This is a genomic window from Zobellia sp. OII3, assembly GCF_002211465.1.
Classification (GTDB): Bacteria; Bacteroidota; Bacteroidia; order Flavobacteriales; family Flavobacteriaceae; genus Zobellia; species Zobellia galactanivorans.
The window spans coordinates 1-57,671 of sequence record NZ_MWRZ01000011.1; the positions used below are offsets into that span (position 1 = coordinate 1).

The window sequence follows — 57,671 nt, forward strand, 5'->3', positions numbered from 1 at the left end:
ATTCCGAACAGGGAAGTTAAGCCCGCTAGCGCCGATGGTACTGCCAATAGGTGGGAGAGTAGGAAGCCGCCTTACTTCGAGGTCCCGATCAGTTTTACTGGTCGGGACCTTTTTTTTTGACCATGGCACATCTCACATTACATCCCCCCTTCGAATTCTCTTCAAAACTGCATTTTCTTGTACTCTATCTTGCATCATTTGCGTTAAAAATTTGCTATTTATTGATAATTACGGGCTGAATAGTAAGTTAATATTAGGTGTGCTTCTTACACTTTTGTATTTTTAGCCTCGTGTAGTTTTTGCTAGAATACTACATGCATCCGCTAATAAACATACTTTAAAAAACTATCCAGTAATCTATTTTTGATTTCAAACCATACCCATGAAAAGAACTGTACCAATCTTTATTTTAAGTGCATTGTTGTATTCCTGCACAGAAAAGGAAGGGAAAGTAGAAGTGGCAGAATCGGCGCCGCAAGAAATTTCGCTTCCTTTTGAATCTATATCGCTCAATGATCTTGGCGATTTTAAAAAAACATCAAGCAATTGGAGCATCGGAGGAGATGTATATGTAGACCGTTTAAAGGAGAAACAAATTACGGTTTCTGAAGGTAGTGGGGTATTGGTGAATATTCCCGATAGCGAGTCCAAAGATCATATCTTCACTAACTTTGAACATGGTGATATAGAACTTGAAGTCGATGTGATGATGCCAAAGGGCTCTAATTCAGGACTCTATTTTCAAGGCCGTTATGAGGTGCAACTTTTTGATAGTTGGAAGGCGGAGGAAGCTACTTTCTCCGATATGGGAGGTATTTACCAACGTTGGGATGCCACCAAGGAGAAAGGGAGTGAAGGCTATGAAGGTAGTGCTCCAAGAATGAATGCCGCAAAAGCGCCGGGATTGTGGCAACATGTTAAGGTTGTTTTCCATGCGCCCCAGTTTGACGCGTCGGGCCAAAAGGTCAAAGATGCCGAATTTGAGGAAGTCTGGTTGAACGGGGTACTTATCCATGAAAATGTTAAGGTTACAGGTCCTACCCGTGCGGCTATAGCCAATGATGAAGTGGCAAAAGCGCCATTGATGATACAAGGTGACCACGGTCCCGTGGCGCTTAAAAACTTCTCCTACAAACTTTACGGAAACCCTAGGTTGTCGTTTGTTGATATGAAGATGAAGGAGTTCGAGAGTGAGCAGGTTCTACTTCCGAATGTAGATACTTTGACTCCGATAAGGGAAGTCGGTACCGATTCGATTTCATCGGCGATGGTCGTTGGGAAAAAGGTAACGCGTATATTGGATTACAAGGGTAAAATGCTTGTTCCGGTTACGGGCAATTACCTTTTCGATTTTAAACTCAACCAAGCAGGTGGTCTGCTTATTATAGATAATGATACCGTTGTGAACCATGATGGCAGCTTTACGCTCGATTCCTTAGGTTTGGCCAAGGTTTCCCTGACCAAGGGCGAAGTGCCTTTTAGGTTGTTATACAACAAGCACAACCCATGGAACATAGGCTTTGGTCTGTATGTCGAAGGCCCTGGCATTCAAAGACATTCGCTGCATGCCCCAAGTTCTATAAACGACAGACCGGGCATCAGCAAGAATAGAATCATGGTTGAGCCAAGCGATAAGGCGGTAACCCAGCGTAGCTTTTTAATGCACGGGGATGAAAAACGAACCCATTGTATTTCTGTAGGAACCCCTGAAAAAATTAACTATGCCTATGACTTGACTTCCGGTTCTTTGCTGGAGGTATGGAATGGTGAGTTTTTAGACGCTACACAAATGTGGCATGCACGAGGTATCAAACAGCTTGGTGAACCTGCCGGCTTTGCCGTTTCTTTTCATGGCGATCCCGAGTTTGCCCTATTGACCGATGATGTTGCCCAATGGCCTACCGAAATAGATGAGGAGGACTTTCAAATGTCCCAAGGCTATGAATTGGATAAGAAGGGAATTCCGATATTCATGCGAAAAATAGGTTCTAAAAAACTACTTGATAAAATTGATGTTCTGTCCAATGAACGTGGGGTAACACGTACTGTTGGAGCTAGTGGTGATGGTGTTATTTGGCATAAGGTAGCCGATGGGGAGTCTATTAAAAAGCTCCCGGATGGTTCTTATATTGTAAATAACGAGAGCTATTTTGTTCATTTTGCCGATGGGGGCTTGGCTCCCACCGTTCGAAAATCTAAGGGTAAGGATGAATTGGTAGTGAAAATTCCATCAGGCGAACAAAAAATCCAGTACAACATTATTTGGTAAAAAGAGAAGATCATGCAAACTTTATATAGAACCTTATTTTTTATATTTCTAGTAGTTACGGCCCAACTGGGTATCGCCCAGTCGGATATGGCCAAAAAGGAAGCCCAATTTTATAGTATTGTCGATGTTCCGATTCCGAAGGACGTAGTTCTTGAAGTGGGTGGTATGACACTCACCGACGATGATAAATTGGGGGTCTCGACACGTAGGGGAGAAGTATGGGTTATTGATAAGCCTTACAGTAAATCGCCTTCGTATAAAAGATTCGCCAGCGGGATGCACGAAGTTTTGGGACTGAACTATAGAGACAATAGTTTTTACCTCGCACAAAGGGGTGAGCTGACCAAATTGGAAGATAAGGACAATGACGGGGAGGCCGATGTTTATAAGACTATTTATACATGGCCTTTGTCAGGCAATTACCATGACTATTCCTATGGTCCTAAATTTATGGACAACGGAGATATGCTCGTTACCTTAAATCTATCATGGATCGGTCACGGGGCCAGTTTGGTAAAATGGAGGGGCTGGATGTTGAAAATTACCCCAGAAGGTGAAATGACCCCTATCGCTACGGGATTGCGTTCCCCTTCAGGTTTTGTGATCAACGATGCCGGTGATGTTTTTTACTCCGAAAACCAAGGAGACTGGGTAGGTTCAGGAAGAATAACCCATCTAGAGAAGGGAACCTTTGCAGGAAACCCTGAAGGTTTGGTATGGACCGACGACCCTAAATCTCCTTTAAAACTAAAGAAAGACGATATTGAGGAGCAATCTGGGCTAAGTTTGTACGAGTACGCAAAAAAAGTACCGGAATTAAGGGCGCCGGCTATCTGGTTACCCCATACGATTTTAGGGATTTCCACTTCCGATATGATCTATGATACGACCAAGGGCAATTTCGGACCCTTTGAAGGTCAGATGTTCGTGGGGGACCAAGGACACAGCAAGATTATGCGCGTGTATATGGAGAAGGTCAACGGAGTATATCAAGGGGCCGTTTTTCCTTTTGTGGAAGGATTTTCCTCAGGTATATTGAGAATGTTATGGGGTAGCGATAACAGTATGTTCGTAGGGATGACAAGTAGAGGTTGGTCTTCAACGGGAAGGAAAATGTTCGGTCTACAGCGATTGGTATGGAACGGAAAAGTGCCTTTTGAAATAAAGACGATCAAGGCCGAAGATGATGGTTTCTTGTTGGAATTTACCAAGCCTATCGATAAAAAGCTAGGGGCAGACCTTGCCAGCTATAATGTAACCACTTTTAATTACTTATACCATAATACTTATGGAAGTCCAATTGTCGACCAACAGAAGGGCGAAGTGACCCAAGTCAAGGTTTCAGACGATGGGCGCTCTGTGAAATTGACGGTCAAAGGCATGCGTTTAGGCTTTATCCACCAGCTTAAGCTTCCTGATTTAAAGGCTAAAAGTGGGGAAAAGCTGTTGCATGATACAGGATACTACACCTTGAACGAAGTTCCTGGAGGTACATTGAAATCGGAACCCATTGAAACGAATGCGGGTAAAAACGGCGTGAAACAACCTAAGCGGGTGAACGAGATGCCCCTACTATGGGTTAATGGCCCTACCGAAAAAATTGTGATCAGTACCAAACCGGGATTGAAATACGATATAGAGGAGCTTAAGCTTAAGCGAAGATCTAGGGTGGCCATCACTTTTAAGAATAATGACGATATGCTCCATAACCTGGTGATTACCGATAGAGGTGAAGCGTCTGTAAATGAAGTGGGTGACAAGGCCTTACATTTAGGCTTGGATGGTGCTGACCTTAATTATGTTCCCGATAGTGAACTGGTATTGGTCCATACGGGAATCGTTCAGCCCGAATCGGAAGAAACCATCTATTTTGATGTACCGAATACTGCTGGGGAATACTGGATTGTTTGTACCTTTCCGGGACATTCGGCTTCAATGAGAATAAAACTTATTGTAGAGTAGCCGAAGTTTGAAGGAACGAGTGTCTTTTAGGTTACATGAACGAGAGAATAGCTTTTTCAAAGGAAGAAAAATACAATACCCTTTCGCATGGTTTAGGGGCTTTATTTGCGGTGATGGGCACGATTATGTTGCTTGTGAAGAACAGCGGTAAGTCCCCCTATGCGACATTTGCTATTTTGCTATACGGCATAAGCTTGATTTCCATGTTTGGGGTGTCGGCGACCTATCACCTTAGTACCAACCCGTGGTTAAAACGTAAATTACGTGTATTAGACCACATCAATATTTATTTTTTAATTGCGGGTACTTATACGCCCATAGCCTTGATTACGTTGTATAATGGTAACGGATGGCTTATTTTTTATGCGATATGGGGTATTGCCCTCGTAGGTACATTGTTCAAAATTTTCTATACAGGGAAGTTTGAATTTTTATCATTGGGACTATATTTGGCAATGGGGTGGTTGATCGTTCTTGATTTTAAGAATCTTCTCGATAGCATCCCTTCTTTAGGAGTTTGGCTTTTGTTTCTTGGAGGTGGCTTTTATACCTTTGGAATTCTCTTTTACGCGTGGGATCGCATACCGTTCAATCACTTTATATGGCATATTTTTGTTTTAGGTGGCGCGACAAGTCATTGGTTTCTCATGTATTTAAATGTAGTTTGAGGTGTATTTATTAGATATAATTATAGCATAAAGTTTTTTTAGAATGAAGTATTGTAGATCTACCGTATTTTTTGGCGCGCTTATTCTTTTGTTCAGTAATTGCAAGCCTTCATACGAAGAACCTCAAATAGCATTGGATAGCTATAAGGTAGAAGAAGGTTTTGAACTCGAGGTGGTGGCCTCTGAACCGTTTCTAAAAGCCCCTGTTACCATCGATTTTGATGATCAAGGAAGGATTTGGGTCGCTCAAATGCCGGGATATATGAACGATATGCAAGGGAGTGACGAAACCGCGCCCGTGGGTAGTATCGATATTCTTGAAGATCTTGATAACGATGGGGTCGTAGATCATGCCAAAACTTTTTTGGATAGCCTTGTGATGCCAAGGGCCTTGGCCCATGTGTATGGGGGACTTCTATATTCTGAACCTCCCTTTTTATACTTTGTGGAGATTAAGGATGATAAACCGGTCAATAGGGTCGTTGTAGATTCTATCTATGCCGTAGAAGGGAACCCCGAGCATCAGCCTAACGGTCTGATGATGAACCTCGATAACTGGTTGTACAATGCGAAATCCAATTTCAGGTACCGTCGTGTCAAGGGGGTATGGAAAAAAGAGGCAACTACCTTTCGGGGGCAGTGGGGTATAAGTCATGATAATTTTGGTAGACTTTATTTTAACGATAATTCAAGACAATTGCTAGGAGACCATGTTTTGCCCAATGTCTTGGTGAAAAACAAATACTATAGCCCGAAATATGGGGTGAATAGAATGTTGACCGATGACCAGAGGGTGTATCCCGTACACGCTACCACCGTAAATAGGGGCTATGCCAAAGGGGTGTTGAACCAAGATAGTATCTTGGTGAAAGCCACGGCCGCTTGTGCTCCCCTTGTCTATAGGGGCGGGGCATTTCCCGAAGCGTATGACGAGAACGTCTTTGTTTGTATCCCCGAGGGGAACCTTATAAAACGCAATCTCTTGACTTTTACGGGAGATTCCACCATAGCGAAACAAGCCTATGAGGGAAGGGAATTCTTGACCTCTACGGATGAAGGGTTTCGACCGGTAAACTTGAACAATGGCCCTGATGGGAGCATGTATATTACCGATATGCATCGTGGTATGATAGGGCATCACGCCTATTTAAGTCCTTATCTCAAGAAAAAGGTAGCTGTAAACAAACTCGATACCCTTATTAATTTCGGACGTATCTTACGTGTCAAGAAGGTCGGTCAACCACATGAAGCGGTCCGTAATTTTAGTGAGATGAATACCAAACAACTCATTGCACTATTAAAGGATAAGAACGGTTGGGTTCGCGACCGTGCCCAACAGCAGTTGATTTACAGAAACCAAAAAGATGCCATAGAGGGATTGGAAGAGCTTCTGGAGGACGGACAAAACCCTATAGCCCAAATACATGCGCTATATACGTTGGAAGGGCTCGATGCCTTGTCGTATGACTTGTTGGTCAAGGCGGCACGCTCAGGGGCTGCTGATCTGACGGCCCATGCACTTGTTTTGCTTCCGCCATTTGTGACGAAGACCAATACCGACCAGACCGAAACCCTGGTTACCGAGCTGTTGAACAAAAATAATGTGACTATAGACCTTTATTTAAGTAGCATCATAGGAAACTTAGTGGCCCAAGATGAATCGCGTTTTCTTTCTGTTATGGAAAAGCTAAGTACCAAGTATGTGAACAAGCCGATATTTACCGAAGCTTTGGTCAGTGGTATCACGGGCGGGGAAGAAGACTTGCAGACCGCCATGGCATCGGGGAACCCGAAACTTGCCGAAGCGATGGCAACAAGCGCTACCAAACGAAAAGAAGATAAGGTCAACCCTATTTTTGCGAGGAAGTCCTTGGTGGAAGACACCAGAACCAGTGGGGCCAAGATGTTTTATGAAATCTGCGCTTCGTGCCACGGGGTAAATGGCCAAGGGATAGAAGGCTTGGCGCCGCCACTAATGGGTTCTGAGCATGTGGCCAATACGGAGAGACTAGGACTGATAATCTTACACGGCCTTGAAGGCCCTATAACGGTCAAAGGGGAGCAATACAATTTAAACCTCGCCATGCCGGGACTCATACGCAACGAAGATATTTCCAATAAGGATATAGCCGATATTATATCGTACGTAACCAATGCGTTTTCCGATCAGCCTAAGCGCCTGAAAATCGATAAGATTGAGGAGTTGCGCCAGACCAAACCCAAAAGCGGAACCGAATATACGGAACAGGAGCTATTGGATTATTCAAAGAAATAAGGGATTAATCTTGCACTATTTTTTCGGTCACGGCCCCTTGTGGTACCTTGAAAACGCTGTCATCGGGTATTTGATCTAGAAAGCGAATGTCGCTGAAAAGACGGGTGTGTTGTTTGTTTTCCCCTAAATTTCCGTCCTTCCATGCGTAATTTTCCAACCGGGAAGGCATCAGAAGGCCTTGTACCTCGTGATATCCCGAATACACTTTGGCCGTGTTTATCTGTGCATCTTCCTTATTGAAATAAGAAACGGAATATGTGAGTATCTCGAGCCGAAAGGTTTCGGGGTCGATGTAGAGGTAGTATACGTCTTCTGGGGTAAGGCCGACTTCCGGGCCAAAGGTAACCTTTAAGGTCTCGTACGTTTTACCACCAACAACGGATGTTCCTTCATCACTAGTAATCACGCCCGGGTCTTTCAATAAAAAGGGCATGCCGAAAAAGTAAAAATCGAGATTGTAATAAAACGCTGGGGAATTTCCGGGGATGTGGGAAGCATCCGGTTTTGCCCATGCCGTTTTTCCGTCAAAACCCACTTCAAAATCCTTTGATTTTAAATAGGCCCTACGGTCTTTTAGGTGGGTAAGTTGGTAAACGGTTTTTCCCTTTTCCTCTATATTATAGGCCAAACCGACGAACGATTTCCATTGTTGAATGCCACCATGGGCATTGATGCAACGGTCTAGTAGGCTGACCTCTTCGGTCTTGGGGGTGGTAGTGACAGGGTCCGATGCTTTGCTTAAAGGCTTCGGCTTGTTCTCTTTACATGCGGTAAACGAACAGAGTAGTAAGGTCAATATAAAAGGGTAGTAATGTTTCAAAGTGTTGTTTTGTACAAAACTACCCTAAAGCCTTTTATTTTCCAATAGGGGAGTCGTCACATTTTAAGTCGCCGACAACATACTGTAGGCCATCCAAGAAAAACTGAAGTAACTCTGGGTGGTCTAAACTTTGGGCGTTATGTGATGGGGAACTGTAAAAAACGCGGCCTTTGCCATGTCTTTTGATCCAAGAAACATAGTTTACCTTTTCGTCGACTTCCTTTTTCATGCCTTCTAGCTTATCGATTTCAATGTAAAGTAAGGGTCTGAAGTTATAATCGAAATAGGCATTGTTGAAAAAGTAGGGTTCATCCACATGGGTAAGGCCATTTCCTTTAAAGGCTTGTACTAAGGGATGCTTAGGGTCTACTTCCTTGACGTGCATTTCTTGCTGTCTCGGATGGTAGTCAAAGCTGCCGCCGGTCATTTGGCTGAACTCCTTAGAGTTGTTCTGAACGGTAATGGCGCCATGTAGGATCATAAGTCCGCCCCCCTTGGCTACGTAGTTCATCAAATTGGTTTCGTACTGCTTTGATAGGGCGGTGATTTCTTGGTCTGGAAGATTTGAATTTTGCTGTAATAAATCCCAGAACAAATCTCGCTTCGGTCCTGAGGGATTGCAATTGTTAAATACAACCGCATCATATTTTTTTAGGTTCTTTTTATCGAAGCTTTCAACGTCGTAAGCGATGTGGACTTCAAAGGCATCGGTTTTTGTGCCTAAAATCTTAAGCATTTCCGCGTTATGCGGAATGGTCCAATGGTCAAATCCCGTAGCTTTTGAAAAGACCAATATCTTTTTCTTGGATACGTTCTTTACCGTAGGTTCGGACGGGGCCATCCGTTCAATCTTGGCAAGCCATTCATCGGTAATCTTGAAATCTTCGGTTTGTTGTGCGAAAATGAAACCGGTAACAAGTAAAAATAAGGCGGTAATATTCTTTTTCATGGGTAATACGAGTCTTTAGCGCTGGGTAGATTCCCTAGCTATTAATTTATGTTTAATGATGATTTGATCTGCGGATTGAATGTTGATAGAGCCGCTTAAGTGACTTATGATGCTCTCGCCTGCCAGAATTCCCATTTTATACCCGGGATACTCTATGGTGGTTAAATTGGGGGAGATGACTTCCGATACCGGATCATTGTTGAATCCAATGATCTTTATGTCCTCGGGTATACGAAACCCTTCCTTTTTCAGCTCAATGATACAATGTACGGCAAAGGTGTCGTTTGACACAAAAATACCGTCCACTTTGTGTTTGGAGTTTTTTATACGTTCCACAAAGGTCTTTGCATTGTCTATACTTAGGTCGCTTTCATAAAGATTTTCTTCTTTGAAAGGAATGTTGTTTTTGTACAATGCCCTTTGATAGCCGTCAAATCTATCGGCATACACGTTACGCTTTAGGCTACCGCTTATGTGTGCAATGTTTTTACAGCCCTGTTCAATTAAATGTTGGGTAGCGTCAAAACCTGCGGCGTGGTTATCTATGGAAATAGTGGGGCAGTTCGGTAGGTCACAGACCCTATCAAAAAATAGAAGGGGGATTTTCCTGTCGGTATAAGTGGTGAAATGGTCGAAATTTTCGGTTTCGTAGGCAAGAGAAACCAATAAGGCATCAACGCCGCTATCAAAAAGGGTTTTGGCGTTTAGCTTTTCTTTTTTCTCTGATTCCAAAGACTGGCTAATAATTAAGTTGTATCCAATATCATTGGCAATCTTTTCTATACCGGATAAAACGGTAGACATAAAGTTGGAATTCAGTTTAGGAACGATAACCCCAATGGTGTTGGATTTCTGCTTACTGAGATTGGCGGCAAACTTGTTGGTTCTGTAACCGGTTTCCTTAGCTACCGACAATACTTTGTCTTTGGTCTTCTGGCTTATGGCCGGGTGGTCGTTTAGGCTACGGCTTACGGTAGCGGGAGAGATGTTCAGCTTCTGCGCTAAGTCGTATATGGTTATTTTCTTTGCCATTTTTGTTTGTGCAATATTATCGCAACAATATTACGCAACAAATCGAAATATACAAGGATAATTTCTCTTTAATTGGAAAGTAGTGTCTGTTTTTATGGTTTTAGGCAAATTTAAAGCCTGTATATTGGGTAATTATCAATTTTTATGTAATTAATTTACGCAATCGGTTGCGTAATACATAAAATTTTATAGTTTTGTTTCGAGTCAACTAGACCTAAATAATCAAACCCAATTTTAATACACTTTGTATGAAACAACTATTAAGCGATTTTAAGCTATTTAAACGAACGCTATTTTTCTTGCTTCCTATGCTGCTTTTGTCTTATTCGGCATTAGCGCAAGATGATTTTACGGTTACGGGAACGGTAACGGATGAATACGATGCTCCCTTGCCCGGGGCTTCCGTTGTGGAAAAGGGCACATCTAATGGTGTTCAAACTGATTTTGATGGAAAATACTTAATCTCAGTTAAAACTGGTCAAGCTAAGCTTGTTGTTTCTTATATAGGTTTCGGTACTAAGGAAATCTCCGTAAATAATCAATCTACAGTTAATATTTCTTTGGAGGAAAGTTCATCAGAACTTGAAGAGGTAGTTGTAATTGGATATGGAACCAGTAAAAAATCTGATGTAACAGGTAGTTTGGTCCGAGTTAAAACAGAGAAAACTGAAGCTCTCAATAATACTAATATCTTACAGTCTTTAAAAGGGAGTGTAGCTGGTCTTTCTGTGGGAACTCCCGATAGACCTGGTGAAGAACCAAGTTTTAGAATTAGAGGTACTAATTCTATTGGTCCTAGAGGTAATAATGAAGAGAGGCAGGCTTTTAACTTAAAAAATCAGCCGCTAATTGTAGTTGATGGGGTTATATTTAAAGGGTCACTAAATGATATTAATTCTGCAGATGTAGCTTCGGTTGATATTTTAAAGGATGCCAGTTCTGCAGCTGTTTATGGTTCAAGGTCGGCAAATGGTGTCATTATAGTTACTACCAAAAAAGGAACTTCAGATAAACCTTTATTTAATTTTTCCACAAGCTATGGGGTTTCTGACCCGGTTTCATTAATACCGGTATTAGATGGTGATCAATATATACAAAAGATATTAGATGTTAGGGTTGCTCAAGGCGTGGAGGCTAATCCTAATAATATTAATGATTATCTAACAATTACAGAATCTAATAACCTGAATGCGGGGAGGACTGTTGATTGGTATGACAAGTTAGTGCAAACGGCAACAACCCAAACCTATAGTGGTAGTGTTTCTGGACGTACAGAAAAATCTAATTATTTTGTTTCTGGCTCGTACAATACACAGGAGGGAATTGTTGAAAATGATAATTTTGATCGTTTATCAATGCGGGTAAACCTTTCGCAGAATATTACGGATTGGTTTAAATTATCTGTAAATTCTTCCTATTCATATCTTGATTATAGTGGTGTAGCTGTACCTCTTTCTTATGGTCTTAGTCCATATAGTAATTTTTATGAAACAGGTTCCAATACAGAAACATTGGAATTTTTTCCTATGGAAGACCCATTTTTTAGACACCCATTTTTAGAAAAACAAATAGACGATCAAGATACGAGAAGTAATTTGTGGGGGTTGGTTTCAGCTGAAATAAAGATACCTTTTGTTAAGGGTTTAAAGTGGACTATAAATTATTCGGCGTCTAATAATGTTACCAAGAAGTTCGAGTTTAGAGATAATACATTGGCTATACCACAGAATGGAGAAGCTAAAAAAAGAATTACAGAGAATTATAACTGGTTATTTGATAATATACTTAATTATAATAGAGTGTTCTCTGATGTACACTCTGTTAGTGGAACTTTTTTGATAAGTAGAGAGCATAGCAGTTTTTCAGAGACAAGAGCAAACGCTACAAATTTTTTTAACCAAGGTTTAGGTTTTAATAGTTTAGAATTGGGCCAGGTTCCTGAGGTTAATTCAGATTTTGAAGAACAGGATCAAAATGCAATCATGGGAAGGCTTGGTTATGTTTACGATAATAGGTACGCACTTACGGCAACTATTAGAAGAGATGGTTTTTCCGGTTTTGGGGAAGGAAATAAATTTGCAACATTTCTCTCTGCTGGAGCTTCTTGGAATATTGCAAACGAAAAATTTCTTGAAGACGTTAGTTGGGTAAATCAATTGAAACTTAGGTTTTCATACGGTGAGAACGGAAACCAAGCTATTGGACGGTACCAGACATTAGCTAGGTTAAGTACTAGACCTTATGTTTTTGGAGACGGGTCAGGTACATCAATTGGGGTATTTACTAATTCATTGGCGAACTCTAATTTGGGTTGGGAGACAACTACAGTGAATAATATAGGGATGGATTTTAGTTTGTTTCAAAGTGCCTTAACAGGAAGTTTTGATTATTATAACTCAAAGACTGAAGATATTCTTCTGACAAGAAATATTCCAAGCCTAACTGGGTTTGAGACTATTCTTACCAATATTGGTGGTGTACGAAATAAAGGTTTTGAAGTCGCACTTAATACAAGGCCATATAGTAATGAGAATTTTTCATGGAATATAGGAGTTGTGTTTGATTTGAATAGAAATACAATAGAAAGTTTGTTTGGAGTAGATGATGATGGTGATGGCGTTGAAGATGATGACGTAGCCAATTCTTGGTTTATAGGTAAACCTTTTGGGGCTATTTATGGTTTTGCAACTGATGGAATTTACCAAACCAATGATACGGATATTCCTGAAGGCTACCAACCAGGTGATTTTAGAATTGTTGATACGGATAATGATGGAGAATTAACACCAGATGATCGTCAGATTTTAGGATATGATTTGCCTAGTTACCAGTTTGGGGTTACAAATACATTGACATATAAAAACTGGTCATTACTTACTACTATTAATTCAATACAAGGAGGAGGTTCAAATAATTATTACGTGGGTGATAATATTCACGGTCATAACCCAAATTCGCGTTTTGCAAGTTGGTCTGAGCGATTTAGCTTTCCGCAGATGGATTATTGGACACCGGATAACCCGTCAAATACGGCCGCTAGAGTTACTTATGTTCCTACTAGAAGCCATCCATATTTAGAAGATAGAAGTTTTGTACGTATTCAAGATGTTATTTTATCTTATTCTTTTGATAAGGATGTATTGGATAAAATAAAGATGTCAGGAATGAGATTATATGTAACAGGAAAAAATATTTACACTTTTTCTGATTGGAATGGTTATGACCCTGAAAATGGAACAACTATAGTTGACTCTCCATTGCTTAGAACGTTTACGTTAGGTCTTGATTTAAAATTTTAAAACGAAAACAATGAAACAAATGATAAATTTTATCCAACTAAGTAGACGAATTTTGCCCTGTATGCTTTTTATTTTCTTGTTTAGTTCGTGTAGTGAAGACGTTCTAGACGAAGAGCCAAAGGATTTTTTAGCCCCAAATAACACCTTTGTTAATAAAGCAGGATTTGACGCGGGTTTAACGGCATTGTATGCAGGTGCCAGAGAAACTCATATGACAAGAACAAGAGAACCTGGTTTACTTGAAAAAGAATGGGAGGTTAATTATGGGCAGGGTGCAGATATTGGGTATCATATTGATGAGAAGAGCTTTATTACAGATTATAGTGTTGTTAATAGTTCAAATGGTACAGTTTTAAATTTCTGGAGAACGTACTATTCATTAGTTAAAGATGCCAATATATTAATATCTAGAGCTGATGGTGAAAACGTTTTTTGGGAATCTGAGGAAGAAAAGAATGAGATTATTGCTCAAGCTAAGTTTTTCAGAGCGTATGCATATAGAACATTAACATGGTTCTGGGGAGATGTTCCAATTATTAAAGAAGAAATTACAACTCCTAAGTTGGATTTTGTAAGAAACCCCGCATCAGAAGTAATTGATTTCATTTTAGAGGATTTAAAATTTGCTTCTGAAAATCTACCAACCAACAATCCACATGGCGCTCGCTTATCCAAAGCAGCCGCAGATTATCTTTTGGCAGAAACATATATTGTAAAGGAGCAATGGGATGATGCTATTTCTTCAGTAAATAGAATTCTTGATGATTCACAGTATGATTTAATGCGAAATAGATTTGGTTCTATGACAGATAAACCTGGTGATGTTTACTGGGATTTGTTTAGGTTAGGGAACCAAGACCGTTCAAGTGGTAACCGAGAAAATATATTCGCTTGGCAGTATGAATTTAATGTTGACGGTGGTCATTATAATGCACAGGAAAGAGCATGGGGTCCTTTTTTAGAACGTTTGAAAACACCCGATAATATGCAGGCTATTCTGAAAAATGACCTTCTAGGAAGACCTGTTGTTTTTATTAGAATAACACCATGGGTAGAGAGTGAAATGTGGGATGATTTTGATAATGATATTCGAAACTCAGAATTTAATGTAAAAAGGGAGTTTCTAATAAATAATCCTGAATCAGCTTTTTTCGGAGAGGTCATTGAACCTACCGAAGATAACTATGTTAGGAACATGTTTCCATATTATCAAAAGTTTACACATCCTTATGGTCATCCACAAGGATATGATACAAGTGGCAGAATATATACAGATTGGTATGTTTTTAGAGTGGCTGGAGCATATTTGCTCAGGGCAGAAGCGTATCTAGGTAAAGGTGATTTAGGGAATGCTGCCAGAGATATTAATACAATTAGAGATAGGGCAGGGGCTTTACCTGTTGCGGCTGCAGATGTTGATATAGATTATATATTAGATGAGAGAGCAAGAGAATTGTTAGGTGAAGAAGATCGTAGAGTAATATTAAATAGAACAGGTAAATTAGTTGAAAGGACAAAACTATATAATCCCGTATCTGGACCTACAATGCAGGATTTTCATAATCTTTTTCCAATTCCTCAAGCAGAAATAGATGCAAACAAGGAAGCCGAATTAACTCAGAATTCTGGTTATTAGATTGAAAAGTATATTTTATAGTTGTAAATTTTTATTATGAAAAATTTAATATGTATTTGTGGTTTTGCTATATTTTCGACTATTGGTTCTGCTCAGCAAAAACCTAATATTGTTTTCATTGTTGCCGATGATATGGGGTGGGCAGATATAGGGTACCATAATTCTGAAATAAGAAGTCCTAATTTAGATAAATTAGCAAAAACAGGTGTTGAGCTAGATTATCATTATGTTCAACCTCAGTGTACACCTACTAGGGTGGCTCTAATGACAGGTCAATACCCCACTAGAATCAGCGCTAAAAATGCACAAGCCCATAATGAAGAAACATATCCAATAGGAACCCAAATCATGCCCCATATGTTTAAGGATATGGGGTATACGACGGCTATTATGGGTAAATGGCATATGGGGTGTCTAGAACAATGGGGGCCTAAACATCATGGGTTTGATTATAGTTATGGTTCTTATGCGGGAGCTGTTGGAATGTATGACCACAGATATACACTAACAAAAAAACCGTACTCAATTACTTGGCATAGGAACCATGAATTGGTAGAGGAAGAAGGTCATGTTACAGATTTAGTCCGGAAAGAAGCTGTAGAATATATCCATAAGAATAAAGACAAACCTTTCTTTTTATACCTCCCTTTTCATGCTGTACATGTTCCTTTAGTGGAAAAAGACCCAAAATGGAATGAAATGAATAAGCATATCCAATGGGACGATAGAAGGTTAATGGCATCAGCTGTTTCTCATCTAGACGATGCCGTTGGTCAAGTTGTTCAAGCGCTAGATGATGCTGGTATTCGAGAAAATACAGTTATTATTTTTACTTCGGACAATGGTGCTTGGAGAATTCACAAAGGAGATATTTATCCTGCACCAGACCCTGCCTTGAGTAGATTTAGTTTTAATCACCCTATGAGAGGTTGGAAAATAGATATTTATGAAGGAGGAATGAGAGTCCCGGCTTTCGTTAATTGGCCTGCAAAATTAAAGCCATACAAGTTAAAAACACCAATGCATGTTATTGATTGGATGCCAACTCTCGCGGACCTTTTAGACTATAAAGGAGAGGATAAATACAATTGGGAAGGAGTTGATATGTGGAAGTCCATAGAATCCCAGTATGAAGTGGACGACAAAAGAGAGTTCTATTTTGTCTGGGGAGAGAACAGAACTTGGGAAGGTTTAAGATATGGTGATTGGAAAATTGTTAGAAAGAAAAATAATGGGGTTTATTCTAAATGGGAATTATTCAATTTAGAAAATGATCCTTATGAAGCCCAAAATTTAGCTTCATCAGAAAGTCTAAAATTAAATGACCTTGTTTTGAGGTTTGATAAGCAAAAGCAAAACGATAAGTTATAATGAAGTTGATAAGTTTTTTTAACACAAAAATTGCTTTATCGGTCTGTGTATTCGTTGTGTTATCATTATCAGGTTTTTGGGAAACAGATTCTTTTATAGAACCAGTATTGATTGAGGAGAGTAGACCTAATGTACTTTTTATAGCAATAGATGATTTGCGACCTGAATTGGGTGCGTATGGGAATAAAATTATTCAAACACCTAATTTAGACGCATTGGCAAATGAGGGTTTACTTTTCAACAATCATTTTGTTCAGGTACCAACTTGTGGCGCATCTAGATATAGTCTAATGACAGGATTAAGACCCAGAGCAATAAAGCACCTCTCGAATGATGTTTTTGAAAAAGATGTTGCTGATCAGCCAGAGAAAGACCGTCCGGAGTCGTTCATTCATCAGTTAAGAAGAAAGGGATATTATACGGTTGGGATGGGTAAATTAAGTCATTCGGCGGATGGTTTAGTTTATGGTTATGAAGAACAGCCATCTTCAAAAAGAGAGCTTCCTTACAGTTGGGATGAGTACCTTTTTGACAGCGGCAAGTGGAATACAGGTTGGAATGCTTTCTTTGGGTATGAAGATGGTGAGAACCGGCAAAGTATGAAAAAACAGGTGAAACCATATGAAGCGGGAAATGTAGAAGATGAAGGATATCCTGATGGGCTTACGGCTAAACTTGCAATAGATAAACTAAAGGAGTTAAAAGGTATTGATGCACCTTTTTTTCTTGGCGTAGGTTTTTTTAAACCCCATTTGCCTTTTAACGCCCCAAAGAAATATTGGGACCTTTATGATAGAGAAAAAATTCCAATTGCTCCAGACTCGCTTATTCCTAAAAGGATTAGTAAAACTAGTCTACATAATAGTGGCGAATTTAATGGATATCAACTTACGGATGAGATAGCTAGTTTAGACCATCCTTTGAGCGATGACTATTCAAGGAAATTGATTCATGCTTATTATGCTGCAGTTAGTTATGTTGATGCACAAGTTGGTCGTTTGGTCAATCAAGTAGAAGCTCTGGGTCTTAGTAATAATACAATAATTGTAATCTGGGGAGACCATGGGTGGCATTTAGGTAACGACAGAGTGTGGGGTAAACATACACTTTTTGAAACGGCATTAAGAAGTCCTTTAATAATAAAAGTTCCTGCTAAAAACACAGGTAAAATTAACACGATAATTGAAACTGTGGATATTTATCCTACTCTTTTGGAATTATGTAAAGCTGATAATAATATCGAAATAGACGGAAAAAGTTTTGCAGAATTATTCGAAGATAAAAATGCTATAACTGAGAATGATGTAGCATATAGTTATTTTAAAAAAGGGATGTCAATGCGAGAAAAAAGATTCCGTATAACCAAGTATTGTAGAGATGAAAAGCCAATAATAGAATTGTATGATCATAAAGTAGACCCTTTAGAAACAGAAAATGTGGCGTTAAAGAAACCAGAGGTAGTAAAGACGCTTATGCCACTTTTGGAAAAAGGAAATACGGGTTTATACACCTTAAATTAATGTGATTTAGTTGAGTTAGTTTTTGTTAAAATTCCGTCATCTATACTGTTGCTTATGCGTACAATTGCTCTTTTTTTTCTTATTTCGACCTTTTGGTCTTGTAATACCAAAAAGTCAATGCGCTTTACATTGGTAAAAGGTGACGGGGTTTTTCTAACACGGCCGGTCAGTTTTGGTTTGACCGGGGCCCAAAAAGCTCAAATAGATATAGAAAAAGCTATGGTTCTTTTTCAGGAAGATGGAAAAGAAAGCATAGAGCTTCCTTTTCAGGTAGACCGGCAACAACATAAAATCTGGTTCCTTCCGGTGATGGGAAACAATAATGAGGGTCTCTTAAACTTTCGTTTGGAGAACGGATTATCTTCGTTAAAATCTGAAAATGGTATTTCAGAAAAAAAGAAAAATGGTAGTTTACAGCTGGGCTTTCAAAATAAGCCTGCTGTTTCCTATCGCTATGAAATGACCTATCCGCCGAAAGGAGTGGATTCCATTTTTAAAAAATCCGGATATATTCATCCGATTATCACCCCAAAGGGCGATACGCTAACCCGAATCCAGCCTGAGGATCATTACCATCATTATGGACTATGGGGGCCATGGACCCATACCCAAGTCGATGGGGAACGCGTCGATTTTTGGAACTTGGGAGAAGGTATGGGAACGGTTCTGTTTAAGGAATTTAAAAATGTGGAATCGGGCGATGTCTATGCCTCGTTTACCGCAGCTCAAGAACATATTGATCTTAAGACCAAAAAAGAGCCCCAAGTGGCGTTGAACGAAGATTTGCAAGTGCGTTTATGGAACTTGAACCGGCCTGACCGCTATATGCTCGATTACAAAAGCGAGTTCGGTACGCCCTTGAAAAACGGAATTTTGTTTGAGGCCTACCGCTATGGTGGTGGACTGGGGCTACGTTTTAACGAAAGGTGGAAGGCCGATAATTGTACGGTGCTGACTTCGAAGGGCAACGACCGTTTAACGGCGGATGGCACCAATGCCAGATGGTGTATTGTATCGGGAGCATCATCGGACGGGAAGGGGACAAATGGCATTTTATTTATGAGTCACCCTAACAACAGAAAACATCCCGAACCCATGCGGATATGGCCTATAGATGCCAATGGGGGCAGGGGCGATATGTTCTTTGAATTTTGTCCGATACGGCATGAAGGATGGAAGATAGAACCGGGTCAAAAATATGAATTGAACTACAGAATGGTAGTTTTTGACGGAGCATTGAAAGCCGAGGAAGCCGAAGCGTACTGGCAATCGTTTGCCCAACAACCCAATATAGATATAATCAATAATTAGAAATACCAAATACAACGATGGAGAGAAGAAAATTTATCAACAGAACAGCTTTAAGTACCGCCGCTTTGGTGGGGTTTCCTAGCATTGTACCGGCCCATGTACTGGGCAAGAATGCACCAAGTAATAAAATAAACATCGGGCAGATCGGTTGTGGCCGTATTGCTAGAGACCATGATATTCATGATACCATTCGTTTTGACCAAGCTAATTATTTGGCGGTGTGTGATGTTGACTCCAAAAGGGCGGCAGATGCGAAGCTCTTAGTTGATGGGTTTTATCAAAAAAAGACAGGCAAGGCCAAATATAACCGAACAAAAATATACGATGATTATCGCGAAATGCTCTTGAATAAAGATATTGATGCGGTAGTGATCAGTACACCCGATCATTGGCATTCCCAACCGGCAATGGAAGCTGCCTTGGCCGGAAAGGACATCTACGTTCAAAAACCTACTTCCTTAACCGTTAGGGAAGGTCAACAATTGCGTGAGGTTGTTCAGAAAACAGGGGCCATTTTACAAGTCGGAACACAGCAACGTGCCATGCCGCAATTTAGGATTGCCGCAGAATTGGTAAGAAATGGTCGTATTGGTAAAATTCATACCGTTAAAATCGGTTTGCCGGGCGATCCTGCAGGTCCTGAAGCACCTGCAATGCCCGTACCTCCAAATTTGAATTTTGATATGTGGTTGGGTTCTACCCCAGAAGTACCGTATACCGAGATAGGGGTACATCCCCAAGACGGATATAGTAGACCGGGCTGGTTGCGTTCGCGTAATTATGGTGCCGGAATGATTACAGGCTGGGGACAGCACCACTATGATTCCGCGGCATGGGGTATGAATACCGAATTAAGTGGGCCTATTTCCGTAGAGGCTTTGGCCGAATTCCCAAAATCGGGTCTGTGGAACGTACATGGCGATTTCTTTGTAAAACACGAGTATGATAATGGTATTACGGTATACACCAGTGGAGGGTATACTAACGGTATCCGCTACGAAGGTACGGATGGATGGATTTTCGTTTCACGCGGTTCTTACCAAGCTTCCGCCACTGATCCAGTGGATAAGGAAAAGAGCAGTAAGGCTTTAAATGCTTCCGATCCCAAGATTTTGGAATCGGTAATCGGTGAAAATGAAATCCACCTAGAAAAAATTGATGACCAACATGGAAACTGGTTAGATTGTATCAAGACCCGAAAGGCTCCTATTTCACCAATAGAAAAAGGACATAAGGCCTGTACCATCTGCTTGATCAGTGACATCGCCATGCAGTTCGATAGAAAACTGGAATGGGATTATGATAAGGAAGTCTTTATCAATGACGCCGAGGCCAATGCCATGCTACACCGTGAGCAAAGAAAACCTTACGGAACGGATTATGTAAAATACTAAAACCCAAAGAGCCCGTTCCTTTCGAACGGGCTTTTTAAACAATTTCAACGTTTTTATTCAATAGAAAGAAAAAGACGCCTGAACCGGTTTTCGGTCTAGGGCGATACAAACAGGTGATTACATGAAAAATAAAATCGCATTTTTACTTTTACTGCTCAGCATCGCATGTGGCGAAAAAAAAACGGATACTAAAATGGTCGAAGCAAAGACAACGAACAGGGTGAAATTAATGACTTTAGATCCCGGTCATTTTCACGCTGCCTTGGTCCAGAAAAAAATGTACCCCCAAGTTGATTCCACCATTTATCTTTTTGCCCCCGATGGTCTTGAAGTAAAAGATTTTTTGAACAAGATAAACAGTTATAATTCTCGCGAAGAGTCACCCACGGCCTGGAAAGTCGAAAAATACTTAGGCGATGACTATCTCGAAAAAATGATCGCCGATAAACCGGGTAATGTTATGATCGTTGCCGGTAAGAACAGTAAAAAAATAGATTACGTACTTGAGGCGGTAAAGGCAGGATTGAACGTGTATGCCGATAAGCCTTTGGTTATTAACCCCGAGGGATTCAAAAAACTGCAACAGGCTTTTGATATTGCAGAGAAGAACGGGGTGTTGATCTACGATATTATGACCGAACGATTCGAGTCTACCACATTAATGCAAAAAACTTTTTCCGCATTGCCCGATGTTTTCGGGGAATTAGTGGACGGTACGCCCGAAGAACCGGCTATTAGTAAGGAAAGTGTGCATCACTTTTTTAAGTATGTTTCCGGCCAGCCCCTAGTGCGTCCGGCTTGGTTTTTTGACGTAAACGAAGAGGGGGAAGGCATCGTTGATGTTACGACCCACTTGGTAGATTTGGTACAATGGGAAGCTTTCCCTAATCAAATTATAGATACCAATAATATTGAAATGGTAAAGGCCAAACGTTGGCCTACCGTACTTACCACCGACGAATTCCAGAAAGTCACAGGCCTTGATGGCTATCCTGAGTATTTAAAAAAGGATATAAAGGATGATAAACTGAATGTGTTCTGTAATGGTGAAATGGTCTATAAAATCAATGGCAAACATGCCAAGGTATCGGTAATCTGGAACTATCAAGCACCTGAAGGCACGGGCGATACGCATTATAGTATCATGCGGGGCACCAAAAGCGACCTGATCATCAAACAAGGAAAGGAAGAGGGCTACAAACCTACCTTGTACGTCGTACCCCATCAAAAAGACGGATTTGAAGAGGTGTTGAACAAGGCCATCGCCGATAAGATAACAAGGCAGTTTCAAGGTACGACCATGGAGAGAATGGAAGACGGTAGCTATAAAATCAATATTCCCGATACTTTTAAAATCGGACATGAAGCCCATTTTGGCCAGGTTACCGAAAACTATTTGAAGTATATGGAAGCCGGGGAACTGCCTCAATGGGAAGTGCCCAACATGATCAGTAAATACTATACGACCACCAAGGCCTACGAATTGGCCAAGAAAAACTAGATATGAACGACCTTTTTGATTTAAAAGAAAAAACAATAGCCCTTTCCGGGGGCACTGGGGTCTTAGGGGGTTCCATAGCGGAATACCTTATACAAAATGGGGCCAAAGTAATTCTCTTGGGGCGGTCGGTTGAAAAATTAGACGCCAAACGTAAAGCCTTAAACGCCATTTCAGAAGGTAGTACCGCGGCTTATGTTGTGGATGTGATGGAGGAAAATGAACTGGTGCTTTTACGAAAGAAGATAAAGGAAGCCCATGGCAAGATCGATGGTTTGATCAATTTGGCCGGGGGGAATTTGCCCGGTGCCACCATGCAACCGGATCAGACAATTTTTGACATCTCACTGGAAGACACCAAAGAAGTGGTAAACCTCAATCTCTTTGGTAGTGTACTCCCCACAATTGTAATGAGCCAATTAATGGCGGAGCAGGGCTATGGTTCCATTATCAATATATCCTCCATGGCATCGAAGCAGTCTATAACTAGGGTCTTGGGCTATTCCATGGCCAAAGCGGGCATTGATATATTTACCAAATGGATGGCCGAAGAACTGGCTACTAAATTCAATGATAAAATTAGGGTGAATGCCATAGCTCCTGGTTTTTTTATAGGAAATCAAAACAGAAAGATTTTGATCAACGAAGATGGTTCCTATACGGAGCGAAGCAAAAAAATACTGGCGAAAACCCCTATGAACCGATTTGGGGATGCGTCGGAACTCAATGGAATGGTGCATTACCTTTTGAGTGAAGCTTCCTCCTTTGTAACGGGAACCGTGTATGATGTAGACGGTGGTTTCAATTCATTTACCGGAGTTTGATATGGACTACCTAAAGAAGACTTACCGATGGTTCGGGCCCGATTTTGGGGTGACCTTGGGCGATATAGCACAATTGGGTGCCGAAGGTATCGTTACGGCTTGCCACAGTATACCTACGGGTGAGGTGTGGTCCGTAGAGGCCATTGCCGACGTAAAGAATCAAATCGTGCGGCACGGTATGGAATGGTCGGTGGTAGAGAGCGTTAACATCCACAATGCCATTAAATACGGCCTTCCGGAAAGGGATATGTATATAGGGAACTATATTCAAACCTTGAAGAACCTGGCGCAGCACAATATTTATACAATTTGCTATAATTTTATGCCGCTTATAGATTGGACGCGTACCGATCTAGATTACCAATTGCCCAACGGAACATCAAGTTTACGTTATGACCCAATTGCCATTGCGGCCTTTGATCTCTATATCTTAAAAAGAAAGAATGCAGCTGAAGTATATGGGGCGAGTGTGGTAGGTCAGGCGGAAGCGTATTTTAAAAGCTTGTCCGCCCAAGAAAAACAGGCACTGGAAAATGCTATTCTTGCGGGTATACCCGGAAGCAAAGAAGCTATTCAAATGTCCGCTTTCAAGGAGAATTTGGCAAGGGTAAGCCAAATTTCAAAAAGCGGGCTTCAAGAGAATTTGGCCTACTTCCTTAAAGCCATATTGCCAGAGGCGGAAAAGTTGGGTATCCATATGGCCATTCACCCCGATGACCCCCCCTTTTCGGTTTTCGGGATTCCAAGAATAACTTCGACTTACGAGGATTTTAAGTCTATTCGCGATTGTTACCCCTCACTGCATAACGGTTTTACCTTTTGTTCGGGTTCCTTAGGTGCTTCGCCTAATAACGATTTGGTGAAGGTCATTGAAGATTTTGGCGATCGTATTCATTTTATCCATTTAAGGAATGTACAATTGAGCCCGAGTGGCGCGTTTTACGAAGCCGAGCATCTCAATGGTTCGGTGATGATGGATGAGGTAATGGAAGCCCTTATAAAAGAGCAGTTGAAACGGGAAGGCTCCGGTAGAACCGATGTGGCCATTCCGCTACGGCCCGACCACGGTCATGTATTGTTGGATGATAAAAAACGGCAGGGTGATTTCTACCCGGGCTATTCACTTATCGGAAGGGCATTGGGCATGGCCCAACTTACGGGCTTGGAGAAGGGACTTCGTCACCGTATGAAGCTTTCTTGAGCCTATTCGATAATTTCCCTGAAGTCTTGAAAGAACAGTTCTATTCGTGCCATGTGTTGGCTTAGAAAGATCATGGTTTCTTGCCAAGTGTTCTTGTTGTGGATCGACACGTTTTCCAAGGTGACGTATATTCTTGAAATTTCTTTTCCGTTCGATAGAAAAAAGGCTTCATCGAAAACAGCGTCGGGAAGGTATTCTTCGGATTGGAGCAGGGATTGCAGGGATTGAAATTTCTCCCAAAGGGTGATACGCCTTTCTAGGTCATCGGTTTCGATATCTATGGAAACCATGGCTTTTTTCAGATCGAAATGAAATTTAAAGGCGAGGCCTTTCACCTTGGTGTTGTACAATATCCATTTTCTGGGATACGATTTCCCAAAGGCGATCCAGAAGTCTTCCCGTAATTTTTTTGATTCCGCTTTGCTGAACATCCTATAGAAAATATGCGATTGCAATGCCGAAAATAATAGCGATTATCTTGCGAAGATTGAAGGTGTGGCCCTCAGAACTTTCAAAGAGTATAACCGTGGAAATATGCAAGAACACACCTATGACCAGTGCATTGATATAGGCGAAGTAGGTCGTGGCCCATTCCGCGTGGTCGGCGATATAACTGCCCAAGGGGGTCATCAATGAAAATATGGTAATAAAGAAAAAGGCCTTGGGCAAGGGTATTTTTGAATTGAGTAAGAAGATGCTTAGAATTACGGCAATAGGTACTTTGTGAATCAATATCCCATAAAGGATGGTGTCGTGGTCGTGTATAGGAAATCCCTCTAGAAACGAATGAAGGCAGAGACTGCCGAATAATAACCATGGGAACAACTCTTTCTCGGCATCTAGATGAACATGGCCGTGTTCGGCCCCTTTGGAAAAGAACTCCAAAAAAATCTGGAACAAAATCCCCAGCATAACAAATAGGCCCACATCTTTAGGGTTGCCATACTCGTACACCGACGGAAACAGTTCGAACAAGGTCAAGGCCAGCAAAAACGCGCCACTAAAGGCAAGAAGTAGCTTAAAATGACTTCGGTTCGTGGGTTTTACGATGTAAACAAAGGCAAAACTCAGTAGAACGGCAAAAATGGGTAAGGCGTAATTCATTAACGGAAAATCATTTTTATCGAGGCTCTTAGTCTTAGAATTGTGGTACTAATTACACTGACGAAACCAACTTTTTTTAATTTTCTGAAATACGATTTTTATCCTTCCGATAACGAAAGGGCGAACGGCATTTTAGAAAGCAGAGGGCGGGTTCGTATTTCTCCGGCTAAAATACTGTATTTTTGCGGCAACTTTAGAATAAGACATGGGTAAAAATTTTAAAATGGTCGCCAAGACCCTCTTTGGTTTCGAAGAGATTTTGGCCAAGGAAATCCGTAACCTCGGTGGCGGCAATGTAGTAGAAGGGGTAAGAAACGTAGCTTTTGAAGGCGACACCGGCTTTATGTACAAGGCCAATCTATGTTTGCGTACGGCTATAAAGATCATTAAACCTATTCATTCTTTTTCGGTTCGTAACGAAAATGAACTTTATAAAAAGATCTATGCAATGGATTGGGCCGAGTACCTTTCGGTCGATACCACCTTTGCTATAGACTCTACGGTCAATTCCGATAACTTTACACATTCACTCTACGTGTCGCAAAAGGTTAAAGATGCGATTGTAGATAAGTTTAGGGATATGGACGGCAGTCGACCCAATGTTGATGTCAAGTTTCCTGATGTACGGATCAACATTCACATCCATAACGAGCATTGTAATGTGTCTTTAGATAGCTCGGGAAGGTCTTTGCACCAAAGGGGTTATCGTACCGCTACCAATATAGCACCGATCAACGAAGTGTTGGCGGCAGGTCTTTTACTCATGAGTGGATGGGACGGGCAATGCGATTTTCTAGACCCCATGTGTGGTAGTGGTACCATGCTTACCGAGGCGGCTATGATCGCCTGTAACATTCCGGTAAATATCAACAGAAAGGAATTTGCCTTTGAAAAATGGCATGATTTCGATCAAGACCTGTTCGACAAGATCGTTGAGGTAAGCTTGAACAAGGTTCGCGAATTCCACTATAAGATTGTCGGTTACGATAAGGCGCCATCGGCGGTCCGTAAGGCCATTGATAATGTAGAGAATGCCAACCTCTCTGAATATATAAGCATCGAACGAAAGAATTTTTTCGATACGGAAAAGTTCACCGAAGGTAAATTGCACATGGTTTTCAATCCTCCTTATGGCGAGCGATTGAGCTTAGATATGGAAGATTTTTACGCTTCTATAGGTGATACCTTAAAGCAAAAATATCCCGGTACTGAAGCTTGGTTCATCACCTCCAATATGGAGGCCCTCAAATATGTAGGATTACGCCCCTCACGAAAAATAAAGGTATTCAACAGCCACCTTGAGTCACGCTTGGTAAAGTATGTCATGTACGAAGGCAGTAAGAAGGCCAAGTATATGAACAAGAATAAGGAAGAGTAGGGCAGGGCAGGGCTTCCCCACAATGCTTAAAACTATTGTCTTTTCGGACGTTCCTTGGCTTCGGGCTTCGGCTCAGGTTCGGGCTGTACCTCTTTCTTTTTTGGCTCGTTCTTCTTTTTGTAGAGCGGGATCAGGTAACTAATGGAGTAATTATAGCCTACGCCAAAACGACTGCCATCGGTAACTTTGTTGAAGCCGGGTATAAAAAGGTCATCAAGCTCGTTTTCGGGGCGTTTGTTGGTTATTAAGATGCCTAGGCGGGCACTCGCCCCAAAAAAGAGGTTTCGCAATACTTCAGCCTTGAGGCCAACAACAAACTCCAACCAAGACTTATTGCGGCCTTCGTATTTGCCAAGGGCATCGGTGCCAACGGCAAAATCGTCAGGGTTCCAATAACGGTTGGTGTCAAAAATCTTATAAGCGTTCAATTCTTGGCTAAACGTACTGAAAGCGTAACGCCCGCCAATGTATATCATGTTTTGTTCACCGTACCAATTGCCATAGGTGTTATAGTCTATCCCTAGTTTGATGTAACTACCCGATGTGGTAAAGTTGTACAGGTCGCCATCTTCACTATCGACCAATGCGCCGAGGGGGGTGCCTATCGTTTTTTTCTCATTCCCTAGTTCGGCGGCCAAATAAAGGTTTTGGGTAAGTCGGTAATCCCCGACCAATTCGAGTCCCGTATAATTGTCTTCGAAAAAGGAAACCACAAGCCTGCTCAAGTCGGCTCCGACCCTAAGGCCGTAACGTTGCTTGTAGACCGTGGTGTCTTTTTTGTTCAGGTCTATAGGCTCGCTCTGTGAGGATCCCACAGCGATAACCAAAAGAAAAAAGAGACTAGTGAAATATCTTAACATGGGCAGAAGCTGTGTTTTCAATAAGTGCGTTATCTACATCTATGGTCTGGATCCAGACCGAGTCGTCTTGTTTTACGGTTACGGTTAAGTTCTCGAAATTGGCGATGTAGCCACAGGCCCGAGATTTGTACAGTTCCGTTACATCGTAATTAAAGGTTAGGGTATCTACATTGATGTCATCGATGCTAAGCTGTCGTGAAAGGGCAAATGACGTGCTGTTGGCGTCTACCCGCAAGGGCAAGACAATGGAATCTAAAGCCACATTGGCTATGGTGTCTTTTCCTCCGGAAGGCAAAACACCCCAGACAATTAGGTTTTGTACATCCTTGAATTCCGTAGGGTTTAAGACATCGTAAAAACGAATGACCAGTTGGGGCGTATCATAATCGGTACAGATGTCGTCTTTTTCGCAGGCGGAAAAAGAAAGAATACCCAATAGGATGATAAAAAGTATTTTGAATCTGTTCATAAAGCTATAGCTTTTTCAAAAGTACGATATTTTCAACATGATGTGTTTGCGGAAACATATCTACCGGTTGTACTTTTATTACTTGGTAAGTATCTTTCATTAAGGCTAGGTCGCGGGCTTGCGTAGCACTATTACAACTGACGTAAACTACTTTATCAGGAGCTATGTTCAAGATCTGTTGAACCACATCTTTATGCATCCCGTCCCTTGGGGGGTCGGTAATGATAACGTCGGGCGTACCGTTGGCCTCTATGAATTCTTGGTTGAAGACATTCTTCATATCGCCCACAAAGAAGTCTACATTGTCGATTTCGTTACGTTCGGCATTGGCCTTTGCATCGGCGATAGCTTCGGGTACCGATTCTATTCCTACGACTTTCTTGGCCTTTTTGGCCACGAATTGGGCAATGGTTCCAGTGCCGGTATATAGGTCGTAAACGAGTTCGTCTCCCTTTAAATCGGCGAACTCACGGGTGAGTTTGTACAGTTCATAGGCCTGGGCCGAGTTCGTTTGGTAAAATGATTTCGCGTTGATTTTGAACTTCAGGCCTTCCATTTCCTCAAAAATATGGTCACGACCGGAGAAGCAGACAATTTCTTGATCGTAAATGGTATCGTTCTGTTTTTGGTTGATTACATACAAAAGCGAAGTAATTTCGGGAAAAGTTGCTTTGAGATGGTTCAACAGAAGTTCACGTTTTGCTTTGTCGTCTTCGTAAAACTGTATCATGACCATTAGTTCCCCTGTCGAGGCCGTGCGTATCATAAGGGTGCGCAATTGCCCGTGCTGATTCCTCGGGTTGAAAAATGTGAGTCCGTTTTTAATGGCAAAATCACGGGTCTCCAATCGAATGGCATTGGAGGGATCTTGCTGTAGGTGACATTTTTTTATGTCTAGGATCTTGTCCCACATTCCGGGAATGTGAAATCCGAGCGCGTTCTTGTCCGTAAAATTATTGTCCGATTGTATTTCCTCAAGGGTAAGCCAGCGGCTATCTGAAAAGGAAAACTCCATCTTGTTACGGTAGAAATACTGCTCTTTTGAACCCGATATAGGTGTAATTTCGGGTAGTTCTAAATGTCCGATCCGTCTTAGGTTGTTTTCTACTTCCTTTTGTTTGTAGAAAAGTTGGTGCTCATAGCCCATATCTTGCCATTTGCATCCCCCGCAAACCCCAAAATGTTCACATTGCGGTTCTACACGTTTGTCGGAAAAGTTGTGAAAAGTGGTAGCGACACCTTCAAAGTAAGCCTTGCGCTTTTTTGTGGTCTGTACGTCTACAATGTCCCCAGGTACGGCGTTGGTCAAAAAAATAACCCTTCCGTCGGGCGCTTTACCAATAGTTTTTCCTTTTGCACCGGCATCTACAACCTCTACGTTTTCGAATACCTGTCGCTTGTTCTTTCTTCGCATGCCGCAAAAGTAAGCATCCCGATGCATTTATTATAACTATCGTTACGATCGGACTTATTAAAAATAGTTAAATATGACTTTTGTCTTGTCCGTACCGTATAAATCAGGTCCGTAGGGGAGGCTAGATTAGGGGGGATATAGACTTAATGCAGGTGTAAAGACTTGATAAGGAAACATTTGGTCGCTTTTTACAAGGTTCTTTTTATAACTGCCAACTAATTTTATTAAGTTTGCAGCTCTACAAGGATGATTTCTCTCCTACGCTGAATTTTCGAATCTTCGAAAGGAAAAAGGTATAGAAGGAATTACTGAAGTTTTATTTAAAAGTAATTTTTATCATGTCAGTTTTAGAAAAAATCACTTCTGAAGGTGCTATTGCATTGGAGGATAAGTACGGAGCACACAACTATCACCCATTGCCAGTGGTACTCACTAAGGGAGACGGGGTTTATGTTTGGGATGTTGAAGGGAAAAAATATTATGATTTCCTTTCGGCCTACTCCGCAGTAAACCAGGGGCATTGCCACCCGAAAATAGTCAAGGCCATGACCGATCAGGCGCAGACCTTGACCCTTACCTCAAGGGCGTTTTACAACGATATGCTCGGAAAGTATGAAAAGTATGCCACGGAAACTTTCGGCTTTGACAAGTTGTTGCCTATGAACACAGGTGCCGAGGCCGTTGAGACCGCATTGAAAGTGTGCCGAAAGTGGGCCTATGAGAAAAAAGGCTTGAACGAGAACGAGGCACAGATCGTTGTTTGTGAAAACAATTTTCATGGAAGAACCACCACGATCATTTCGTTTTCGAACGACCCGGTGGCCCGTAAGAATTTCGGACCCTATACGGCCGGATTTATTAAAATAGAATATGATAACCTAGAGGCTTTGGCCGAGGTGCTTGAACAAAACCATAACATAGCTGGTTTTTTGGTCGAGCCTATTCAAGGGGAGGCGGGAGTATACGTTCCTTCTGAAGGTTATTTAAGGAAAGCCAAGGCATTGTGCGAAAAGCACAACGTACTTTTTATAGCCGATGAGGTCCAGACCGGAATAGCCCGAACAGGTAAGATGCTGGCAGTAGACCATGAGAACGTAAAGCCTGATATCTTGATATTGGGAAAAGCGCTTTCTGGAGGAGCTTACCCCGTTTCCGCTGTTTTGGCCAACGATGAAGTTATGGGGGTGATCAAACCTGGAAACCACGGCAGTACTTTTGGCGGGAACCCTATTGCTGCGGCCGTGGCCATTGCGGCATTAGAGGTAGTCAAAAATGAGGAGTTGGCGCAAAATGCCGAGACACTCGGACTACTGTTCAGGGATGAGTTGAACAAATTTATACCGAACTGCAATGTGGTGAACGGCGTAAGGGGTAAAGGGTTGTTGAATGCAATTCTTATCAATGATACGGAAGACAGTTCGACCGCATGGGATATTTGTATGGCCCTAAAGGAAAACGGACTTTTGGCCAAACCTACCCATGGCAACATTATTCGCTTTGCACCGCCCCTGGTAATGAACAGGGAGCAACTGTTAGATTGCGTTGAGATCATAACAACAACATTGAAACGGTTCGAGAAATAAAAAAAAAGCCTGAAACTTAGTTTCAGGCTTTTTTGTACATCTATCTTTCGGGTTTAGAAATCGCCGTTTGTGGCGGCCGCTACAATAATGGCGGCAATGGCGCCAAAGTATATAATGGCTATTAGCAGGTAAATGGCCGCTAAGATCAAGCCTACATATGACAGGGTCTTTCCGGTCTTTACGTTTTCGATTCCCGTGTACTGACCATTACTTTGGTCATAGGTTCGCTGTGCGGTTTTCGCGTTAGACAGGCCTATAAAGCTGAAAATAGCGCCAAAGGGTCCGCAGCAAAGAAGCGTCAATACTATGGAAAGAATTCCAAAAGTTAAGGCGTTACTAGCGCCCGGTAGGGTTTGTTGTGTCATTTCTTATCCAAAAAGTTCTTCCATTTTTTCACGTATCATTTCAGGGTCTTGCATATCTTCAAACCCGAAGAAAGCAATCATACCTATGGTCATCATTAGATAAAGAACGCTGAGTACGATACCGATAATAGCAAGAATTTTTCCCGTTTTTACGTTGCCGTAATCCGTATAGTTTTCTGGGTTTTCCTGATAGATGGAGGTGGCTTTGTTCGCTAAGACCAAGGCAACGATACCGAATATAAGACCAAGAATACCATAACAGCAACAGGTGACTATCGAAAGAATTCCGAATACAAGAATTAAAGTAGCATTGGGTAATTTGTGTTGTTCCATTTTTTAGTGGGTTAGGTGAGTCATTTTAAAAATATAGTTAACTATAATAATAGAGCCGCTTAGTATACCAAGGGCCATTTTTATATGGGTGTCAAAACGAAATCGGATAAATTGACTTGCAAAGGCGAACATTACAAGTGGTATAAGGGTGAAAATTGCCGGATACATATCAAAGGCCGCACTGAAATCCCCCTTAAAAAAAAGTACAATGGAACGCTGAAGACCACAGCCCGGACAGTCGATGCCGAAGAGCTTTTTGTTCAGGCAGGGTAGCATATAATCTTCAAGAGTCAATAAAAAAGTAGCTAACTGCATTTTTACGGTTTAGCAATTCTATCACGAAAATTACCATTATTTTTGTGGATACAAAACAAATTATGGCCGTTTTTCAAATAGGGGATAAGGTTGAGACTATAGATGATGTCATCTCGGGTAGGGTTACTAAGCTTTCCGGGGCTACGGTAACTATTGAAACCAATGACGGGTTTGAGCTCGATTTTGAGGCGAACGAGCTGGTTCGGATCGATACGGGGGATATCCGGGTCAGCAATTACGAGATAAGCCAGGTGAAGGCCGAAAAAGAACTTCCGAAGAAAAGAAGAACCCAGGTCTTAAAGCCCAAAGAACGCAACGCCCCCAAGATGGAAGTGGATCTGCACATTCATCAGTTGACAAAGTCAAGCAAGGGCATGAGCAATTATGATATGCTGAACCTTCAGTTGGATGCGGCCAGACGTCAGTTGGAATTCGCTATGAGAAAGCGGATCCAAAAAGTGGTATTCATTCACGGGGTAGGGGAAGGCGTGCTCAAAGAAGAGCTCTATTACCTTTTTAGACGCTACGACAATGTAAAATACTACGATGCCGATTACCAAAAATACGGCCTGGGCGCTACCGAGGTCTATATTTACCAGAATACTTAGTCGGCTACCGTTGTATAGGTGCCCAGCACAAAGTTGTCGATGGCCGATAGCGTTACATCGGCGACATCTTCACCGTCACCTTTTAGGACAAGTAGTAAATTGTTGATCGAAATAGTGTGCGTATAGGTAATGGCACCAGTTCCATCCGCGGCGTTTGCAACGGTCTCAACACTAATGGCTCCGCTCGAAGACGTAAAATCAAAACTTATGATATCTTCTGAAAGCGCTGCGTCGGTGCAGATCATGTCATCGGTTACTATAGTGTTTAATACGGTGTACTTGAACGCTCCGTTTTCCAAGGTCGAGGTTCGGGGTTCTCCTGCCGTGGTGGCCGCATTGGCTATGGTTGTGAGCGGTATATCCAAGGAAACGTATTCGTCGTTTATCTTTTTGTACAACCTTAGGCTACCGTCTACAAAGGCATTTTCGCATTCGGTAAAATCGGCAATGGCTTCATAATTTGAAAAGGGCACATCAAGTCTGGCACTTATTGGTGTGGTCGTCTTAAAGGTTCCGTAGGTCATGGTCGACGAATCGGTTATGCTTTCGTTTTGCTCGTTGGCCAAGGAAAGGCCGGTAATGGAAATGGTGTGCGCATAGGTCTTGGTATCTTTTGAGACCGTACTCACATGCGTTTCTATGTCGATATCACCTGCCGTTGCCGTGTTTTCTTTGGTTACGGATGGTTCTAGTGCGGGTATGGTAGAACAGAAATAATCTTTGGAAACGTCATCGTCGAATAGCCTGTAAATGAGGCTTGATGCCGAAGGTAAACTCGATTGAAGCTCATCGGCCTCCGAAGTCTCGTTTTTGAGTAGGCCACTGGCCAAGTTGAGCAATAGGGCCTCGTCACCGTCTATTTTAAAGAAAAACGTGGTTTCAAGGGGATCGTCAAGGTCTCCGCACGTCTGAACATCTACAGCGTCAAAATCTACCCGTTCAATTTGTAGATCGCCATCGTCACAGGCGCATAAAAGGGTCAGTATACCTAAAAGTAGCGTTTTCTTCATGTGCCAAATTTAATGGAAATAAAGGACAAGTTTATTGGGAATTAGGGAGAAATTAACTTTAATTCCGCTAATTTTGACCGCTCTTAATTGAATTTTTAGGTGATGAAAAAGGTTTATTTAGATAATGCGGCCACTACTCAAGTACGGGAAAATGTAATCGCAAAGATGCAAGATGCCTTGGCCAATTTTTACGGCAATCCTTCTTCTACCCATAGTTTTGGCCGTTCGGCAAAGACAGCGGTAGAGAGTGCCAGAAAAACGATTGCGAAATATATGAACGCCCATCCTTCGGAAATTATTTTTACTTCTGGGGGGACCGAGGCCGATAACATGATTTTACGCTGTGCCGTTCGCGATCTGAAAGTAGAAACGATCATTACTTCTAAAATAGAACACCATGCCGTACTTCATACGGTTGAAGACTTGGCGAGTGAAAAGGGTATCAAGGTTTTGTATGTTGATCTTGACGTATTTGGCAACCCCGACCTTTTGCATCTGGAAAGCTTGTTGAAGCAAGACGATTCTAAAAAGTTGGTGAGTTTAATGCATGTAAACAATGAAATTGGCAATAAGATCGATATTGCAGCGGTTTGTGAACTTTGTCATTCCCACGGGGCGCTTTTTCATTCGGATACGGTGCAGTCTATCGGACACTATCTCTGGGATGTAAAAGCCGTTCCGGTCGATTTTCTTACGGCCGCGGCCCATAAATTCCATGGTCCAAAAGGAATAGGGTTTGCCTATATCAAGAAGAATTCAGGACTCAAACCTATGATAGCGGGCGGTGCGCAAGAGCGTGGTTACCGCGCGGGAACCGAATCGTTTCACAATATTGTAGGGCTCGAAATGGCCTTTGTGGAGGCATACGATAATCTAGAGGCCGAGACGGCTTATGTTACCGAACTGAAATCTTACTTTATTGATCGAATGAAGGAGGAGATTCCTGATGTAAAATTTAACGGTCATTCGGGCGACTTGGAAAAAAGCACCTTTACCTTGGTGAATGCCTGCTTGCCCATAGATTCACAGAAAGCGTTGATGCTTTTGTTCCATTTGGATATGAAGGGGATAGCGTGTTCAAAAGGAAGTGCTTGCCAATCGGGAAGCGACCTAGGGTCACACGTGCTTGCCGAGATTCTGTCGGAAGACGATTTTAGGAAGCCTTCGCTACGGTTTTCTTTTTCAAAATACAACACCAAGGAAGAATTGGACTATACCGTTCAGGTGCTCAAGGAGTTCGTGGAAAAATAAAAACTCCCTTTTCTAGAGGGAGTTTCAATGTTTATTTTTGCTTTCGGTCTTTTCGTTTTTCCCGGTCGTACGGAAACTTACGCGCCGCGAGTTTCATCATACGGTCGATAAGGTCGGTCGTATTTTTTCCTGATTTTTTATTGATTTTTTTTTCGTATTTCCAGAGAAGCTTTCCGGTATTGCCATCGCTAATTTTTACACCGATACGGCCATAGTCTGCATTTCCCGAGAAATAATCCATAAAGCTGAACTCTGTAGGTATACCTTTTGAAAGCAGTACGTTGAGGTCCATATTTCCACTAATGATGCCATCTACCCCCAAAATTTCACTGAGCTGTTTGGTGGTGTATACGTCAATGTTATTGTAATCTATATTGTTTTGGGCCAGTATGGCATTGGTATTCTTTACGTCTTGAAACTCTACCGAGAATTTCTTTTTCTTTTTGCGTCTTGAAAAATAGGTCTCTAGGGCGTTCTGTACGGCGTAGCCTTCCTTTTGTTCGAGGGTGCTTAATTCTTCCTTTGAAATATCGTCCTTTAACTCAAGATTCGCCAAAAAGGGAATGATGGCCAAAACTTGGTGGCTGTCGCTCAGGTCATCAAATTTGTCACTTTCGTATATATTCTTTTGAGCGTTGGCAAGAACAGTGGTCAATAGTAGTACGGCAAAAAAAATCTTCTTCATCAGTTTGTCTTCTAAAAGCGCATGCGGAGCTTTAGGTTCAGCACACGACTTGTCATGAAATTAGGAACGGCAAATTGTTGTTTGCTGTCAACATCCCGGACCCATGTATTTGTAATTGAATTTTGATTGTTGAACAAATTAAAAATCTCAACGCCAGCGCTCAGTTCTTTAAACCGGTGCAACCAGTGGTTTTTTTGATAGGTTCTGTTTCCGCCTACAAAAATATGCGAAATTCCCAAATCGGCACGCTTATAATCGCGTAATCTGGTGTTGTAGAGATATGGGTCGGAATAATTTGGCGAACCACCGGGTACGCCAGTGTTGTATACCAGGTTGAGGTACATTTTGAAATTGGGGAATTCGGGGATGTAATCTTGAAAGAGAATACCGAATTTCAATCGCTGGTCCGAAGGTCTGGCTATATATCCGCGGTCGTTACTGTTTTCCTCTGTTTTTAAAAAGCCGATGCTTACCCAAGATTCGGTGCCGGGTACAAAGGCCCCGTTTAACCTTAGATCGGCGCCATATGCATAGGCCTCGGCATCGGTATTGGCCGCGTAGCGTATACGAACGTCTTCTAGGGTGTAGGTGTTGACGTGGTTCAATTTTTTATAATAGACCTCGCTTATGAGGGTAAAGGGGCGCTGCCAAAGGTTGAACGAATATTCGTTGCCTCCCACAATATGAAGTGATTCTTGAGCCTTTACATTGGGGTTGACCGTGCCCGTTCGGTCACGGAGTTCTCGGTAAAACGGGGGTTGGTGGTATAGGCCGCCGGAAAGCCGAAAAAGCATATCCCTTTTCCAATCGGGTTTTAAGGATATTTGGGCACGTGGACTCACGACGGTCTGTGACGAACTTGAAATTTCTGCCCCGGAAACCGTCCAATGTTGGGCCCGTAGCCCAAGATTGTAATGCAGGGCGTGTGATGCTAGGTCTAATCGGTCGCTAAATTGCACATATCCTGAAAAACGGTCGGTCTTTACAAAATTTCTGGCGTTTATCCCTGAATAGGCCTCGAGGGGGGCTTCAAAGGGGGTTTCGGGCTGATCGTTGATGAATTCGGCTCTTGGCGGACGAACGAAATACCCCGCAGAATCGATAAACTCCGATTCCCGCAATTGGTCGCGAATATCTTCATGGGTGTATTTGATGCCCCATTCCAATAATTGGTTTTTCCTTGTAAAGCTTCCTTTATACGATAGGTTGAATATCAGGGCGTCAAGCTCGTTCCTGGCGCGCTTATACTGACTGCCTACGCCTCGTATGTCGGTAGGGACGCCAAAGGAATCGCTAAAGGGGTCGGTGTTGACGTTGCCTAGATAGTATTGGGCGATGACATCGGAATATTCTTCTTCCGTGGTATGGTAGAGCGAGGCTATTAATTTCATCGTAACATCTTCGTTCACGAAATAATTGGCCTTTAAGGCGCCAAGGATGGTGTTATAGCGATTGTGCTCTTCTCCTTGATAATAGATTTGAAGCGATTTGGGCTCGGCTATTGTTCCAAAATTCGTTTGCCTGTCACGCGGTTCGTTTTGATAATCGTTGATTGAAACGTTGCCCAAAAAATCGAGGTGGAACTTTCTTGAAAACTGGTAGGTCGTAAAGGTCTGGAAATCGGCAAAAGTGGGGTTGAAGTTGGTGTTGATATCTTGACTGTTGACGAATAGGCTGTTGTTCCGATAGCGGATACCGTTGATGGTGCTCAGCTTTTTGTCTTTGGAAACGGCTTCGGCCGTTGCGCTGGCCCCTAAAAAGCTAAGGTCGAGCTGGGCACCGTTCTCGGAGGGCTTTTTGTAGGTGATGTCCAATACGGAAGACAGTTTGTCGCCGTACTTGGCCTGAAAACCCCCAGAGGAAAAACGTATGTTACGAACCATTTCGCTGTTGATAAAGCTCATACCTTCCTGTTGGGCAGCGCGTACTAAAAACGGTCGGTAAACTTCTATGTCGTTTACATAGACCAAGTTTTCATCGTAATTGCCGCCACGTACGTTGTACTGGGTACTCAGTTCATTGCTCGAAGACACTCCGGGCAGTAGTTTTAGAATGTTCTCCACACCGGCATTGGCACCGGGTATGTTGTGGGCCATATCCTGACTTACCGTAGTCACCCCTTCAATGTTTCTTTTGCCCGTAGGCGAAACGGTGACACCGGCAATTTGTATAATATCCGATCGTAATACCGGACTGAACTCATAGGTTTCGTTGGTGTTGAGAACAAGGTCGCGCAATACCACGTTTTTATGGCCTATATGTGAAAAGGTCAGGGTTATGGGCTCGTCGGCGGTTACTTGAAGCGAATAATATCCGTTTTGGTCTGAAATAGTGCCTTTGCTTGCTGTGCTGATATTTACCTCCTCTAAGGGCTCGTTGGCCTTATTGAACACGATACCGGTCACGGTAGCGGTTTGGGCGCTCATACTAAGGGTAGCACCTAGGAACGCAAGAAGGAGAATAAGTTTAGGGCACTTCAAAAAGGTGTCATTTTCTATAGAAAGTACTGGTAAAGGTATTGGTGTTACCCACATTATCGGTTACGGTAACTTCAAGGTGACATTCTTTTTCGTTAAGGATGACATCGTCGAAATTATAGGTAATCGTGTTGGTTTTAGGCTCGTATTCCATTAAGATCCATTTACCGTTCAAGGTGGCCGAATAGGTGTCTATACCACTGAGGTCATCGGTAATGCGTAGACTAAGATAATGGTAATTGTTCAGCCATTGTTTTTCCTTGAAATTCTTTGGTCGGATCTTTGGGGCCACCGTGTCTTTGGCCAAGGTATAGGTGCCAAGGTAGCGCGTGCGCGTTGTAAAGGTATTTCCCCGTTTGTACGTAGAGGTATGTGATGGACGCAATCTACTGTCAAGTCGGGCAATGAACATTTGTTTTTTTTCGGCTTCGCTGTATTTTGAGACGTCGAAGGTTATGGTGAAATTACGGTGTGCCGGTACACGGTTGTTGTGTATGGTTACCGTATCTTCGCCCTTCTTCAGGTCGATATAGAAATTGTCGTAAAAGGTATTTGCGGGAAAGTAGACCTTGGCGCCCCCTAAATCGTAATTGTTCGGCTTTTTGGCAATGACGTAGTTTTCTGTTTTTTCTTCGTCTTTGTCGATTTTTGTAGGCTCGGTTTTTCCCTCTATCGGAATGATGGCCTTGGTTTCATTGCCGGCGTAATCTTTTATCAATAGCTCGACCTTGTAGCTCAATCCTTCCTTGACTTCTATTTTTCCATCGTTCTCAAGCTTGTTGTAAATGCTCAGGCGGTTACCCGGGGCCTTGTACAAGCGTTGTATGCGTTGACGGTATTTTCCGTAATGGTAGTAATCGATCAGGGTGTTGATATATCGGGTTTCCCCGAAAGAGAACGATTCGAAGTCGTAGTCGGTATATACTTTTCCGTTGACAAGCTGCTGAACCGAATAAACGCCATTGTGGTTGGCCGCAAGATCTTGTCTGTCATATCCTACAAAGCCCAAGCCAATGGTTCCTGTGGCACTGACCGGGTCGGCCAGAAAAGTACCGTCTTGCTGTCGGGTAAAATTAATGGCCGTGGTATTTTTGTTTTGGTTGATCTGTGCGTCATCCGATAAGGGAAAACCATAGAGTTTCAATAAGGTAGGGTTGGTTGCGTCCCTTACATCAAACCCGTAAAGTAAAGGGTTTGTCGGCTTTTCGGAAATACTGCTTCGAATTTCAAAATGGAGGTGGGGTCCTGAAGAACCTCCGGTATTTCCGCCATAGGCGATGATTTCACCTTTTTTGACCTTTATCTCGGCATAATCGGGAAAATCCTCTACTTCGTACGCTTGTTTTTTGTATTGTAGTTTTTTTACAAATTCCTGAATCTTAGGGGCAAATTTCTGTAGGTGCCCATAAACCGAGGTGTATCCGTTCGGATGGGCTATATAGAGTACCTTTCCGTAGCCCCAAAGGGAAACCTTGATGCGGGTTACGCTGCCGTCGGCAACCGCATAAATGGGTAAGCCCTCGCGTTGCTGGGTCTTGATGTCTATACCTGAATGGAAATGGTTCGAGCGCAACTCCCCAAAGGTACCGGCGAGTACCATGGGTATATCAATGGGCGAACGGAACGCATCTTGTGGATACTTTTCCTGGGAAAAGCCAAAAACAGAAAATAAAAATGAAAGACCGACAAAAAGTTTTCTCATAGTTCTTTAGAAAGAGATACGAAATTAGCCAAACGATTTGAATTCTTGAAAATATAGAGGACCAAAAATATCGTTAGGTGTTTCAACAACGTTTTTTAAGGCGTTAAAGTATTACTTTAAGAATAATTGAAAAAAGTATTGCTAGGTAAGGGCAGGTATGTTAACTTTGTGTAAAATGCATTGCGTTTGATTTATGAGTGAATTGGTCAAAGTTGTCGACTCTTTAGAGAATAAAATAAGCAAGCTTTTGCATAAGTTGGAGGTGCTGAACCAAGCCAATGCCAAATTGCAGGAAGAGATTGCCGTACTGAAGGAAGATAAAGACCACGTGTTGAATTCGGTTTCCGTTTGGGAAGAAAAATACAACTCGTTGAAACTTGCAAACTCAATGCTTGGCAGTAATACAAATAAAACTGAAGCTAAGCTTAAAATAAACACATTGATCAGGGAGTTGGACTATTGTATAGCACAACTTTCGGAATAATGTTCAAAAGATAAAATGTCAGAAAAGCTAAAAATAAAGCTTTCTATTGCCGATAGGGTGTACCCTTTGACCATTGATCCAAGCCAAGAAGAAGGCTTGCGAAAGGCGGCGAAGAACATCGAGCAATTGGCGAAAAAGTTTGAACAGAGTTATGCCGTAAGAGACAAGCAAGATGTATTGGCCATGTGTGCCCTGCAATTTGCCTCTAAAATTGAGCAACGCGGTATCGATCAATCGGAAGGGACCCAAAATGCGACCGAACGCCTTAAAGCGTTGGACGAATTGATAACTTCAAAGCTTGGCGTCAAATAAAAAACGTTCTTTAAAATAACATAAGTTACTGCCCACATTGGTATTACCTTTTGACAAACTCAACATTAATTTTGTTTAAAAAGGGTGAGTTTAGATTGTAAAAGCAGGCCCTACCCGTATAGGGATCCTTGATCAGTCTTGTAGCCCTAAACCTGTTTATTGGAGTTTGTACAAAACTTCGCTAATGTGGGCTTTTTTTATGAATTGGTTTGAGCGCCCAGGGTCGGTACCCCCTATTTTTTACGTACCACTTTGAACGCTTAGGTCGATTCGAACCTAAATATTTGATATATGGATAGTGCAACACTTATAATAGCCGGTATTATCGGCCTTGCAATTGGCTTCGCCATTGCAAAATTTATGGAAAAGGGCAAAGCCTCAAAAACCCTTTTAAACGCCAAGAACGAGGCTAACTCTATAATTAATGCGGCCAAAGTAGAAGGTGAGAACATTAAAAAAGATAAAATCTTTCAGGCCAAGGAGAAGTTCTTGGAACTTAAGGCCGAGCATGAAAAGGTAATTATCAGCAAGGACAAAAAAATCGGGGAAGCCGAAAAACGTACACGTGACAAAGAGTCGCAAGTAAGTAACGAGTTGGCCCGAAGCAAGAAATTGAACAGTCAGCTCGATAGTAAATTGAAGGAAGTCGCCCATAAGGAGGAGTATCTTGAAAAGAAACAAAGCGAACTGGAAAAGCTTCATAAGAACCAAGTACAACAGCTAGAGGTTATTTCAGGACTTTCGGCCGATGATGCCAAAGGGCAGTTGATGGAATCGTTGAAGGAAACGGCAAAGACCGATGCTATGGCCTATATTCAAACTACTGTGGAAGAGGCCAAATTAACCGCACAGCAAGAGGCCAAGAAAATCGTGATCAATACCATACAACGTATCGGTACGGAAGAGGCCGTAGAGAATTGCGTTTCGGTTTTCAACCTTGAATCCGACGATGTAAAAGGTAGGATTATCGGTAGGGAAGGACGAAACATTCGTGCTCTCGAATCGGCTACTGGTGTTGAAATTATTGTAGACGATACACCGGAAGCTATTATTCTTTCTTGTTTTGATTCGGTCCGTCGTGAAGTCGCACGCCTTTCGTTGCACAAATTGGTAACGGACGGCAGGATACATCCGGCACGAATCGAGGAAATCGTTAAAAAGACAGAGAAGCAAATCGAGCAGGAAATCGTTGAGGTCGGTAAACGTACCGTAATCGATTTGGGTATTCATGGGCTGCACCCTGAATTGGTCCGCGCTATAGGTCGAATGAAATACCGTTCGTCTTACGGACAAAACCTATTGCAACACTCTAGGGAGGTTGCCAAATTATGTGGTGTGATGGCCGCCGAACTTGGGTTGAACCCCAAATTGGCAAAACGTGCCGGACTTTTACATGATATAGGTAAAGTACCGAATACCGAAGCGGAAGTAGAAACCCCGCATGCTATTTTAGGGATGCAGTGGGCTGAGAAATATGGCGAAAAGCCTGATGTCTGCAACGCTATAGGGGCTCACCATGATGAAATTGAAATGAAGACGCTTATTGCGCCCATCGTTCAGGTCTGTGATGCTATTAGCGGTGCAAGGCCAGGAGCTCGTAGACAGGTGTTGGATTCTTACATTCAACGTTTAAAAGACCTTGAGGAAGTGGCCTTCAGTTTTGGCGGGGTTCAAAAAGCCTACGCTATTCAAGCGGGTCGTGAACTAAGGGTAATTGTCGAAAGCGAAAAGGTGAACGACGAAAAAGCGGCACAGTTGTCTTTTGAGATTTCACAGAAAATACAGACCGATATGACCTATCCGGGTCAGGTAAAGGTCACCGTAATTCGGGAAACCCGTTCGGTAAACGTAGCAAAGTAACATACCGTATACTTTATAATAAACAAAAAGGGCCCCGTACATACGGGGCCCTTTTTATTTGGTACCTATAATTTTTATTTGTGATAAGGACTGTCGACTAGTTTGTCTACTTCAAAAGTAGCTTCATAATTCGGCATTTGGCCGCTCTCCCAGAGTTCCTTGTCCTTCACCGAATAAACCCACAGGGGTTTTACAAAGCTTTTGGTCCACTCTTGGGTCTTGGCTATCATTTCCTTTAGGCGGTCGGGGTATCGGCCTGCTAGGTTTTTCTTTTCGCCTATATCTTGGGTGATATTATGTAGACGCCAAGGTTCGTTGCCCATACGTGTAATTTTCCAATCGCCCATTCGGGCGCCCACATCGTTATAGCCCTCGCGATAGCGCAATGAATAGATCATTTCATCTTTATAGGGTTCGGTGTTTTTCAAGACATCGTCCATGATATTTTTACCGTCAAGTTGCTTTCCTTTCGGAAGTTTTGCTTCGGCAAGGCCTGTGAAGGTAGGGTAGAGGTCAAGGGAGGAAACAGGAAAATCGAAACGCTGGTCTTTTTTGATTTTTTTAGGCCAATGAAAGAACATGGGCACACGATAGCCACCCTCCCAAGTATCTCCTTTGGTACCTTTTAGGGGATAATTGTTCGCACCGTGATTAAAATTCCCTCCGTTATCGCTTAAAAACACAATAAGGGTGTTGTCAAATTGCTTGGTTTCTTTTAAGGTCTGAACAATTTTGCCGACACCACGGTCTACGGCATATACCATTGCGGCATAGGTTCTTCGGTCTTTATCCTTTATATGGGCGAACTTGGCCACGTCCTCGGCCTTGGCCTGAAGCGGAACGTGGGGGGCGTTGTAGGCCAGATATATAAAGAAGGGTTGTTTTTTTGCCGCGGCAATTTTGATGTTTTTGATGGCTTCCCGTGAAAAACCATCCGTTATGTATTCGGTTTCGTTGGCGGGCTTCCCGTTGTGTTCCATGGGAAAGACATAGTCCCTGATATTTGGGTTGCCGGCTTTCTTTTGCGCTTTATAGGTCTTTTGGTACTCGGAAGGAAAATAGTCATGTCCTCCTCCTAAAAAACCATAAAAATCGTCGAATCCTCTTTTGTTGGGGTGGAATTTCGGGGCGGCTCCTAAGTGCCACTTACCGATGGCGCTTGTATAGTAACCTGCGTTTTGAAGTACTTTGGACATATAGGTCTCTTCAACGGGAACGCCCATATTGTCTTTGTCATCTTCACTACTATTGTGGAAAAGGTTGTAGGCCGTACCGGTGAGGTGTGGATATCGTCCGGTTAAAATGGCGGAGCGACTAGGGCCACAGAAGGGGTGGGCCACATAGGCCGATGTGAAAATGCTACCGTTTTGCGCCAAGTTGTCCAGTTCGGGCGTAAGGATATCCGTAGAACCGTTAAAACCAACGTCGGCATAACCGAGGTCGTCACATAAGACCACAAGGATGTTCGGACGTGTTTCTTGCGCCAGTCCGATGTTCGCAACCGACAGGACGGCAGCGTATAGAAATAGTTTAAAATGATTAAAGTGAATTGCCATAACTATAAATTTTAATGTTGATATTTTTTTAAAATGATGTTTTTCTTTTTTCATTAGTTTAGGGAATGTTGCTCTTTTTCTTTTTTGAATTGGGCCATTAGACGTGCTACAAGTTGAGGATTACTAGAGGCGATGTTTACCGTTTCCCCGGGATCCTTTTTGTGGTCGTAAAGTTCAAAATAAAGGGGTGACGCTTGCGTTAGTGTACGGTCTTTCCAGACAATAAAACGATATTGGTCGGTTCGCATGGCGTACCCCATTATCTTGTTTTCAAACAGGTTTCGGTCCCATTTCTCTTTTTGTTGTGCTTTGATCTTTAATTCGACCTCCTCGAGTAAGGGGCCGAAGTAGGTTTCCCGCATGGCGGGCCGCAATGGGTATGAGCCCCATTCCCGTAAGGCGGGTGAGGGAAATTGACTGAATACCGCTGTTTTCCAATCTTGTTCAGGGTGCTTTAAAAGGGGGGCAAAACTTTGCCCTTCTAAGTGTACCGGTTTTTCAATTCCGGCGAGTTCGCAAAGGGTAGGGTACATATCGATCAATTCTACCAGTGCTTCCGTTTGGACACCTCTATTGCTGTCGGGCATATCAGGGGTCCATATCATCAGTGGTACCCTTGTAGCAATTTCATAATTGGTGGCCTTGCCCCAAATACCCATATCGCCTAAATGCCAACCGTGGTCGCTCCAAACGATGATGATGGTATTATCGCGTATGCCGGCCTCTTCCAAGGCTTGTATGGCACGGCCGATCTGGGCATCTACATAGCTGATACAAGCTAGGTAGGCGTGTTTTAAGGTTCGGGCAAGTTCAGGGGGTAATTTTCCTGTTTTGGGTATGCCTGAACGGACCCGTAATTCAAATGAGGGGTGAAGCCCCATGGCGGCCCCATCTTTTGGCGGAGTACTGTCAGAGGCCATGGGAATCTTGCTTTCATCGTATAAATCCCAATACTTTTTAGGGGCTACCCAATTGAGATGAGGTTTGTGAAAACCGAGTCCTAAAAAGAAGGGTTGGTCACTCTTTTTGGCCATCTTCTTTATATCGGCAATGGCTAAGTCGGTATTATAGCCGTCGGCGTAGGTATTATCGGGAACCTTGGCAGATTCGTACGCGGGCCCCATGGCTAAACCATATTTGGCAACATCACCATACTTTGAGAACATTTCCTTTCGGGTTTCTTCTCGTAATTGTTGGTTTTCAGGAAGGGCGAAACCCACTACCGATTTGGGTTGTGGGCCCGGTACGCGACTCCATGATAAAGAATCGTCCAAATCGCCATGATGGAAAATTTTTCCGTAATACACCGATTCGTACCCATTGTTTTTGAAGTGTTGGGGCAAGGTAACAATATCGGGATGCAGCTCCCGTATTTTTAGATAATTATGGAAAATACCACTGGTCTCTGGCCTCAGTCCCGTAAGAACACTGGCCCGAGAAGGACCGCAGATGGCTTGTTGACAATAGGCCCTGTTGAATTGCAAGCCTTCACTTGCGAGCTTGTCTAAATTAGGGCTCCGGGCTATTTCCGAACCATACGACCCTAGTTCGGGCCTAAGGTCGTCTATGGCTATAAACAGAATATTCGGTTTTTTGCTTTCTTTTTTAGGGATACTGTTTTGTGCCGAGCTGCAGCCTACCGCTTGTCCGAGCAGAAAAAGAATACCGATAAATTTTGATAGGCTCATCTCTTTCAATCTTTTAGATTTTCATTTCCCTGTAATTTGAATCAATATTGTAAAGGCAACCAAACGGACATATCATTGACACCTCTATTTGCCCAAGCAAAATAGGGTATCATTTTAATTGGGGTTTTCTTAAGTTCGGTTTTTACCAATGGCTTGTATAATTGCTTTGACCAATCTTCATTTGGTAATATTTTGGCTTCGCCTTCCAAGACTGTGACGCCGGACAAAAGATCGGCTTCGTATTTTGGTTGAAGCTTTATATCTGAAGGAAGCACGATATCCTTGATATTGCTACCTGCCGCTAAGTCTTTACTTTCCAAACAATACACAATAGGGCCTCGTTTTACCGCTACTTGGTTTCGTGTTTCTTCAACGTTCGGGTCGGCGGTAATCAGACGAGGGGCCATTGGTAGTTCCAGCTCGACCACATCGCCTTTTTTCCATTTGCGGTTGACTTCTGCGTAGGACCCTGCTTTTGGTGATTGGTCTTGCTTCTCTCCGTTTACTTTTATATTGGCACCCTCGGCCCAAGCGGGAATTCGTAGCATGAGGGCATATTCTTTTTTCTTTTTGGAATCAATGGTGATTTTGATGTTTCCGTCCCAAGGATAATTGCTTTCTTGTGTTAGTTTGATGTTACTGCCATCGGCTAAATCGGTATCAAGGACATTGCTTCCGTATAGGTTTACCCAGATGCCTTTTTCCGAAGTGCTATAGGCATAGGTGTGCATTTTGGCGATGGTGCGTATGATGTTGGGAGGGCAGCAGAAAACCGACATAAATTCCCCGCGTTTGCCTTCGTCTTTGGTATTTTGGGGATGCCCCTCAATAAAACGTAAGGGGTTGGTGTAAAAGAAATGCTCACCGTCCAAAGAGATTCCTGAAATGGCGCTGTTGTAAAAAATGAGTTCCATGATATCGGCAAAACGTCCTTCGCCATTCATCAAGAACATACGCCAGTTCCACATGGCGTTTCCTATATTGGCACAGGTTTCATTGTAGGCTTTGATATTGGGTAACTCATAGTCTTGCCCATAGGCCTCGGCAACAATGGCATGATTTGAAATCCCGAAGTGATGCGGGCCTGTAGCTCCCGTTATGTACATCTTTTGGGTGCTTACGTTGGTCCAGATACGTTCTAGGGCCTCCTTTAGGGCCTGGTCTCCGGTTTCGGCATATAGATCGGCAACACCGGCATAGAGGTAATTAGCGTGACCTGCATGGCCAACGGCTTTCGATTCTTCCCTTATTGCGGTTCCCCTTTGGCTATGATCCATGCCACGGTGGTCTAGGCGATCTTTTGGCGCCGTACCCAACATATCTACAAATGTTTCCGTGAGCTCAAGGTATTTCTTGTCGCCCGTGGTACGGTACATCTCAATAAGGCCCATGTAGTGGGGCGGGTTCCAGTCAATACGTGCAAGTTCTGGAGAAGGTTCTTTAAAGTGGTCGTAAATATTGTCGCTTGCCTTGATTGCGATATCGAGAAAGTTCTTTTTCCCTGTAATTCTATAGTGTACGCAAGCGGCCGTCATCAGATGGCCAAAGTTGTAGAATTCGTGTGAAGGACCATTGGTATAGGGTTTTTCATCACTTTTAAAAGGATGTGCCGACTCGTGCAGAAAACCGGCAATACCATGGCCTATTTGAATTTTTGTGTGGATATAGCCGTCAGGGCGCTGTGCTTTGGCAATTACCGCGATAATCTCGTCCATCTGTTGGTTGATCTTTTCGTCTTTGGTCATCGCGTATTCGTAGGCCAAGGCCTCAACATACTTGTAAAAGTCCCCATCGGTAAAAGACCACCCCCTGAATTCGCCTTCCTCTAAACCGGCGGCTACTTTAAAATTGGAGTAGGCATGAATGATTTCGGGGTCGTCCATCAATCGGCCTAAGTTTGGGATCATAACCTCGTGCGCCTGCTTTAGTTTTTCGGCCCAGAAACCGTCTGTCCATCGACAGTCGTCGATATCTATGGTCTTTAGGTTCATATGAGGGGTTTTGGCGTTGTTTAATACCCCGTGTTCTTGCGCAAAGCTGCAAATGGATAATAATAGGGTGCTGGCAAGTGCAATTGTTCTTTTCATAGTTGAGTCTTAAAAAGATGAGTGTTTTATTTAAGTTGATAAGGCCGGTGTATCGGTACCGGAACCTTACAAATAAAGCACTAAAAGGAGTCTTTCCTTCTGCGTGGATTAACTGCCATTGGCACTATTCTATCTTTTTGGTATGGTCTGGTCTGTTTTTTTAATTTTTTAGTTTTGTTATCTAATCGTTCCAAATTACAGGCATAAATACGGTCATTTCCGCTTGGCCGCGATTACTCCATGCGTAATAGGGTACAAGTTGGGTTTTATAGGGCATCCATTCCGGTTTTTGAACCGGTCTGTAGATGCCATCACCCTTGTCTTTTCGAATAAAAATTTCTCCATCCAGCGTAGTGATCCCCCCTAAAAAATCGGGTCGATAAGTGGGTTCAAGTTTTTTGTTCCCATTGAAATAAACATCTAGAATGTCGGTATCCTTAGGTAGGTCGGGAGACTCTATACAGTAGACTATAGGTCCCCGTTTTATGGCTATTTGGTTACGTACTTCCTCAATTCTAGGATGGCCTTCTATAAATTCAGCTTCCATGGGCATATCAAGAATGAGCACATCGCCTTTTTTCCAATTGCGTTCAATATGGGCAAAGCTTCCGGGTTCTAAAAGCATGGTCAATTCTTCACCGTTCAGTGTGAGTTTTGAATTCTTGGCCCATTTCGGAATACGTAAACTAATGGAGAAAGCTTCCGTTTTACACTCTTCAATATTCAATTTCACCCTTCCTTCCCAAGGATATGCCGTTTCTTGGGAAACCTTAATAGGGGAATCATCTAGTAGACGCGTGTCTAGATGATTGGCCCCGTAGAGGTTAACGCTTATTCCGTTTTCCGAAAGGCTATAGGCCCATTCCGAAACGGTAGCAATGGTGCGGACTAAATTTGGAGGGCAGCAGAAACAGCTTAGATACGGTTCCCTGTTGGGGGTCTCGGTGACATTTTCATGTGCGTTGTAGTCTCTGGTATTGTTGAGCATCCGTAACGGATTCGCGTAAAAGTATTCCTTCCCGCTTACGCTGATACCGGAGAGGGCACTATTGTAGAGCACCAATTCAACGATATCGGCATATTTGGCCTCGGCCTTCAGGTTCAGCATGCGATAGCTGAACATGGCGTTACATAAATTGGCGCAGGTTTCGTTATAGGCGGTCATATTGGGCATCATATAGGCATCGATAAAGCCCTCTTCGATCATATCGCGATTTACCGAAGCCCCATAATGGGCCTGGCCCACGGCACCGGTTACGTACATTTTTTTGGTCGTCACATTTTTCCATAAGCGGTCCAAGGCGTCAATGAGGGCCTTTTCTCCTGTTTCGGCATAGACGTCGGCAGCACCGGCGTAATAGTATAAAGCAAGCACGGCATGGCCTACGGCTTCATGCGATTCACGTAAAGGCGTACGCTCCTGTACCATATCGCCAATAGGATATCCCTCGGTGGTCGGGTGGTGTTTTACTTCGTATTTTCCGCGGTTATCGATGAACTTTTCGGCCAAGGCCAAATACTTTTTGTCGCCCACCGTACGGTACAGTTCTACCAAGCCCATTATTTGGGTCTGATTGAAGCCGAAGCGGCCGTAATGTTTGGTGTCGGGCATAAAAATGGTGTACAGTAAATCGGCATGCTTGATGGCGATATCGAGGAAATTACCTTGCCCGGTAACCCTGTGGTGAATGCAGGCGCTGATAAGCAAATGCCCGGTATTGTACATTTCGTGGTACTTTCGGTTTTCGTAACGGTCTACGTCTTTCCGAAGCTGTACTTGGGTCTGAAGGTATCCGTCGTTTTCTTGGGCTTTGGCGATGATGTCTATGTATTCGTCCAATTCCTTTAATAATGCTTTATCCTTGGTATGGGCGTAAACGTAGGTTTTGGCTTCCATGAATTTGTAGAAATCACCATCATGCCAAAACATGCCTTGGTGTTCCCCTTCCTTTTCACCGGCCGCTATTTTAAAATTGTTAAGGGCATGGCCTACATCCCCACACAGTACATCGCCCATGTAAGGGACCATGGCATTGGTACAAAGTTGGAATTTATCGGCCCAAAAACCAGAGGTCCACTGGCAATCGCCGATGTTCAAGCTTTTTAGTTGGGTATACGGACTGTTCCTATTGGCAGGGGTGGCTTGTTTCATCAAGGTAAAAAATGTTTGATATTATAAGTTCGATATCTAAGGCTGTGGTTTTGGTTTAGGGGCCAAGGCCAGTTGCACTTCTTCAATGGACATGTTTTTGGTTTCCTTTAAATAGAAATACAGGATTACCATCCCGATGGTCACTATAATGGCATAGAACAATAATGTTAAGCTTATGCCCATGGTCGCCAATTGCCAAGGGAAAAATTTCTGTACCAGGTAACTCACAAAACTCGTGATCAAGGTGAAAAACGGAATGGCGATACCTCTGAGCGAAATGGGGAAAATCTCGGAAAACAAGACCCACATTACCGGTCCTACCGAAAAATGAAAGGCCCCGATAAAACTGAGTATGCCCAACAAAATAAGAAGGGCGTTTATATCTGCCGCTTTTTGTAGCAGTAGACCGGAGTAATTTCTGGCGTCCTTTTCCCCCAAGGTCTCGATCAGGGCCGACTTAAAACTGATGTCGTTATCAAAGGGCACATCGATCAGGGGGGTCAATCTTTCTGCATTGGGTATGGAAGACATTTCGGTAATAGCACTTTCGGTTATGGTGTAATTGGCGGTATTAAATCCGTAATAACAAACGCCAAGACTCAGCACGATCCATAACATCCCCCATATGATCATGGGTCTTCGGCCCATTCTGTCTACTAAAAGTAGGCCTAAAACAGTAAAGATGATACTGGTCAGGCCTATATAAATGGCCTGTGCAAAAGCGGCATCGGTTCCGATGCCCAACTGTTCGAATACGGTAGGGGCATAGAAAAGAATGGCGTTGATGCCGGTGGCCTGTTGTGCTATCGCAATGGTCATGGCAATAATCATGGTCACCCGCATCGGCTTTGCAAAAATTTCTTTCAATTGCGTAAGCATAGAACGATCTTGGTTGCTATTTTCGATACTGTACCGCATTTCTTGAATTTTCTGGGCAATCTCAGTTTCTGGTGTAACTTTCAGAAGCATTTGTTTTGCTTCTTCTTCCCTCCCTTGATAGAGTAACCAAGCCGGGGATCGAGGAATGAAAAACAAAAGAACGAACCACAAGAGGGCAAAAATCACTTCGGTTGCCAACATCCACCGCCAAGTGTATTCGTTAATCCCTAGGGCAGCTACCCAATGGGCATCGGAATCTGCAAGGCCAAGGATCATATAATTGATGAAATAGGCGGCCGATAAGCCCACAACGATGTTGATCTGGGTCATCGATACCAATTTACCCCGCCATTTGGGAGGTGCTATTTCACCGATATACATTGATGCCAATGAAATTGAACTAAAAGCGAGTCCGCCCAAGAAGCGTGCAGCGATAAGGGTCGAGTATGTAGGTGCCAAAGAGGAACAGGCCGCTGAAATAAGATAAAGGGTGGCAGCAATCATCAGGGTGGTTCTTCGTCCATATTTATTACAGGCGTGTCCTACAAAGACTAGGGCCAAAAGCACCCCCATGGCAGGAGCCCCCACAACCGACCCAAGTTCTAGGTCGGTAAGTGAGAATTCCTGTGTAATAAACTTTACCGTCCCCGATATTAAAGCGGCATCCAGCCCGAAGACAAAACCACCCATTGCCACAATGGTTGCATACGTAAAAGCATTCCTTTTATAAGAACCCATAAATTGTTTAAGTTAAGTTATGGCCAAGCAGGGGCGGTCTTAATCCCAGATTACCGGTAAGAAAACCGTCATTTCACCTTGGCCTCTATTGCTCCAAGCATAGTAAGGTATAAAATTGGTTTTAAAAGATTTGAATTCGGGAGCACTGACTTCTTGGTACATTTGACCGATTTTGTCCTTACGGATAAGAACATTGCCCTCAAGGGTAGTTATACCTCCTAGAAAATCGGGTCTAAAGGTAGGGGTAAGTTGTTTTTTCGAGGAGAGGTAAACATTGGTGATATCGGTTTTTTCGGGTAGGTCGGCCGATTCAATGCAGTACACTACAGGTCCTCGTTTCAAGGCAACTTGATTACGGACTTCCTCGATGCGCGGGTGCCCTTCTATGAACTTGGTCTCCATGGGCATATCAATAGTGATTTCATCCCCCTCGGCCCATTGTCTTTCTATTTTGGCGAACGTACCGGGTTGCGCCTTGGCTACCTTTATACCGTTCACTTTAATTTGGGTACCCTTTGCCCAACTAGGTATACGAAGGAGAACCTCAAAAGCCTCGGCTTTACATTCGTCAACGGTAATTTTTACGGCGCCGTCCCATGGGTAATCGGTTTTTTGGGTCAGTTTAAGGGGAGAGCCGTCTAAAAGTGTCGTTTTTAATTCGTTGCCTCCATAAAGGTTGACGGCAATTCCGTTTTCTGATTTGCTATAGGCCCATCCCGGCGATTTGGCAATGGTACGCACTAGGTTTGGAGGACAGCAGAAACATTTAAGGTAGGGTTGTCTTTCGGGGAATTCAACGTTCATTTTTTCATAATCCAAGGCCCCGTCAATTTTCCGAAGCGGATTGGAGTAATAGTAGTTCTTGCCATCAAGGCTGATGCCCGAGAGCCCACTGTTGTGCAGTACAAGCTCCATAATATCGCCATGTTTGGCATCGCCCGTTAGGGTGAGCATTCGGTAATTAAACATGGAATTACAGATATTGGCGCAGGTTTCGTTATAGGCCGTCATGTTGGGCATCATGTATTCATCGATAAAACCTTCTTCAATTTTATCGAGACGGGAAGATCTTCCATAATGGGTTTGGCCGATAGCCCCGGTAATGTACATTTTTTTGTTCGTTACGTTGTCCCATAATCGCTCTAGGGCATCGATCAGTGCCTTTTCCCCGGTTTCGGCATATACATCGGCAGCACCGGCATAATAATACAAGGCCAGTACGGCATGTCCTACGGCTTCGGTCTCCTCTCGAAGCGGAACGCGCTCTTGTACCATGTCGCCAATAGGATAGCCCACCGTGGTCTCGTCATCCTCAATTTTATAGGTACCGCGCATGTTTATAAATTGCTCCGCCAACTCTAGGTAACGCTTGTCTTTGGTCGTACGGTATAGTTCTACCAGTCCCATAATCTGGGTCTGATTGAAACCAAAACGTTTAAGGTGGTCGGGTTTCGGGGAAAAGAGTTTGTACAGATAATCGGCATGTTTTACGGCAATATCAAGAAAATTGGTTTTCCCGGTCAGGCGGTAATGAATACATGCACTGGTAAGCAAGTGGCCACTGTTGTACAGTTCGTGATATTTTCTATTCGTAAAGGGCTCTATATCATCTCTAATGATGGCGGGTGTGGATAAGTATCCATCGTCTTGCTGGGCTTGTGCGATAACGCTTATGATCTCATCTATTTCCTCAACAATTTTTTCGTCTTTATTTACACCGTAAAGGTACATTTTGGCTTCCATCCATTTATAGAAGTCCCCATCATGCCACCAAAAGCCTTTGTGCTCGCCTTCTTTGAGTCCTGCCGCAATTTTAAAGTTATTGTAACCATGGCCAATATCGCCTTTTAGAATCTCGCCCATATGGGGTATCATGGTTTCTTCGGCAACTTTCCACTTTTCGGCCCAAAAGCCTTCGGTCCACCTGCAGTCTCCGATATCGATACTTTTTAATTTGACATGTGGACTGTTGGTATTGTTGATAATTCCACTTCCGGAATCTAAATGGGCCGCATAGTCTTTTGAAGCCGGTTTTTCGTGTTTTAAGGCGTCCGGATTTGTCGTGTTTTGTTTACATGAAAGTACAGCGAGCAGCGTGCAGAGCGAAAGGGTTAATTTTTTCATAGTCAGTTTCTTAAATAGTACTAGATTTTCCCGATAGGAAAACAAGCTTGTTTATAGCTACGGTTTGGTGTATTATATCGTCAAAGGTTGTCGGCCAAGGAGGATATGAACTAATTACCTTGCAAATTACCGCGTACGGCAAAGCAATGTAGCCTACAAATAAAACATAATTGTAATGGAGGTAATTTGTAGATTTTATCTAGTTAAGGCACTATTTTACCCCAAATTGTTAAATTAAGGAATGGAATATGTTACTTGAGTGTGGATTGTTGGGGTGAAACAGACTTGTTTACAATGCCCTTGAAATGGGGGCGATTATAGGTCCAATCGCTCAACATCCACAAAAACAGGACCTGTAGCGAGCCGTTCGAACTTTAGATAGGCATGAAAATTACCCCTTCCTTCAGGAAGTTCTACATCGTTAAAAGTTATGGTCTTTTGGTCTTTCTTTATGGGAAGGGTGAGATGTACGTCTTTGTACTTTAGATGGGCAACCCCGTCCACTTTCGACGGGGGAAGGCTTAGCCGAATCTTATAAGTGCCGGCTTCCGTTTTTACACGCCAATAGCCGAGGTCGTTTTTTGATAAAACCCTAGGGCCGCCCCAATCAAATTGGGAGAGGTTTACCTCGGGTTGCCGCTCACTACCGAGATAGATGCGCTGAATGCCTTTGGCGTCCCTTTCCTCGGTAACCTCGTCGAACCAATTTTCATAGCGGGCGAGAAGGTCTTCTACGATTTCCGGGTGGTCTTTCGCTAAATTAATACGCTCGCTGGGGTCTTTCTCAACATCGTACAGTTCGAGGTTGGCAAGTACTTCTTTTAATTCTTCGTCTTTAGGTTGGTAGAGGATATGGTGGGGGTCGTCATGCGGACTTACCAGTTTATATTTTTGGGTTCTAACGGCAAAATGCATGTATTTGAAAACTGTGGGGCCGTAGTGCATTTGAGTTATAAATTCCCTATCGTTAAAATCGATAGGTCTACCCTGCCACAATGGCAACAATGAGCGGCCGTCTAGTTTAACTTCTTTCGGGGCTTTAATGTCACAAACATCCAAAATGGTCGGTAGTATATCGATTACCGCTCCCATGGTACTGCTTTTTTGTCCTTTTTTCAATTGCGTGGGCCACTTCACAAAGAAGGGAACGCGAATACCGCATTCGTACACACTGGTTTTGGTGCCCCTTAAGTTCGATACCCATCTGCCTGGGTAAACGTCATTTTTAGTACGTCTGTGCCTAGGGCCGTTGTCCGATAGAAATATAACAAGGGTATTGTCGGCAATACCCAAATCTTTTAACCGCTTTAATACGCGGCCCACATTGGCATCGATATTGTCGATCATACCGTAGGTTCGGGCATTATCTTCATGCAAACCCAATTTTCTGTATGGTTCGGCTTTTTCATCGGGCACTTCCAACGGAAAATGCGGCAAGTTGGTGGCCAAATAGGTGAAAAATGGTTTTTCGCTTTTAGTGCTTATAAAATCCAAGGCCGCATCGGTAAATATATCATCGCAATAGCCTTCGTATTTTTTTGATTCATTGTTGTGTTCAAGAATGGGGTCGAAATAGGTGTTGCCCGCGGGGCCGGCTGCCTGCCCAATTCCTCCGCCTTTATGGACCAAGGCTTCCTGAAACCCTTGGTCGGTAGGGCGCATGGGAGCATTGTCGCCTAAGTGCCACTTGCCGAAAATTCCAGTGCGATAGCCGTTTTTGGACAAAATTTCCGCGAGGGTTTCTTCCGAAGTGTTCATCAAATGGTCTACTTGTGTCACTCCGGTAACCCCGGTCCGATAAGGATACCTTCCGGTTAATATGGCGGCACGGGTAGCGGAACAGTTGGGATAGGAGAAGAAATGTGTCATTTCGAGTCCTTCTTTTCCTATCTTTTCAATGTTAGGCGTTTTTAAATAAGGGTTGCCGTGAGAACCTAGGTCGCCATAACCTTGGTCGTCGGTGAGCATGATCAATACATTGGGGCGATCTTGTGCCCAAAGGTAAGTAGTACTGCAGAGAAGTAAACAAAGAAGGGGGACGACGAAAATACTGTTGAACCTGTTTTTCTTAGTGTTTGATTTAAATTGCGTTGCAGTATATTTCATAATGACCACTTGTTTTGATTGTATTCTGGAGAATACGTCTGTTAATCCATATGTAAACTCACTTGGAAATGACCGGTTTTAAGACTGCCATCCTTCATTTGTATTCGATAGCCGTAGCCAGGAATGCTAATGCCTCCTTCGATTTTTTGGGCTACGGGACCTAAATTTGCAATGACTTCGGTTCCGCTGGAAAAACGGCTTCGTTGTACCTTGTAATCGGCGCTGAGGTATTCATGGCTTTTTAACTCTGAATAAAAGGTTTCTTTGTGAACCGGACTTACTAAGTCCCTTGCCATTTCTATCATGGGGCGCATGCCTTCAAATTCATAGGGAGCAAAGAAGATTGTTGTGCCCCTGCCAAATAACATGCTTCTCAAGGCTTTGATTCTAAAATCACCGTTAGCGGTAACCTCATTATCGGGGTCTTGGATCTTACCGAAATTGGCAATCGCTTCATGGTACACTAAATTGAAAAGCGGGGCAGGGTGTGAGATGACCGAAAGTGGGCGGTCTTCCAAATAGGTCATTCCTTCGAACATATCAAAGTAGGGGATCCATTGCTCTTGGCCGTGCTCGGTTCCGTTGACAAGGTTGAAACTATCGATGTATTTGGCCAGTTCAATACGACCTTCTTTTCCGTTCTCACGATACGCGGCAAAGGTAATATCGGTTATATCTGCCTCTAGGCCCAAGTATGAAATTTCCTTTTCAATATTTTTCTGGGCCAATCCTTTTTGGAATTTAGGGTCAACACGTGCCCAACGGCTACCGGTATTCATCAGTTTTCCTTCGGCATCGCGTTGCATGAGGTCCGTTGTGAAATTCGGGTCGTTCTCCAGCATGGGCGAATAGGCGTGGTAAGACGAATACAAATACCCGTAAGATTTAGCCAAATCTACCGCAGCTTTCAATTTTTCAGGACCTCCCAAGGCTTCGCTAATAGGGTAGTTGTGAGGAACGAAATTCGAAAAAGTGCCCCACGCATGAACAAAGGCCTTGTCTACCCTTAAATCATCGTGAATGGTTTTTATGATGTTTTTTAATTCGTCGAAAGTAAAGGCCATGCCGGGCATGTTCACGTAATGCGGATACCCTCCGTAAATGCCGAAATAGATAGCGCCGGGAAGTTTGTTGACGTTTGGGTTTCGCTTTAATTTTTCTTGGAGCGAAACAAAGTGGCCACGTGCCTTGGCCTCTTTTTGGTAAACTTTGGCCATGTCAACGTAATCACCTCCGGGAATAAAATGGTAGCTCATTCTCATTTTTCCCTTTTCTTGGTCCAATTTCCAAATGGGATCAAGAAATACAATACGCTGGTAGGGAGACATTACTCCCTTGGCATTGAAAAGGTATTGTCCGTTATTGTTGATGTTGTATTGCATGTGCGGACGGGCCGAAACATCTACAATGCCCATAACGGCCGATTTTTCATTATAGGTACCCCACCAAGGCATGGTGAGTCCGGTACCGTTGTTGAACAGTTCTAAAGAACCTTGCGATTTGTTGTTGTAGGTGGCGTCGTCCCATTTGCAAAAACGTCCCCCGTTCATGGGAAAGATGTATGAAGGACAAATAACGCCCTGCTTTTGTGGGATTACCGCCGCCCCTTTGTCCTCATCGGTTTTTAAACTGAAGGCCCTGGCGGGATAACGCAGGTCGTAGAGGGTAAAATTGCCCGAACGGTGTTCCGTTACTTCAACGTCTAATTGGGCATTGTTGGGGTCTAGCCTCAATTCCGTAGCGATAGAGACGCCTTTTGCAACGGAGCCGTCTTCAAAAACCGGCTCGATAAATTTTAGGGATACCGTATTTTTTGCGGTTTTGGAAACCTCGATTTTTTTGCTCTTTGAAATATTGATGGTCTGCTTTTTTCCTTTGGAATCGGTCAGGGTCAGTAAACCGGCCGCATTTTCCCATGGGTCTGATTTCCAAACGTGGCCCGAAGTTTTTTCGGTAACCGAAAAGCATCCTGTTTTAGAATCGATGTTGATATTCAATTTTCCGTTCTCCAAAACAATAGGGTCTGGGCTAATGGAGTCAAAGGCAAGGCCTTTGAATGCGGTCAAACAGGTGACAACCAAGAGTACAAGGGTGCTTTTAGC

General features: G+C 43.0%; 43 protein-coding genes and 1 other RNA gene (1 of these 44 running past the window's edge). 21 read left to right on the top strand and 23 right to left on the bottom strand.

Annotated elements, in window-relative coordinates; all coding sequences use genetic code 11:
• Positions 1–382: 382 nt before the first annotated feature.
• Genes B4Q04_RS19685 through B4Q04_RS19700 form a run of 4 tightly spaced genes read left to right on the top strand, consistent with a single transcriptional unit; the run spans position 383 to position 7,174 of the window.
• Positions 383–2,269 (top strand): family 16 glycoside hydrolase, encoded by a 1,887-nt coding sequence (locus B4Q04_RS19685; protein WP_088697814.1) that lies wholly within the window; start codon positions 383–385, stop codon positions 2,267–2,269.
• Positions 2,270–2,281: 12 nt separating this feature from the next.
• A complete protein-coding gene (locus tag B4Q04_RS19690; protein ID WP_013994380.1) occupies positions 2,282–4,231 on the top strand; it encodes a sulfocyanin-like copper-binding protein in 1,950 nt (649 codons plus the stop codon).
• A gap of 35 nt (positions 4,232–4,266) precedes the next feature.
• Positions 4,267–4,899 (top strand): PAQR family membrane homeostasis protein TrhA, encoded by a 633-nt coding sequence (gene trhA, locus B4Q04_RS19695; protein ID WP_088697815.1) that lies wholly within the window; start codon positions 4,267–4,269, stop codon positions 4,897–4,899.
• Positions 4,900–4,942: 43 nt separating this feature from the next.
• The gene (locus tag B4Q04_RS19700; protein ID WP_088697816.1) at positions 4,943–7,174 is read left to right on the top strand and encodes a c-type cytochrome; all 2,232 of its coding nucleotides are present in this window, start codon (positions 4,943–4,945) and stop codon (positions 7,172–7,174) included.
• A 4-nt stretch (positions 7,175–7,178) separates the two neighbouring features.
• Here the strand turns inward: B4Q04_RS19700 and B4Q04_RS19705 are convergent, their stop codons facing one another.
• From B4Q04_RS19705 to B4Q04_RS19715, 3 genes are read right to left on the bottom strand one after another with little or no spacing between them, the layout of a single operon-like run.
• Complete coding sequence (locus B4Q04_RS19705; RefSeq protein ID WP_088697817.1) at positions 7,179–7,994, bottom strand: DUF6503 family protein; 816 nt, start codon at positions 7,992–7,994, stop codon at positions 7,179–7,181.
• Positions 7,995–8,028: 34 nt separating this feature from the next.
• Positions 8,029–8,943, bottom strand: coding sequence for a ThuA domain-containing protein (locus B4Q04_RS19710; protein WP_013994450.1), 915 nt, complete (start codon positions 8,941–8,943; stop codon positions 8,029–8,031).
• Between the two features lie 15 nt (positions 8,944–8,958).
• Positions 8,959–9,975 carry a LacI family DNA-binding transcriptional regulator gene (locus B4Q04_RS19715; RefSeq protein ID WP_013994451.1) on the bottom strand — a complete coding sequence of 339 codons (1,017 nt, stop codon included), beginning with the start codon at positions 9,973–9,975 and terminating at the stop codon, positions 8,959–8,961.
• Positions 9,976–10,223: 248 nt separating this feature from the next.
• Between B4Q04_RS19715 and B4Q04_RS19720 the strand changes: the two genes are divergently transcribed.
• The 9 genes from B4Q04_RS19720 to uxuA all read left to right on the top strand — a co-directional run bounded on the left by B4Q04_RS19720 (position 10,224) and on the right by uxuA (position 24,029).
• A complete protein-coding gene (locus B4Q04_RS19720) occupies positions 10,224–13,274 on the top strand; it encodes a SusC/RagA family TonB-linked outer membrane protein (RefSeq protein ID WP_088697818.1) in 3,051 nt (1,016 codons plus the stop codon).
• A 10-nt stretch (positions 13,275–13,284) separates the two neighbouring features.
• Positions 13,285–14,910: a RagB/SusD family nutrient uptake outer membrane protein gene (locus B4Q04_RS19725; RefSeq protein WP_088697819.1), complete on the top strand. Its 1,626-nt coding sequence runs from the start codon at positions 13,285–13,287 to the stop codon at positions 14,908–14,910.
• Between the two features lie 36 nt (positions 14,911–14,946).
• Complete coding sequence (locus tag B4Q04_RS19730; RefSeq protein ID WP_088697820.1) at positions 14,947–16,281, top strand: arylsulfatase B; 1,335 nt, start codon at positions 14,947–14,949, stop codon at positions 16,279–16,281.
• Positions 16,281–17,801, top strand: coding sequence for a sulfatase (locus tag B4Q04_RS19735; RefSeq protein ID WP_088697821.1), 1,521 nt, complete (start codon positions 16,281–16,283; stop codon positions 17,799–17,801). Before B4Q04_RS19730 ends, B4Q04_RS19735 begins: the two co-directional genes overlap by 1 nt.
• A 117-nt stretch (positions 17,802–17,918) precedes the next feature.
• Positions 17,919–19,112 (top strand): PmoA family protein, encoded by a 1,194-nt coding sequence (locus B4Q04_RS19740; RefSeq protein WP_236631057.1) that lies wholly within the window; start codon positions 17,919–17,921, stop codon positions 19,110–19,112.
• 17 nt (positions 19,113–19,129) lie between these two features.
• On the top strand, positions 19,130–20,506 hold the full coding sequence (locus B4Q04_RS19745; protein ID WP_088697823.1) for a Gfo/Idh/MocA family protein: 1,377 nt from the start codon (positions 19,130–19,132) through the stop codon (positions 20,504–20,506).
• 121 nt (positions 20,507–20,627) lie between these two features.
• Positions 20,628–22,007 carry a putative oxidoreductase C-terminal domain-containing protein gene (locus tag B4Q04_RS19750; RefSeq protein ID WP_013994456.1) on the top strand — a complete coding sequence of 460 codons (1,380 nt, stop codon included), beginning with the start codon at positions 20,628–20,630 and terminating at the stop codon, positions 22,005–22,007.
• Positions 22,008–22,009: 2 nt separating this feature from the next.
• Positions 22,010–22,828: an SDR family oxidoreductase gene (locus B4Q04_RS19755; RefSeq protein ID WP_088697824.1), complete on the top strand. Its 819-nt coding sequence runs from the start codon at positions 22,010–22,012 to the stop codon at positions 22,826–22,828.
• A 1-nt stretch (position 22,829) separates the two neighbouring features.
• Positions 22,830–24,029 carry a mannonate dehydratase gene (gene uxuA, locus B4Q04_RS19760; RefSeq protein ID WP_088697825.1) on the top strand — a complete coding sequence of 400 codons (1,200 nt, stop codon included), beginning with the start codon at positions 22,830–22,832 and terminating at the stop codon, positions 24,027–24,029.
• A 2-nt stretch (positions 24,030–24,031) separates the two neighbouring features.
• Here uxuA and B4Q04_RS19765 read toward each other — a convergent pair whose 3' ends face one another.
• Complete coding sequence (locus B4Q04_RS19765) at positions 24,032–24,460, bottom strand: DUF4268 domain-containing protein (protein WP_013994459.1); 429 nt, start codon at positions 24,458–24,460, stop codon at positions 24,032–24,034.
• Between the two features lies 1 nt (position 24,461).
• Positions 24,462–25,133 carry a ZIP family metal transporter gene (locus B4Q04_RS19770; protein WP_013994460.1) on the bottom strand — a complete coding sequence of 224 codons (672 nt, stop codon included), beginning with the start codon at positions 25,131–25,133 and terminating at the stop codon, positions 24,462–24,464.
• A 205-nt stretch (positions 25,134–25,338) separates the two neighbouring features.
• Between B4Q04_RS19770 and B4Q04_RS19775 the strand changes: the two genes are divergently transcribed.
• On the top strand, positions 25,339–26,511 hold the full coding sequence (locus tag B4Q04_RS19775) for a class I SAM-dependent RNA methyltransferase (protein ID WP_046287519.1): 1,173 nt from the start codon (positions 25,339–25,341) through the stop codon (positions 26,509–26,511).
• Between the two features lie 32 nt (positions 26,512–26,543).
• On the opposite strand, the gene B4Q04_RS19780 is transcribed toward B4Q04_RS19775, so the two are convergent.
• The 3 genes from B4Q04_RS19780 to rlmD are packed head-to-tail and all read right to left on the bottom strand — an operon-like array spanning position 26,544 to position 29,254.
• Positions 26,544–27,371, bottom strand: a complete 828-nt coding sequence (locus B4Q04_RS19780) for a DUF6048 family protein (protein ID WP_013994462.1) — start codon at positions 27,369–27,371, stop codon at positions 26,544–26,546.
• Entirely contained in the window at positions 27,352–27,840 is a 489-nt protein-coding gene (locus tag B4Q04_RS19785; RefSeq protein ID WP_088697826.1) for a DUF6452 family protein, read from the bottom strand. The genes B4Q04_RS19780 and B4Q04_RS19785 overlap by 20 nt, the downstream gene beginning before the upstream one ends.
• A gap of 4 nt (positions 27,841–27,844) precedes the next feature.
• Entirely contained in the window at positions 27,845–29,254 is a 1,410-nt protein-coding gene (rlmD, locus tag B4Q04_RS19790; protein ID WP_088697827.1) for a 23S rRNA (uracil(1939)-C(5))-methyltransferase RlmD, read from the bottom strand.
• Between the two features lie 338 nt (positions 29,255–29,592).
• On the opposite strand from rlmD, the gene rocD reads away from it, so the two are divergent.
• Positions 29,593–30,837 (top strand): ornithine--oxo-acid transaminase, encoded by a 1,245-nt coding sequence (gene rocD, locus B4Q04_RS19795; protein ID WP_088697828.1) that lies wholly within the window; start codon positions 29,593–29,595, stop codon positions 30,835–30,837.
• A 53-nt stretch (positions 30,838–30,890) separates the two neighbouring features.
• On the opposite strand, the gene B4Q04_RS19800 is transcribed toward rocD, so the two are convergent.
• From B4Q04_RS19800 to B4Q04_RS19810, 3 genes are read right to left on the bottom strand one after another with little or no spacing between them, the layout of a single operon-like run.
• Positions 30,891–31,202, bottom strand: a complete 312-nt coding sequence (locus B4Q04_RS19800) for a CCC motif membrane protein (protein ID WP_013994466.1) — start codon at positions 31,200–31,202, stop codon at positions 30,891–30,893.
• A gap of 3 nt (positions 31,203–31,205) precedes the next feature.
• Positions 31,206–31,535, bottom strand: coding sequence for a CCC motif membrane protein (locus B4Q04_RS19805; RefSeq protein WP_013994467.1), 330 nt, complete (start codon positions 31,533–31,535; stop codon positions 31,206–31,208).
• A gap of 3 nt (positions 31,536–31,538) precedes the next feature.
• Positions 31,539–31,850, bottom strand: a complete 312-nt coding sequence (locus B4Q04_RS19810) for a DUF2752 domain-containing protein (protein WP_088697829.1) — start codon at positions 31,848–31,850, stop codon at positions 31,539–31,541.
• Positions 31,851–31,912: 62 nt separating this feature from the next.
• Between B4Q04_RS19810 and B4Q04_RS19815 the strand changes: the two genes are divergently transcribed.
• Positions 31,913–32,458, top strand: coding sequence for a Smr/MutS family protein (locus tag B4Q04_RS19815; protein ID WP_013994469.1), 546 nt, complete (start codon positions 31,913–31,915; stop codon positions 32,456–32,458).
• On the opposite strand, the gene B4Q04_RS22865 is transcribed toward B4Q04_RS19815, so the two are convergent.
• Positions 32,455–33,468: a hypothetical protein gene (locus B4Q04_RS22865; RefSeq protein WP_201723425.1), complete on the bottom strand. Its 1,014-nt coding sequence runs from the start codon at positions 33,466–33,468 to the stop codon at positions 32,455–32,457. The two genes, B4Q04_RS19815 and B4Q04_RS22865, sit on opposite strands and share 4 nt — an antisense overlap.
• A gap of 102 nt (positions 33,469–33,570) precedes the next feature.
• On the opposite strand from B4Q04_RS22865, the gene B4Q04_RS19825 reads away from it, so the two are divergent.
• Entirely contained in the window at positions 33,571–34,719 is a 1,149-nt protein-coding gene (locus B4Q04_RS19825; RefSeq protein ID WP_013994471.1) for a cysteine desulfurase family protein, read from the top strand.
• A gap of 31 nt (positions 34,720–34,750) precedes the next feature.
• Here the strand turns inward: B4Q04_RS19825 and B4Q04_RS19830 are convergent, their stop codons facing one another.
• From B4Q04_RS19830 to B4Q04_RS19840, 3 genes are all read right to left on the bottom strand, one after another.
• Positions 34,751–35,404, bottom strand: coding sequence for a hypothetical protein (locus tag B4Q04_RS19830; RefSeq protein ID WP_013994472.1), 654 nt, complete (start codon positions 35,402–35,404; stop codon positions 34,751–34,753).
• Positions 35,405–35,415: 11 nt separating this feature from the next.
• Positions 35,416–37,830 (bottom strand): carboxypeptidase-like regulatory domain-containing protein, encoded by a 2,415-nt coding sequence (locus tag B4Q04_RS19835; RefSeq protein ID WP_236631059.1) that lies wholly within the window; start codon positions 37,828–37,830, stop codon positions 35,416–35,418.
• A gap of 61 nt (positions 37,831–37,891) precedes the next feature.
• The gene (locus B4Q04_RS19840) at positions 37,892–39,583 is read right to left on the bottom strand and encodes a M23 family metallopeptidase (RefSeq protein WP_013994474.1); all 1,692 of its coding nucleotides are present in this window, start codon (positions 39,581–39,583) and stop codon (positions 37,892–37,894) included.
• Positions 39,584–39,776: 193 nt separating this feature from the next.
• Between B4Q04_RS19840 and B4Q04_RS19845 the strand changes: the two genes are divergently transcribed.
• From B4Q04_RS19845 to rny, 4 genes are all read left to right on the top strand, one after another.
• Positions 39,777–40,067, top strand: a complete 291-nt coding sequence (locus tag B4Q04_RS19845) for a hypothetical protein (RefSeq protein WP_013994475.1) — start codon at positions 39,777–39,779, stop codon at positions 40,065–40,067.
• A gap of 15 nt (positions 40,068–40,082) precedes the next feature.
• A complete protein-coding gene (locus B4Q04_RS19850; protein ID WP_013994476.1) occupies positions 40,083–40,379 on the top strand; it encodes a cell division protein ZapA in 297 nt (98 codons plus the stop codon).
• 57 nt (positions 40,380–40,436) lie between these two features.
• A non-coding RNA gene (ssrS, locus tag B4Q04_RS19855) (6S RNA) lies at positions 40,437–40,547 on the top strand.
• A gap of 123 nt (positions 40,548–40,670) precedes the next feature.
• The gene (rny, locus tag B4Q04_RS19860) at positions 40,671–42,239 is read left to right on the top strand and encodes a ribonuclease Y (protein ID WP_013994477.1); all 1,569 of its coding nucleotides are present in this window, start codon (positions 40,671–40,673) and stop codon (positions 42,237–42,239) included.
• A 74-nt stretch (positions 42,240–42,313) separates the two neighbouring features.
• On the opposite strand, the gene B4Q04_RS19865 is transcribed toward rny, so the two are convergent.
• The 8 genes from B4Q04_RS19865 to B4Q04_RS19900 all read right to left on the bottom strand — a co-directional run.
• The gene (locus tag B4Q04_RS19865; RefSeq protein WP_046287960.1) at positions 42,314–43,795 is read right to left on the bottom strand and encodes a sulfatase-like hydrolase/transferase; all 1,482 of its coding nucleotides are present in this window, start codon (positions 43,793–43,795) and stop codon (positions 42,314–42,316) included.
• A gap of 53 nt (positions 43,796–43,848) precedes the next feature.
• Complete coding sequence (locus B4Q04_RS19870) at positions 43,849–45,483, bottom strand: sulfatase (protein WP_013994479.1); 1,635 nt, start codon at positions 45,481–45,483, stop codon at positions 43,849–43,851.
• 41 nt (positions 45,484–45,524) lie between these two features.
• Positions 45,525–47,570, bottom strand: coding sequence for a glycoside hydrolase family 127 protein (locus tag B4Q04_RS19875; RefSeq protein WP_088697831.1), 2,046 nt, complete (start codon positions 47,568–47,570; stop codon positions 45,525–45,527).
• A gap of 181 nt (positions 47,571–47,751) precedes the next feature.
• Positions 47,752–49,722, bottom strand: coding sequence for a glycoside hydrolase family 127 protein (locus tag B4Q04_RS19880; RefSeq protein ID WP_088697832.1), 1,971 nt, complete (start codon positions 49,720–49,722; stop codon positions 47,752–47,754).
• 36 nt (positions 49,723–49,758) lie between these two features.
• Positions 49,759–51,339, bottom strand: a complete 1,581-nt coding sequence (locus B4Q04_RS19885) for an MFS transporter (RefSeq protein ID WP_088697833.1) — start codon at positions 51,337–51,339, stop codon at positions 49,759–49,761.
• Between the two features lie 39 nt (positions 51,340–51,378).
• Positions 51,379–53,463 (bottom strand): glycoside hydrolase family 127 protein, encoded by a 2,085-nt coding sequence (locus tag B4Q04_RS19890; RefSeq protein ID WP_088697834.1) that lies wholly within the window; start codon positions 53,461–53,463, stop codon positions 51,379–51,381.
• 315 nt (positions 53,464–53,778) lie between these two features.
• Positions 53,779–55,569: an arylsulfatase gene (locus tag B4Q04_RS19895; protein ID WP_013994484.1), complete on the bottom strand. Its 1,791-nt coding sequence runs from the start codon at positions 55,567–55,569 to the stop codon at positions 53,779–53,781.
• Between the two features lie 41 nt (positions 55,570–55,610).
• Positions 55,611–57,671, bottom strand: the 3' portion of a protein-coding gene (locus B4Q04_RS19900) for a DUF5696 domain-containing protein (RefSeq protein WP_201723426.1). 21 nt of this gene lie beyond the right edge of the window; only the last 2,061 of its 2,082 coding nucleotides appear in the window; its start codon lies off the right edge, out of view — the gene reads right to left on this strand; its stop codon occupies positions 55,611–55,613.

Bases quoted from the DNA above. Each gene is read 5' to 3' on its own strand.
- B4Q04_RS19685 (WP_088697814.1), top strand. From the start codon at position 383: ATGAAAAGAACTGTACCAATCTTTATTTTAAGTGCATTGTTGTATTCC.
- B4Q04_RS19690 (WP_013994380.1), top strand. From the start codon at position 2,282: ATGCAAACTTTATATAGAACCTTATTTTTTATATTTCTAGTAGTTACG.
- trhA (WP_088697815.1), top strand. From the start codon at position 4,267: ATGAACGAGAGAATAGCTTTTTCAAAGGAAGAAAAATACAATACCCTT.
- B4Q04_RS19700 (WP_088697816.1), top strand. From the start codon at position 4,943: ATGAAGTATTGTAGATCTACCGTATTTTTTGGCGCGCTTATTCTTTTG.
- B4Q04_RS19710 (WP_013994450.1), bottom strand. From the start codon at position 8,943: ATGAAAAAGAATATTACCGCCTTATTTTTACTTGTTACCGGTTTCATT.
- B4Q04_RS19715 (WP_013994451.1), bottom strand. From the start codon at position 9,975: ATGGCAAAGAAAATAACCATATACGACTTAGCGCAGAAGCTGAACATC.
- B4Q04_RS19720 (WP_088697818.1), top strand. From the start codon at position 10,224: ATGAAACAACTATTAAGCGATTTTAAGCTATTTAAACGAACGCTATTT.
- B4Q04_RS19725 (WP_088697819.1), top strand. From the start codon at position 13,285: ATGAAACAAATGATAAATTTTATCCAACTAAGTAGACGAATTTTGCCC.
- B4Q04_RS19730 (WP_088697820.1), top strand. From the start codon at position 14,947: ATGAAAAATTTAATATGTATTTGTGGTTTTGCTATATTTTCGACTATT.
- B4Q04_RS19735 (WP_088697821.1), top strand. From the start codon at position 16,281: ATGAAGTTGATAAGTTTTTTTAACACAAAAATTGCTTTATCGGTCTGT.
- B4Q04_RS19740 (WP_236631057.1), top strand. From the start codon at position 17,919: ATGCGCTTTACATTGGTAAAAGGTGACGGGGTTTTTCTAACACGGCCG.
- B4Q04_RS19745 (WP_088697823.1), top strand. From the start codon at position 19,130: ATGGAGAGAAGAAAATTTATCAACAGAACAGCTTTAAGTACCGCCGCT.
- B4Q04_RS19750 (WP_013994456.1), top strand. From the start codon at position 20,628: ATGAAAAATAAAATCGCATTTTTACTTTTACTGCTCAGCATCGCATGT.
- B4Q04_RS19755 (WP_088697824.1), top strand. From the start codon at position 22,010: ATGAACGACCTTTTTGATTTAAAAGAAAAAACAATAGCCCTTTCCGGG.
- uxuA (WP_088697825.1), top strand. From the start codon at position 22,830: ATGGACTACCTAAAGAAGACTTACCGATGGTTCGGGCCCGATTTTGGG.
- B4Q04_RS19765 (WP_013994459.1), bottom strand. From the start codon at position 24,460: ATGTTCAGCAAAGCGGAATCAAAAAAATTACGGGAAGACTTCTGGATC.
- B4Q04_RS19770 (WP_013994460.1), bottom strand. From the start codon at position 25,133: ATGAATTACGCCTTACCCATTTTTGCCGTTCTACTGAGTTTTGCCTTT.
- B4Q04_RS19775 (WP_046287519.1), top strand. From the start codon at position 25,339: ATGGGTAAAAATTTTAAAATGGTCGCCAAGACCCTCTTTGGTTTCGAA.
- B4Q04_RS19780 (WP_013994462.1), bottom strand. From the start codon at position 27,371: ATGTTAAGATATTTCACTAGTCTCTTTTTTCTTTTGGTTATCGCTGTG.
- B4Q04_RS19785 (WP_088697826.1), bottom strand. From the start codon at position 27,840: ATGAACAGATTCAAAATACTTTTTATCATCCTATTGGGTATTCTTTCT.
- rlmD (WP_088697827.1), bottom strand. From the start codon at position 29,254: ATGCGAAGAAAGAACAAGCGACAGGTATTCGAAAACGTAGAGGTTGTA.
- rocD (WP_088697828.1), top strand. From the start codon at position 29,593: ATGTCAGTTTTAGAAAAAATCACTTCTGAAGGTGCTATTGCATTGGAG.
- B4Q04_RS19800 (WP_013994466.1), bottom strand. From the start codon at position 31,202: ATGACACAACAAACCCTACCGGGCGCTAGTAACGCCTTAACTTTTGGA.
- B4Q04_RS19805 (WP_013994467.1), bottom strand. From the start codon at position 31,535: ATGGAACAACACAAATTACCCAATGCTACTTTAATTCTTGTATTCGGA.
- B4Q04_RS19810 (WP_088697829.1), bottom strand. From the start codon at position 31,850: ATGCAGTTAGCTACTTTTTTATTGACTCTTGAAGATTATATGCTACCC.
- B4Q04_RS19815 (WP_013994469.1), top strand. From the start codon at position 31,913: ATGGCCGTTTTTCAAATAGGGGATAAGGTTGAGACTATAGATGATGTC.
- B4Q04_RS22865 (WP_201723425.1), bottom strand. From the start codon at position 33,468: ATGAAGAAAACGCTACTTTTAGGTATACTGACCCTTTTATGCGCCTGT.
- B4Q04_RS19825 (WP_013994471.1), top strand. From the start codon at position 33,571: ATGAAAAAGGTTTATTTAGATAATGCGGCCACTACTCAAGTACGGGAA.
- B4Q04_RS19830 (WP_013994472.1), bottom strand. From the start codon at position 35,404: ATGAAGAAGATTTTTTTTGCCGTACTACTATTGACCACTGTTCTTGCC.
- B4Q04_RS19835 (WP_236631059.1), bottom strand. From the start codon at position 37,830: ATGAGCGCCCAAACCGCTACCGTGACCGGTATCGTGTTCAATAAGGCC.
- B4Q04_RS19840 (WP_013994474.1), bottom strand. From the start codon at position 39,583: ATGAGAAAACTTTTTGTCGGTCTTTCATTTTTATTTTCTGTTTTTGGC.
- B4Q04_RS19845 (WP_013994475.1), top strand. From the start codon at position 39,777: ATGAGTGAATTGGTCAAAGTTGTCGACTCTTTAGAGAATAAAATAAGC.
- B4Q04_RS19850 (WP_013994476.1), top strand. From the start codon at position 40,083: ATGTCAGAAAAGCTAAAAATAAAGCTTTCTATTGCCGATAGGGTGTAC.
- rny (WP_013994477.1), top strand. From the start codon at position 40,671: ATGGATAGTGCAACACTTATAATAGCCGGTATTATCGGCCTTGCAATT.
- B4Q04_RS19865 (WP_046287960.1), bottom strand. From the start codon at position 43,795: ATGGCAATTCACTTTAATCATTTTAAACTATTTCTATACGCTGCCGTC.
- B4Q04_RS19870 (WP_013994479.1), bottom strand. From the start codon at position 45,483: ATGAGCCTATCAAAATTTATCGGTATTCTTTTTCTGCTCGGACAAGCG.
- B4Q04_RS19875 (WP_088697831.1), bottom strand. From the start codon at position 47,570: ATGAAAAGAACAATTGCACTTGCCAGCACCCTATTATTATCCATTTGC.
- B4Q04_RS19880 (WP_088697832.1), bottom strand. From the start codon at position 49,722: ATGAAACAAGCCACCCCTGCCAATAGGAACAGTCCGTATACCCAACTA.
- B4Q04_RS19885 (WP_088697833.1), bottom strand. From the start codon at position 51,339: ATGGGTTCTTATAAAAGGAATGCTTTTACGTATGCAACCATTGTGGCA.
- B4Q04_RS19890 (WP_088697834.1), bottom strand. From the start codon at position 53,463: ATGAAAAAATTAACCCTTTCGCTCTGCACGCTGCTCGCTGTACTTTCA.
- B4Q04_RS19895 (WP_013994484.1), bottom strand. From the start codon at position 55,569: ATGAAATATACTGCAACGCAATTTAAATCAAACACTAAGAAAAACAGG.